This is a genomic window from Vibrio sp. 10N.286.49.C3, from assembly GCF_041469545.1.
GTDB lineage: Bacteria > Pseudomonadota > Gammaproteobacteria > Enterobacterales > Vibrionaceae > Vibrio > Vibrio tasmaniensis_A.
The window spans coordinates 18,527-76,197 of record NZ_JBFRKT010000009.1 but is presented as its reverse complement, the minus strand read 5'-3'; the positions used below and the strand labels follow the sequence as shown (position 1 = coordinate 76,197).

The window sequence follows — 57,671 nt, the reverse complement described above, 5'->3', positions numbered from 1 at the left end:
AATTCTACCCACTTTCAGTAAATACACTGTTAGGTGGCGCATTCGGTTGGTCGCTATTCTTAGCAGGCACTGCCGTTATTCTTTCTTTCTCTATTGGTTCAATCCTAGGTATTTTTGCAGCGTGGAAACGTGGCAGCAAATACGATGCTTTTGTTACTCCAGGGATGCTTATTCTACAAGCCGTTCCTCAAGTTGTTATTGCCATGATTGCGCTGTTTACCTTCGCAATCGGCTTGAAATGGTTCCCAACAGGTTACGCCTATACCGCAGGTACGATTCCAGATTGGACAAGCTGGGCATTCATTAAAGATGTCGCTTACCACGCCTTCTTACCTTTGCTATGTGCATCTATTGTTCAAATTGGTGGCTTCCTAGTAAACATGCGTAACAACATGATCAACCTGCTAGCTGAAGATTACATCACCATGGCGAAAGGCAAAGGCCTGAGCGAAAACCGAGTGGTATTCAATTACGCAGCTCGTAACGCGATGCTACCAAGTGTGACAGCACTTTCTATGTCGTTAGGTATGGCAATCGGTGGTCAGTTAATTATCGAAATCATCTTTAACTACCCAGGTCTTGGCAGCGTACTTTTCAACGCAATTAACGCTCGTGATTACCAAGTACTGCAAGGCCAACTGCTTATCATGACGCTATTCATGCTGTTCTTTAACCTAGTTGCAGACATGCTTTACGTTGTTCTTGACCCTCGTCTTCGTAAGGGTGGTAAATAATCATGAAAGATATTCTAAAACTCATTTGGCGTAACCCGATGGCCTTAACCGGCGTCATCATCCTAAGTATTTTTATTCTTGGTGCTATTGCGGCTCCATTGATCACAAAACATGTGCCAGACAAACGTACAGGTAATCCACACGAATACCCTGGCTTCGTGGTTAAGTCTGCACAAACTAACCCGGATGGCTGGGTTGCTCAAAACCTAGCAGACGATCGTCGTACGTTGATAATGTCTAAGAAGGCAGACCACGTACTGGGCACAACTCGTATGGGTCGTGACGTTTGGTCACAAGTGGTATACGGCGCACGCGTATCTCTTGCTGTAGGTTTTGGTGCGGGTCTTACCGTATGTTTACTAGCAACGGTTATCGGTGTTTCCGCTGGCTACTTTGGCGGCCGTGTCGATGATGTTCTGACAGCCGCAATGAACATCATGCTGGTTATTCCTCAATACCCATTACTGTTCGTAGTTGCAGCCTTTATCGGTGAGGCAGGGCCACTCACCATAACCTTGGTTATCGGCTTTATGTCCTGGGCTTGGGGCGCGCGTGTTGTTCGTTCCCAGACCTTAGCACTGCGTGAAAAAGAGTTTGTAAAAGCCGCTGAAGTTCTGGGTGAATCTTCATTCCGTATTATCTTCGTAGAGATTCTTCCAAACCTTATCTCTATCGTTGGCGCGAGCTTCATCGGTTCGGTGATGTACGCAATCATGATGGAAGCAACGATTTCGTTCCTAGGTCTTGGTGACCCGAACACAATCAGCTGGGGCATCATGCTTTACAACGTTCAAACCTCTTCATCAATGCTGATTGGCGCTTGGTGGGAACTGTTGGCTCCTTGTATCGCATTGACACTACTTGTAACTGGTCTTGCTCTACTTAACTTCGCTGTCGATGAAATTGCCAACCCGCAACTGCGTTCTCACAAAGGCATGAAGCGTTGGAAGAAATTAGCAGCACAAGACAAAGAAGAACGTGAACCTGAACTACCACCACAAAATGCACTTTGGAGCGGAGATAAATAATCATGTCTGAACCACTAATTTCTATCCGCAATTTATGCGTGGATTACATCACAGAGTCTGGCGATGTACGTGCGTGTAACAACGTAAGTTTCGACATTGCTCCAGGTGAAGTATTCGGCCTAGCTGGTGAATCTGGCTGTGGTAAATCAACTGTTGCTTTCTCTCTTATGCGTCTGCACAAGCCGCCCGCTTACATCAGTGGTGGTGAGGTTATCTTCAATGGTGAGAACATCCTTGAATACAGTGATGACCGTATGCAAGCGTTCCGTTGGAGCGAGATGTCGATGGTATTCCAGAGTGCGATGAACGCACTCAATCCCGTATTACCAATGGAAGAGCAGTTCTGTGACGTAATTATGCGTCACACCAACATGACTCGTGAGCAAGCTAAGCAACGCGCTGAAGGTCTACTTGAAATCGTAGATATTCACCCGAGCCGATTGAGTGACTACCCTCACCAATTCTCTGGCGGCATGCGTCAGCGCTTGGTTATTGCTATCGCTTTAGCATTGAATCCAAAGCTGATCATTATGGATGAGCCAACGACCGCACTTGATGTGGTTGTTCAACGCGAAATCCTACAAAAGATCTATGCACTAAAAGAAGAGTTTGGCTTCTCGATTCTGTTCATCACCCATGACTTGTCATTGATGGTCGAGTTCTCTGACCGTATCGGCATCATGTACTCAGGTGAGCTCATCGAGGTTGCCAATGCTCAAGATATTCTAGAAAACCCTTACCACCCTTATACCAAAGGGCTGGGAAGTTCTTTCCCTCCACTAACAGGGCCAAAGACAAAACTAGCAGGCATTCCGGGTAACCCTCTGAACCTGTTGGAGATCCCTGAAGGGTGTCGTTTCCAAGCTCGTTGTGATCGTGTACATGAAACGTGTACCAAGGTGCCAACCAAGCTGCGTTCTATCGACCCGGGACATTTGTCTAACTGCCACCTGTACGGTGACCCAATAGTACAAAGGAAGCTATAGCTTGCACGCTGATTCAGCGTGAATAACGAATAAGGCGGCTCGACCGCCGAAATGCAAGCAAAGCGAATAAGGATTCTGGAGACAATTATGAGCAAAGATTTCGGTCAATTATTGGTAGAAGGCAAGAATGTCGTAAAAGACTTCCCAATAAGCAGTACCACAATTCAAACCCCAATGATGCGTGCGATTAACGACGTATCATTCAAGATGTATAAAAGTCGCGGCCTAGCTGTGGTTGGTGAGTCAGGTTCAGGCAAATCAACAACAGCAAAAATGATCGCAAAAATGTACGCGCCTTCGGGCGGTACGATCGAATACAAAGGTCGTGATATCCAAGAGATCTCAAGCAGAAAAGATCTTATGCACTATCGTGAAGGTGTGCAGATGGTATGGCAAGACCCGTTTGGTTCCCTGAACCCAACACATAACATCTTTCACCACATAGCTCGACCATTGTTGATCCACAAAAAAGTATCTCCGGGCAACAAGAAAGAGTTACAGGAACGTGTGTACGATCTTCTAGAGCAAGTTGGCTTAGTGCCACCACAAGCAACGGCAGAGAAGTACCCTCATCAACTCTCTGGTGGTCAGCGTCAACGTGTCAACCTAGCCCGTAACATTGCAGTTGGTGCAGAAGTTGTATTAGCCGATGAACCAACATCGATGCTTGATGTATCGATTCGTGCTGGTGTTTTGAACCTGATGGAAGAAATGAAGTTTGAGAAACAAATGTCTCTACTTTACATCACCCACGATATCGCAACCGCTCGTTACATTGCTGAAGATCTTTCAGTGATGTACGTAGGACACATGGTGGAATGGGGCGATACCGATGATGTGATTGCTAACCCTCAGCATCCTTACACCCAACTGCTTGTTTCTGCGGTTCCAGATCCTAAAAAATCGATCCACGAACAACTCGCAGGCAACAAAGGTGAGATCCCTCTTTGGACACCAGTCTCTGCAGGTTGCCCATTTGCAGGCCGTTGCACTCATGCAATGGACAAGTGTAAAGAGCAGTTACCAGGGGTTACGCAGTTAGCTGATAACCACTTTGTGCGTTGTTACCTACACGAAAGCTAAGCAATAAAACCAAGTTAGGGTCTGCGGGCCCTAACTATTTATATCCAAAACATTCAAGTACCTAGCCAATAGAAACTAGGACTGTCGGAGAATATTGATGCTGTTATTGACCAACCATATTGGCTACGAATCCACGGCTCCAAAGCAGGCTATTCTGCAAACGAAGAAAGCTCGCTTATCAAGTACGACTGCACTTTTGGTGTGTGCCGACAACCATATCACTGTCGGAAGTTTTGATGTGGTTAAACAAGGCCGCGTAGCAAATTGGCATCAAGGGCAATTCTTCACTATCGATTTCAGTTCATTCACTGAATCAGGTCGCTACTACCTACGTTTTGACAACCTACGCTCTGAAGTATTTGAGATTGGTAGCAACCTATTAATGAACCACACGTTTTCTGATGTGCTTCATTACTTTAAGTCACAACGCTGTGGCGGTAGTTTCGACAAAAAAGATCGACAAGCACAAATTATGGGCACTGACAGATACGTCGATGTTCATGGCGGTTGGTACGACGCATCGGGTGATGTAAGTAAGTACTTTAGCCACCTATCTTATGGCAATTATCTCAACCCACAACAAATTCCGATGGTTGTTTGGAACATGCTCAAAAGCGTGCGCTTGACTAGCAATAACCCAGACTTTCCTAAATTCTCTATGACTCGTTTAGTGGAAGAAGCCCTATTCGGTGCCGATTTCTTAGTGCGTATGCAGGACGCTGACGGATACTTTTACATGACGGTATTCGACAAGTGGAGTAAAGACATCAATCAACGTGACATCTGCGCATACGCCACTCAAGAAGGTAACAAATCAACGGACTTGCAAGCGGGCTACCGACAAGGTGCGGGCGTTGCTATCGCCGCATTAGCTGCTGCATCTGAACTTGAAACCTCGGGCAGTTACTCGAGCCAAACTTATCTTGAAACTGCCGTTAGCGGTTATTGGCACCTAAAAGAACATAACCTGCAGTACCTAAACGATGGCGAAGAAAACATCATCGATGAATATTGTGCCCTACTCGCTGCCAATGAACTGTACCGAGTAACAGAGGACGAGCAATACCTATCAGAAGCAAGAACTTGGGCGAGCCGCTTGATCTCTCGTCAGCAATCCGATGATTCAGTTACGCACTTCTGGTCGGCAAACTCTGATGGCTCTCGCCCCTATTTCCATGCTGCTGAAGCTGGCCTTCCTGTAATTGCTCTGTGCGAGTACATCGATAATGAAACTGACACTGAGTTGCAAGAACAAGCACGTGTGGTTGTTGAGCAAGCTTGTCAGTTCGAAATCAACATTACCGACAAAGTCATCAACCCATTTGGCTACCCAAGACAATACGTTAAATCTGTCGATGGTGATAAACGTGATGCCTTCTTCGTCACTCAACAAAACGAAACTGGCTACTGGTGGCAAGGCGAAAACGCGCGTCTTGGCTCAATTGCGACCATGGCGTACTTAGTTCAACCACACATTCAAAATGCCGATCTTCAAAAGCGCTTAATCCAACTTTCACAAAACAGCCTTGATTGGATTTTAGGATTGAATCCTTACCACATGTGCATGCTTGATGGCCACGGTCATAACAACCCAGACTACCTACCACAGCTTGGTTTCTTCAATGCCAAGGGCGGGATCTGCAATGGCATAACGGCAGGGTTCGAAGACGAACAAGACATCGCATTCAACCCACCAGCACAGAAAGACGACATGCTTCAAAACTGGCGCTGGGGTGAACAATGGATCCCTCATGGGGCGTGGTATTTGCTAGCAACGGCTGCGCAATTCAACTTCCTAGCACAAAGTAAGGAGCAATAATCATGACGCTTTACTACGTAGGTATTGATGGTGGCGGCACATCTTGCCGTGCTCGAATTAGAGATGACCAAGGCAAACTCATTGGTGAAGCGAAAAGTGGAAGTGCCAACATCCTTTTGGGTGTCGATGTTGCAATGAGTTCAATTGTTGATGCGATTACTAAAGCCGCACAACAAGGGCAACTCAACTCTAACGATTTTTCTAATATGCATGTTGGTTTGGCGCTAGCTGGTGCTGAACAGAAGTCAGCATGGCTCGACTTCATGGCACAAGCACACCCTTTCGCAAGTATGACACTCAATACAGACGCCTATGGTGCATGTATTGGTGCACATAATGGCCAAGACGGCGCGATCATGATTGGTGGTACAGGTTCATGTGGTATCTACCTAAACAACGGCGAACAACACGTGGTTGGTGGTCGTGAATTTCCAATTTCTGACCAAGGCGGCGGCGCAGTGATGGGCCTTCGTTTAATTCAGCAAGTTCTACTCGCTGAAGATGGTATTCGTAACAAAACCCCACTGACTCAACATGTTATGAATCATTTCAATAATGATGTTGATGCGATCGTGGCATGGTCAAAAGGCGCGATTCCAAAAGATTACGGTCAATTCTCTCCCGTCATTTTTCAACTGGCAAATGAAGGCGATGAACTGGCTATAGAGATGCTTAAGCAGACTGCAGCCGATATCGAAATGTTTGTATTAGCGCTGCATCGAAAAGGCGCTGACAAGGTGTGCTTAATGGGAAGTATCGCTGAGCGTATTCTCAACTGGCTATCACCACCAGTACAACAATGGATCGTTAAACCTCAATTTGACGCTATCGAAGGCGCATTGATGTTTGCCGGCAAGTCACAACACAACTTGTATCAACAGGCTTAGCAGGGAAGTTATATGAATTATCGCATCGACTTAGCTGTTCTTTCTGAACAAAAAAATAACTGCCGATTTGGCCTTACGGTACATAATTTAAGTGACCTCGACGTAAAAGATTGGTCTCTGCATTTTGCATTTGACCGATTCATCCTTCCTGAGAGTCTATCGCAAGGTGAACTGACTCAAGTTGGAAGCTATTGCTCGTTCAAACCAAGTTCGCCCGTGTTAAAGGCCAATAACCATTACTACCTTGAATTCAGTATTCAAAGCGCCCCATTCCGCTTCTATTCTGATGGCCTTAATGATGCCTTTATCCAATCACATCATGATGGAGAAACATCGGTACTGCCTGTCGCGATATCACCCATAGTACTGGCTTCGCCGTACCGTGAACGTAATCAAATGCCTGAAGTTAACGCTGCTGAAATTGCATTGATTCCTCAACCAAATCAGATCGAACTCAAGCAAGGTAGCTTCGCGCTAAGCTGTGAATGCAAGGTTGAGGTTCAATCTCACCTTGCAGATAAAGCCGTCTCTTGGTTGCAGCAAGAGTTACTTTCTACCTTTGAAATATCTCTTTCGAATGAGCTTTCAACTGAACTTTCAAAAAACGAAAGCGGCGACATTCTATTTCGCAGCAATCCAACATTAGACGAAGCAGAATACAAACTCCGCATTACTGAACAACAAATAATTGTTGAATCAGGTAGCCAGTCTGGGTTTACACACGCCGTGGCAAGTCTGATTCAATTGGTTCAACAACTGGATGTCGAAAATTTTTCTATTCCATGCTGCAAAATCGCCGATCACCCTCGCTTTAAGTACCGAGGCATGATGTTGGATTGCGCGCGCCACTTCCATTCAGTAGAGCAAGTGAAGCGCTTAATCAATCAACTAGCGCACTACAAATTCAACGTTTTTCATTGGCACCTAACCGATGATGAAGGTTGGAGAATCGAGATCAAGAGCCTACCTCAGCTAACTGAAGTCGGCGCATGGCGCGGTCCTGATCATGCATTAGAACCGCAATACACCCACATTGCGGATAACTATGGCGGTTTCTACACGCAACAACAGGTTCGTGAAGTCATTGAATACGCAGAGCAGCGTAGCATCACGGTGATCCCAGAGATCGATATCCCGGGACACTGCCGCGCCGCAATAAAGTCACTGCCTGACATGCTAGTTGAGCAAGCAGACACCACACAATACAAGAGTATTCAGCACTACAACGACAACGTACTAAATCCAGGCTTGCCAGGTACTTATCAGTTCCTAGATGCCGTTATTGAAGAAGTTGCAGAGCTTTTCCCTAGCGAATTGATCCACATGGGCGCAGACGAAGTACCACCCGGTGTGTGGACCAACAGCCCTGCTGCTCAAGCTCTGATGAAAGAACATCAATATCAAGACAGCAAAGATTTACAAGGCCACCTATTCCGTTATGCCGAAAACAAACTCAAACAACTCGGTAAGCGCATGGTGGGCTGGGAAGAAGCACAGCACGGCGACAAGGTGAGCAAAGAGACCATCATCTATTCATGGCTCAGTGAAGAAGCTGCTATCAATTGCGCTCGCCAAGGCTTTGATGTGGTGCTGCAACCAGCACAGTTTACCTATCTCGACATGACCCAAGATTATGCACCGGAAGAACCGGGCGTAGATTGGGCTGCCGTTATCCCCTTAGAACAAGCTTATACCTACGAAGCCCTCGCTGAGATATCCGACACCGATCCAATTCGTAAGCGGATCCGCGGAATTCAGTGTGCTCTATGGTGTGAGATCGTTACCAATCAAAAGCGCATGGATTACATGGTATTTCCAAGAATTAGCGCTTTAGCTGAAGGATGTTGGACACATAAAAACAACCGAAACTGGCTAGATTACCTATCTCGCCTAAAGGGTCACCTGCCATTACTCGACAGACTCAATGTTGATTATCGCAACCCTTGGAAAGCTGAGTAAAACGAAGCCAAAGCACACTCAAGTCGAGTGCTTGCTTCCCTGATTAAGGTGCTCAGTCAGATTCGACTCAGCATCATTATTTAAAAATTAGCTGCATAGATGCAGTTTGTTAAAAAGGAAATGACAATGAAATACGGCTATTTCGATAACGATAATCGCGAATACGTCATCACTCGCCCTGATGTACCAGCACCTTGGACCAACTACCTAGGTACTGAAAAGTTTTGTACCGTGATTTCGCACAATGCTGGCGGCTACTCGTTCTACAATTCTCCGGAATACAACCGTGTTACTAAATTCCGTCCAAACGGCACCTTCGACCGTCCAGGACACTATGTTTACCTACGTGATGATGAGACGGGTGATTACTGGTCTATCTCTTGGCAACCAGTGGCAAAGAGCCTAGATGAAGCGAACTACGAAGTTCGTCACGGCCTGTCATACTCAAAGTTCAAATGTGAATACAGCGGTATTACAGCAACTAAAACGCTATTCGTTCCTAAAGGTGAAGATGCGGAAGTTTGGGACGTCGTGCTGAAGAACAACACTGACAAGCCAAGAACCATCAGCACTTTCTCATTTGTTGAGTTCTCGTTCAGCCACATCCAATCGGATAATCAGAACCATCAGATGTCTTTGTACTCTGCGGGGACGTCTTACCAAGAAGGTGTTCTTGAATACGACCTGTACTACAACACTAACGACTTTGAAGGTTTCTACTACCTAGCTTCAACTTTCTCACCAGACAGCTACGACGGCCAACGTGATAACTTCCTTGGCATGTACCGTGATGAAGCGAACCCAATTGCCGTTGAGAACGGTAAATGTTCTAACAGCGCTCAAACCTGTTACAACCACTGTGGTTCTCTGCACAAGCAATTTACTATTCAGCCGGGTGAAGAAGTTCGCTTTGCTTATGTACTCGGTATCGGTAAAGGAAACGGCGAGCGCCTACGTGAAAAGTACCAAGACACAGCCAACGTCGATGCCGCTTTCCAAGGTATCAAAGATCACTGGGACGAGCGTTGCAACAAATTCCAAGTTAAGTCTCCAAACGAAGGCTTAGACACAATGATCAACACATGGACGCTATACCAAGCGGAAACCTGTGTTGTTTGGTCTCGCTTTGCATCCTTCATTGAAGTGGGTGGTCGTACTGGCCTTGGTTACCGTGATACTGCGCAAGATGCGATTTCAGTACCTCATGCCAACCCACAAATGACTAAGAAACGTATTATCGACCTGCTTCGTGGCCAAGTGAAAGCCGGCTACGGTCTACACCTATTCGATCCAGACTGGTTCGCTCCAGAGAAAGCAGACGTTGAGCCATCGAAATCACCAACGGTTGTTCCAACGCCTTCAGATGACGATAAGATCCACGGCATTGAAGACACCTGTTCTGATGATCACTTATGGATCGTTCCGACCATCATCAAATATGTAATGGAAACAGGTGAACACGACTTCTTTGATGAAGTAATTCCATACGCAGACGGTGGCGAAGCGACCGTTTACGAACACATGAAAGCGGCACTGAACTTTTCTGCAGAATACGTGGGGCAAACAGGTATCTGTAAGGGCCTTCGTGCAGACTGGAATGACTGTTTGAACCTTGGTGGCGGTGAATCTTCAATGGTTTCATTCCTGCACTTCTGGGCTCTACAAGAATTCCTAGACCTAGCTAAGTTCCGCAATAACGATGCTGACGTTGCTAAATACACAGAAATGGCCGCGAACGTACGTGAAGCCTGTGAAACACACCTATGGGATGACGAAGGTGGCTGGTACATCCGTGGTCTAACAAAAAATGGCGACAAGATCGGTACCGCTCAACAAGCTGAAGGTCGTGTACACCTTGAGTCAAACACGCTAGCGGTTCTATCTGGCGCGGTTTCTCAAGAGCGTGGCGAGAAAGCGATGGACGCTGTTGATGAGAACCTATTCTCTGAATACGGCTTGCACCTAAATTCTCCTTCATTCGCAACACCAAACGATGATATCGGCTTTGTGACTCGCGTTTATCAAGGCGTAAAAGAGAATGGCGCAATCTTCTCTCACCCGAACCCATGGGCTTGGGTAGCAGAAGCGAAGCTAGGTCGTGGTGACCGTGCGATGAAATTCTACGACGCACTGAACCCGTACAACCAAAATGACATGATTGAAACACGCTACGCAGAACCATACTCGTACGTGCAGTTCATCATGGGTAAAGACCACCAAGACCACGGTCGTGCAAACCACCCTTGGTTAACAGGTACGTCGGGTTGGGCTTACTTTGCGGTAACCAACTTCATTCTTGGTGTTCGCACAGGCTTTGAAGGCTTAACGATTGATCCTTGTATCCCGACTGATTGGCCGGAATTCGAGGTTACTCGTCAATGGCGTGGCGCGACTTACAACATCACAGTGCAAAACCCGAATGCAGTAAGCAAAGGGGTTACCTCTATCACTATCAACGGTGAGTCAGTTGAAGGTGCAATCCCAGTACAAGCAGAAGGCAGCGTGAACGATGTTGTCGTTGTTCTAGGCTAGTCACTTAATTTAACGAACAGCTCTTGCCTCAAGTCTTTATCGACTTGAGGCAATGAGACTAAAAGGATTTTCTAATGATTAAATTTGGTACAGGTGGCTGGCGCGCTTTCATTGGTGAAGAATTCACCAGAGACAATGTTCGCCTTGTAGCGCAAGCGCTCGCTAACATCATTAATAATGAAGATGCAGCCAAGAATGGCTTCGTTATTGGCTATGACCGTCGCTTCCTTTCAGATAAAGCGGCATGCTGGTTTGCAGAAGTACTTGCGGCGAACAACATCAAAGTAAGCTTCATTGATAAGTTCGTTCCAACACCTATCGTGATGTTCCAAGCAAAAGAGATGGGATGTATTTACTCTGCGTGTATTACCGCTTCTCACAACCCAGCGGACTATAACGGCATAAAGATCTTCATTGAAGGTGGACGCGATGCTGACGAGATCATCACAGAGAAGATCGAACAGCAAATCGCAACACTGACCAACGAAGATGTTATACGAGTCGATTTCGAACAAGCGTTAAACGACAAAGAAATCGAGATCATCAACCCGATGAACGACTTTGTTGATTCAATCATCAACTTCATTGATATCGACTCGATAAAGAAAGCCAACCTGCGCGTACTGATTGACCCAATGTTTGGTGTTGCGAAAAATGCTCTGCAAACCGTACTGATCAACGGTCGCTGTGATGTCGACGTAATCAACGATGGTAAGAACCCAGATTTCGGCGGTCTTATGCCGTCCCCAAATGCAGCAACGCTATACCGCCTAAAACATTTAGTGGCAGCTGAAGGCTATGACATTGGTATTGGTACTGATGGCGATGCCGACCGTTTAGGCATCATTGATGAGAAAGGTCACTTTATTCATCCTAACGAAGTGCTACTCCTACTTTACTACTACTTACTGGAATACAAAGGCTGGAAGGGCTCTGTCGTTCGTAACATCGCCACCACGCATCTACTCGACAAAGTAGCGGCAGATCATGGTGAGAAGAGCTTTGAGGTTCCTGTAGGCTTTAAGCATATCAGCTCTCAAATGGAAGCAGATGATTCACTGATTGGTGGTGAAAGCTCGGGAGGTTTAACCATTCGAGGTCATATCAAAGGTAAGGATGGCGTATTTGCTTCAAGCTTACTGGTTGAGATGATCAGTGTAACAGGTAAAAAGTTATCTGAGTTACTTGATGAAATCTACTCTAAGTATGGCTATGCCTACACGGCAGAAGGAGATTGCCAGTTTAAGCCTTCAGAGAAAGAAGCGCTCTACACCAAGATTTACGTAGAGAAGCAACTGCCTGAATTTGAATACGAAATTGAAAAAGTTAGCTATGAAGATGGTGCCAAAGTGTACTTCAAGAATGGCGGGTGGGTCATTGCTCGCTTCTCCGGAACAGAGCCGTTACTGCGAATCTTCGCAGAAATGGAAGATAAAGACACTGCAGAACGTGTTCTTCAAAAAGTGAAAGACTTCCTCTCTCTATAGATTTATAGAGTGCAGCAGTTTTGAATGGGACTTAACAAACCACTGCCTTGTTAAAGCCTATAGGTGAAGAACTCTTGCCCAGTACTCTGTATCAAAGTGCTGGGCTTTTTTACGAATGCATTTTACTTTTCGGCAGAACGATACTTACTGCGTATCATTAAAACGCCAACACACCTTTGGTATCTACTTTGACGGTGACTGGCATACCAACACCTAGAGCCTCAGAAGACGTTGCTAACAGTTTCTGACCGTTAGCTTCAATCACATAGCGACAGTGGTCGCCCATAAATTGTTGTTCCAACACAGACAGGTTACTGTCGACATCATGACTCGCCACGATATGCTGTGGTCTTAGCAACAACGCACATTCCGCTCCCACTTCGATCTGAGTTTGTGCTTTCGCTTCTATCAGGCCCAAACTCGTTTCAAATTCATTATCTGAAATACGCTGTGCATTCAAGTAGCTACCACCACCTAAGAAATCAGCAACAAACTTACTCGATGGGTGGAAGTACAACTCAGATGCTGAACCATATTGCTCAATCACACCATGGTTCATTACCGCCATTTTATCTGAAAAAGCGAATGCTTCTTCACGGCTGTGCGTTACAAAAATAGCAGTAACACCCTGCTTTTTAAATATTTTACGAATCTGAGAGATCAACTCATGGCGAACTTGAGTATCAATATTTGAGAAGGGTTCATCCAATAACAATAAGTCTGGCTTGTACGCTAAAGAACGAGCAATCGCTACGCGCTGCTGTTGACCACCAGAAAGTTGATGTGGGTATCGGTCACCGAATTCATCTAAGTGAACTAGCTCCAACATCTCTTGAACTTTCTCTTTCTTTTTCTGCTCAGAGAGGCCTTTGAGGCCAAAGCAGATATTCTGGTTTACCGTCAAGTGCGGAAACAGGGCGTAATCTTGAAAGATCATTCCGATGTTTCTCTGCTCAGGTGGTAACCAGTTGTCTCCATCGTCGATGGTTTGACAGTTCAAGCTCATGACGCCACTACTCAATGGAAGCAAGCCGGCAATCGCTTTAAGCAGCGTAGTCTTACCACAACCACTGGCACCAAGCAGACAAACAATTTCACCATGCTCAACTTCTAAAGAAAGAGATTCCAAAATAGTTTGGGACTCGTACTTACAAGTCAGATCTTTAATTGATAATGCACAACTCATTAGTGTTTCTGCTCCAAGGAACGGTTTACGATAATCAGAGGAATTAAACCCACTAACACCAATAATACAGCAGGCATCGCCGCCAACTCTAGGTGCTCATCTGAGGCATAGTTATAAACATAAGTCGCCAATGTTTCGAAATTGAAAGGGCGTAGCAGTAATGCCGCATTTAACTCTTTCATTGATTCGATAAACACCAATAACCCGGCGATCAATGCGCCTCGTTTAATCAAAGGTAAATGAACACGACGTAACATCTGGTTGGTATTGCAGCCGATTGTTTTAGATGCCATATCCAATGAAGGAGAAACTTTACTCAAGCTACTTTCAATGCTGCCAATTGCAACCGCTGAAAAACGCACGACCATGGCAAAGATAAGTGCAAACATAGAACCAGAGAAGATCAAACCTGGTCCTGTCCATTCCATCACTTTTGCAATGTCGTTGACTAAGTGATCCATAAACAAAACTGGGACCATCACACCAATGGCTAACACGGTGCCTGGAACGGCATAGCCCATGGAAGCGATACGCATATAAGCCTGATTTTTCTTACTTGGGCTAACACGTTGATTGAAGTTCACAATCAAAGCAATAACGACACCAATAATTGCAGCAACTACCGAAACATAAAGGCTATTAACGGCATACTCTCTAAATTCCGGGGTCCAGCTTTGAGCAAAATATTTGTAGGCATAAATCATTAACTGGGCAAGAGGGAACAAGAATGCGACACACACCAATCCCCAGCACCAAAACAATGCTAACCACTTCTTCCAACCGGAAAGGTCGTAACGAAAATCTTCACGACTACTGAATTGATTCTGGAATAATTTCTGTTTGCGACGGCTGTATCGCTCTGAACTCAATAGTAGGATCACAATAACCAGCATGATCGCCGATATTTTCGCAGCAGCCGTTAAGCTTGAGTAACCTAACCAAGTATCGTAAACCGCAGTCGTTAAGGTATTGACTGCAAAGTAACTTACGGTACCAAAATCACCAATGGTTTCCATTGCAACCAGTGATAGACCGACCGCCATTGATGGACGAACAAGCGGCAAGGAAATACGACGAAAGCTTTCCCAAGGTGAACACTTTAACAACCGAGCGGATTGTAATAAGGAGACGTTTTGCTCCATAAAAGCCGCGCGGCATAGCAAATAAACATAGGGGTAGAGAACAAGTGACAGAACAATAATAGCTCCGAACAAGGTTCTAATGTCTGGGAACCAGTACTCTCCGGGCCCCCAGCCTGTTAAATCTCGTAGCAGAATTTGAACCGGACCAGCAAAGTCGAACCAATCGGTAAAGATATACCCGACAATATAGCCTGGCATTGCTAATGGCAGCACTAACGCCCACTGTAAAACGCGTTCTCCTGGAACACGGCACATTGCCATAATCCAAGCTGACGGAATACCAAAAGCCAAAGACAGGAATAAGGTTCCTATGACTAAAACCACCGTATTATAAGTATAGGTGGGCATTACTGTGGACATAAGATGAGAAAATAGCTCATCTGTTTCTCCAACAGCAGTCGTAAAAATCGCTAAAATCGGTAAAACCAGCAATACAGCAATGATGCAGCTACTGGTGTTCCATAAATAATTCTTTTCTTTCATCGCCTAACTACAACGAGGCTTAATGAAACACAAATGCATTTGCAAATACATCTCATATCCTTTTAATGGGGGGTTATTTATACCCATATACTGTAATGACTTCAAGGTGAGATGCTCATAACTCTGGGGATTAACGGGGAGCTTTGTATCAAAAAGTGATTTTCCAAAACAAAACAACCCCAAGTTACCGAAATGGCGACTTGAGGCTGTCATTTTACTAGGGCCGAAGCCTACAGTAAAAAATTATAGATCGAACTTAACTTCGTCTAGTAGCTTGATTGCAGCTGCGTGGTGGTCAGCAATCTGGTCTAGAGAAATTGTATCAGCTTTGAATTCACCCCAAGAAGCAACAAGCTCTGAAGGTTTAACATCAGCTTTAACTGGGTATTCGTAGTTCACTTCTGCGTACATGCCTTGCGCCACGTCACCAGATAGGAATTCCATCAGCTTAACTGCGTTCTCTTTATTTGGAGAGAATTTAGCCATTGCCATACCAGAGATATTTACGTGAGTACCTGTTGTCTCTTGGTTAGGGAAGTTAAGGTAAACAGCGTCAGCCCAAGCTTTTTGCTCTTTATCGTTAACCATCTTACCTAGGTAGTAGCTGTTACCAAGAGAAACGTCACATAGACCTTCTTTGATCGCTTTAACTTGTGCACGGTCATTACCTTGAGGCTTACGTGCTAGGTTTGCTTTTACGCCTTCTAGCCATTCTTTCGTTTCAGCTTCACCTTTGTGAGCAATCATCGAAGATACTAGAGAAACGTTGTATGGGTGCTTACCACTACGTGTACAGATTTTACCTTTGAATTCTGGCTTAGCTAGATCAGCGTAAGTGAAATCTTCACCTAGACGACCAACACGGTCACGAGAAGAGTAAACGCTACGTGTACGAGTTGTTAGAGCGAACCACTCGTTAGCTGTGTCTTGGTACTGAGCTGGGATATTCTTTTCTAGAACATCACTTTCTACAGCTTGAACTAAACCTTTTTCAGTTAGCTCAGATAGACGGCTGATATCAACAGTTAATACCACATCAGCTGGGCTGTATTCGCCCTCTTGAGCTAGCTTCTCTGCTAAACCTTTCTTAGCAAACTTAACATTCACCTCGATGCCTGTCTCTTTTGTGAACTCATCAAACATAGGTTCAACAAGGAAAGGTTGACGGTAAGAGTATACGTTTACTTCTTCAGCAGCGATTGCAGCCGTTGGTGCGATTGCGCTACATGCTAGAGCTGAAAGAGTTAGCAATTTTTTCATTGGTAAAGTCCTTTATATCGAAATGATAATCTATATCAGTTGCGTTATTATATTTATTAAAATATTAATTTCAATGATAGAGCACAAAAAAACCTGCTCATGAGAGCAGGTTTCAAGTGGGTAATATGTAAATATTTGTAAATTATGGATTAATACATAATGTTCTATTTTACAGACACAAACTCTGGATAGGCGCCGACACCACAATCGTGCATGTCCATACCTTCAAGTTCTTCATCTTCAGTTACTCGGATACCGATTGTTGCTTTAAGCACTGCCCATACCGCTAGGCTAGCACCGAATACCCATGCAAAGATTACTGCTGCACCCAATAGTTGAGCACCAAACGTTGCATCAGCATTGCTTAGTGGCACAGCCATTAGACCGAAGAAACCACACACACCGTGTACCGATATAGCACCTACTGGATCATCAATCTTAGCTTTGTCTAGAGCGATGATGCTGAATACAACCAATGCACCAGATACCGAACCAATCGCTACAGCAAATAGAGGTGATGGTGATAAAGGATCTGCAGTGATTGCTACTAGGCCAGCTAACGCGCCGTTAAGAATCATTGTTAGGTCAGCTTTACCCCAAGTCGTTTTACATACTAGTAGTGCTGCGATAGCACCTGCTGCTGCTGCTGCGTTGGTGTTAAGGAAGATTTGGCCAACCGCTGTCGCGTTCTCAAAGTCAGAAACCATAAGTTGAGAACCACCGTTGAAACCGAACCAACCAAACCAAAGGATAAATGTACCTAGCGTTGCCAGTGGCATGTTTGAACCAGGAATCGGGTAGATCTCACCGTTCTTACCATATTTACCTTTACGGGCCCCCAGTAGAAGCACACCCGCTAAGGCTGCTGAAGCACCAGCCATATGTACGATACCTGAACCAGCAAAGTCACTGAAACCGGCTTCTGATAGAAAACCACCGCCCCAAGTCCAGTAACCTTCCATTGGGTAGATGAATGCTGTTAGCACGACAGAGAAGATAAGGAATGACCAAAGTTTCATTCGCTCAGCAACCGCGCCAGATACCACAGACATTGCTGTTGCAACGAAAACGACTTGGAAGAAGAAGTCTGATTCTAATGAGTGGTCTGCACCTTCGCCTTGAGTACCAATCAGAGTACCAAATGACGGTAACCAGCCACCTTCGCCGTTATCGACATACATAATGTTGTAACCAACGACTAAGAAAGTCGTACAAGCAATCGCGTACAAACAAATGTTCTTAGTTAAAATTTCTGTGGTGTTCTTCGAACGAACTAGACCAGCTTCAAGCATTGCGAAGCCTGCAGCCATCCACATGACCAACGCACCTGAGATGAGGAAGAAAAAAGTGTCTAGTGCGTAACGTAGTTCCGTTACTGTTGTTGTAAGTTCCATATTAAAGTCTCCAGTCCTTGTAATTCTTTAAAGTGCTTCAGCATCCATTTCACCAGTACGAATTCGTACGGCTTGGCTTAGGTCATACACAAAAATTTTGCCATCGCCGATTTTTCCGGTGTGCGCCGCTTGGCTAATCGCTTCAACAACTCGGTCAACATTTTCAGCTTGGGTTGCAATCTCTAGCTTTACCTTGGGTAGGAAGTCCACCTGGTACTCTGCACCACGATACAATTCAGTGTGCCCCTTCTGACGACCAAAGCCTTTCACTTCAGAAACCGTCATACCTTCAATACCCACATCAGAGAGCGCTTCGCGTACATCGTCTAATTTGAATGGCTTTACAATGGCATTTATTAATTTCATATTCTTTCCTTAAATTCTTCACTTAATCCGTTAATACTCTTATTACAATCCAAGTAGCGTGCCAGAAATTTAACTTGTTGATTTTAAATAAAATAGAAACAATACCGTTTTAGAAACGAAAAAGGCCGCACCAATGTGGTGCGGCCTTTTCACTATCTTAATGCGTTGCACTGTCGTTGCTCTAGTTTTGGGCAACGAAACTTTCACGATGCAAAATCATTAGCAACTAGTAACCTAAAAAATCAATCCAACGTTCGATGAGCAACTCGAAATCGTCAATTCCACAGCTTGCTTCGCTTTCACAATTATAGAAATCGAACTCACTGCCCTCTTCCATCTCTTGTTCGTGCCCTAGCACATTTTCTTGAATCGTTACGTCGTCTTCGTTGATCGCTAGGCTGATCTCTTTGCCTAGTAGCGTCACTTCATTGCTCAGATCTTGTCGAGATTGCTCAATCAACGCCATCACATGATCCAGTTTCTGCTTATCTTTCCCGATCTCTTCTTGAAGCCAGCGGCCAACAATTTCATGACCCATGCTGCACTTTACATAGTACTCGCCCATTAAAGTGTTTCGTGTAAATTCAAATTCCATAAAGGCTCCGCGCACTAATGACAGATAGGGTAAAAAATGAGGCGAGAGTATATAGCGAAGTCTATTGGAGATCGAGCTTGATTCATTCAACATCAAACGAACTATTAGAACGCAGAAACAAAAACGCCTTCTCACAAAGAGAAGGCGTTGTATTAGCAGCGAGTATTTTACTGCAACGCAGTAAGCACTTTATCGCACTCCATTAACCGCTTATGCTGGCTCTTGGAAGATAACCGTGTCTGCTTTGTCCGTGTACTGACCCATTTTATGGAAATTCAGGTAACGGTATGTATCAGCAGCGGTTGCATTGATCTTCTCAGCGTACGCTAAGTACTCTTCTTTAGTTGGGATACGACCAAGAATCGCACCAACAGCAGAAAGTTCAGCAGAAGCTAGATAAACGTTCGCACCATTACCTAAACGGTTCGGGAAGTTACGAGTAGACGTAGACATAACCGTCGAAGCATCAGCAACACGAGCTTGGTTACCCATACATAATGAACAACCCGGAGTTTCAATACGAACCCCAGCACGACCGAAGATGCCGTAGTAGCCTTCTTCTGTCAGTTGGTCTTTATCCATCTTAGTTGGCGGAGCAACCCATAGGCGAGTATTTAAAGAGCCATTAAACTCTTCTAGCATCTTACCTGCAGCACGGAAGTGACCGATGTTGGTCATACAAGAACCGATGAACACTTCTTGAATCTCAGTGCCTTGAACGTCAGAAAGAAGACGAGCATCATCTGGATCGTTTGGCGCACATAGGATTGGTTGATCGATGTCAGCAAGATCAATCTCGATAACGTGCGCGTATTCCGCATCTGAATCAGCAGATAGCAACTCAGGGTTCGCTAACCACTCTTCCATTGCCGTGATACGACGCTCAATCGTACGAACATCACCGTAACCTTCAGCGATCATCCACTTAAGCATAACGATATTCGAGTTCAGGTACTCATCGATAGACTCTTGAGATAGCTTAACCGTACAACCTGCCGCAGAACGCTCTGCTGATGCATCTGAAAGTTCAAATGCTTGCTCAACAGATAGGTGCTCAACACCTTCGATTTCTAGTACACGACCAGAGAACTCATTGATCTTTCCTGCTTTCTCTACCGTTAGTAGACCTTGCTTGATACCGTAAAGCGGAATTGCATGTACTAAGTCACGTAGTGTGATACCCGGTTGCATTTCGCCTTTAAAGCGAACCAAGATAGATTCAGGCATATCAAGAGGCATAACGCCTGTTGCCGCAGCAAATGCTACCAAACCAGAACCAGCAGGGAATGAAATACCTAGAGGGAAACGAGTATGCGAGTCACCACCTGTACCTACAGTATCAGGAAGAAGCATACGGTTTAACCATGAGTGGATAACACCATCACCCGGACGAAGTGAAACACCTGCACGGTTCATGATGAAATCAGGCAGTGTATGGTGAGTGTTTACATCAACTGGTTTCGGGTATGCTGATGTGTGACAGAAAGACTGCATCACAAGATCCGCAGAGAAGCCAAGACAAGCCAGATCTTTCAGCTCATCACGCGTCATAGGACCCGTAGTATCTTGAGAACCCACTGTCGTCATTTTAGGTTCGCAGTACTGACCCGCACGCACACCTTCAACGCCACACGCTTTACCTACCATCTTCTGAGCTAATGTGTAGCCTTTATCAGAAGCAGAAGGATCGATTGGTTTAGCAAACAGATCGGTTTCAGCTAGGCCTAGAGCATCACGAGCACGACCCGTTAGGCCACGACCAATGATCAGTGGAATACGGCCACCAGCACGCACTTCATCAAGAAGTACTTTGCTTAGCTCAAAGTTTGAAATCACAGAACCGTTCTTGTGAACAACACCTTCGTACGGGTAGATATCAATGACATCGCCCATGTTCATGTCTTGTACGTTCAGTTCAATGGGTAGTGCGCCTGAATCTTCCATTGTGTTGTAGAAGATTGGTGCAATTTTACCACCCAGACAAACACCGCCAGTACGCTTGTTTGGTACGAATGGGATATCTTCACCCATAAACCAAAGTACTGAGTTTGTTGCCGATTTACGTGAAGAACCTGTACCAACAACATCACCAACGTAAGCCAGTGGAATGCCGTCTTTTTGCATTTCTTCAATTTGATTGATTGGACCAACGCTACCCTGTTCATCAGGAGTAATGCCATCACGTTCCATCTTCAGCATCGCTTTCGCGTGCACTGGGATATCAGGACGTGACCATGCATCAGGCGCTGGTGATAAGTCATCAGTGTTAGTTTCACCGGTAACTTTAAATACTTTAACGGTGATCTTTTCCGCTACTTTGTTTTTCGCTGTAAACCATTCAGCATCAGCCCAAGATTGAAGTACTTGTTGTGCTGAAGCATTACCTGCTTTCGCTTTATCTTCTACATCGTAAAACGCATCGAACATCAGTAGAGTATGAGACAGGGCTTTAACTGCGATTGGAGCAAGCTCAGCATCGTCTAACAGAGACACTAGAGACTCGATGTTGTAACCACCTTGCATAGTACCAAGCAGTTGTGCAGCTTTTGCTTTGCTTACTAGTGGAGAAGCTACTTCACCTTTAGTGATAGCCGTAAGGAAGCCAGCTTTTACGTAAGCAGCTTCATCTACACCCGGTGGAATGCGATTTTCTAGTAGGTCAAGAATGATTTCTTCTTCACCTTGAGGTGGATTCTTTAGAAGTTCAACTAGGCCAGCGACTTGCTCAGCATCTAGTGGTCTTGGGACAACTCCCTCGGCGGCACGTTCTTCGACGTGTTTACGGTAGGCTTCAAGCACGACTTTTTTCCTCTCATTGCGGTTCACTTCTTACCTTCATAATTATTAGTAAAATAAAGAAGCGAACATCCTTGGAAACTTGGCTCTCCATTGCCATTTTTGTCATTCAATTTGTATTGATGAGCGGCATCATAGAGGCCAAACTGTGGGCGGTAGAATAGCAAATTTAACGTTAAATTAAAATCTTATCATTTTGACCAACATAGCAAGTTAAGACGAAAGTCCCACTATTTTTGCCTATTTACGCAGTTAAACGGTGACTCTACGCATGATTATTTGTAGGAAGTACCGACAATCAGGTACACCGAATCAAAGTTATCTTCGGTTCGACCATAAGCTAATATGATCGGCCCGATGGGTGAGTCGACACCCGCAAAAACAGAGCCTGCAGTATACATTGGAGCTTCATCCAGTTTTAAGTCATTGTTCGACCAAACACCACCATGTTCAATAGAGGCACCCACGTAGAACGGTGATTCAAAGAGGCCGAAGTCATTTTCAAACCACTTATAACGGTAGATCAAACTGGTGTAAGCTAAGTTCTGACCGATCAAACTATTTCTTGGAATACCGGATAGATTAAGGAACCCTCCTAGCTCTTTCGGATCAATCGGAAAGACTGAGTTTTTACTTTCTACGATGCCGTAATCAACCTTTGCGACTAAAGTATGCTTTTCAATGCTTTGTGCTGCCATAAAATTGGCCGAAAGTTCAAAGACTGTATCACTCTCAGAAGAGAAATCTGAACCACCATTAGAGCTCTCATTCTCAAAATCGTCATGAGAGATAAGGTATTCTAAATCGACAAAATAACCTTCGGTAGGAAGACTGAAGTTATCCAAAGTATCCAATCTATAACTGGCAAAGGCACCAATACGTTTATAGCCACCACTTCCTAGTGAAGGTAATGATGCCACCTCAATACTGCCATCGGTATAACGTGCACCAAATTTCAGCTCTTGCCACAATGTCGGTTGATAGCCCAATGCAAATTCACTCAGATACTCTTGATAAGACATTGGTAAGTAGTCTTTGGTTGCATCCAGTGTAGGTTCTCCAATCTCGCCGATTCCTGCTGGCAGGTTTCGATTCTGGTTGCTGTAAGCAATAGACACAGATGTGAACAACTTTTGACTCGAAAAGAATGGTGAGAAGAGTTCCGCCTCAATGCGTTTGTCCGTTCCCATCTCGATATTAGTTCTTAGCTCTGCACCATGCTTATTAATATCGGTAAAGTTGGCAGAGACACCGAGCGAGTACTGGCTGGTTGTAGAGAAATCATCTTCAAGAAAGAATCGAAAATTGAGGTAGTTTGGACCCCAAGATTTTTCGTTCACATCGACCAGAAGTTGATCCTCACCATCAACATTTTCAAATTCATAAGTAACCAACTCGAACCGATCTAAGGCATAAAGATCTTTCACTTTAGATTCGATTTCACTGGTTTTAATAACCTGACCAGAATCGAGGTTTAAACGATTTTCGATTAACTTATCTGAATAGTGGGTGTTGTTGTTAATAATAACTCTACCAACGACAGTCTGGTCGCCATGTTTTAGCTGCTTTCGAGCTTGCTGTTTCTGATCAATATACTTTTGATAGTCTGCGTTAGAGAGCGCCAACTTAGAAAGCTGATCCGTATACTGCCTTGTTGCTTCGTATCCAGCATGATAAGCCGTCGGCATTTTATCGAACTCGGTGGTCTCCATTTGCCCAACATCAGGACGTAGGAAAAAATCATCGTCTGTTAACGTCGCGGCTTGCTCTTGAGTGCTGCGTTGAACAAGGTAATTAGAGAGTTGGTCTGCTGCGGCTAAAAAGTTAGTGAAGTCTTCTTTGCTTTTGTAGTTAGTACTGATATCAATCGCAATAACTATGTCAGCACCCATCGCTCTAGCAACATCAACAGGCATGTTATTGGTGACACCACCATCGACCAACATTCGCCCATCAACTTCATAAGGAGGAAGTGCTCCAGGTACTGACATACTCGCCATCATCGCATCAACAAGGTGACCATGATCGATCACGACTTCTTCAAGGTCGATAATATCGGTTGCGACAGAGCGATATGGAATAGCGAGGCTGTCGAAAGAATCGAGGGGAGATAAATTACCAGTGGTCTCGCGCAGAATACGCAACATATTCTGACCTTGAACCACACCTTTTCTGGCTTTGATTTCGCCCCAACCTAAACCGAGATCGGTATTCAGTTGATAACGGTCTTCATATTCTTTGTCTCGCACACGGCGATCACTACGGTTAACGCGATCGCGATAACCACGATTCCAATTAACCGTATAAATAAAGCTCTCGATCTCATCAGCGCTCATCCCTGTCGCATAAAGACCACCAACGTATGCGCCCATGCTGGTACCGGTAATGTAATCAACCGGAATTTGCATCTCTTCTAGGGCTTTAAGCACACCGATGTGAGCTGCACCTTTTGCCCCACCACCAGCAAGAACGACAGCAACGGTTGGCCTTTTATGAGCTTGTTTAAGTTCAACATGTTCTGATGAATCAACCTGTGCTGCAGTAGCGGCAAACAGTTGAAAACTGATCACAGTACCGACAATACCCAAGCTACTCACTAACCAACGAGAAATCATTATCTAAACTATCCTTGTCATTCTTTTCTGTTATGACTTTACCACTGAAAAAGCTTCTTTAGCCACTGTTTTGGTTGACTTTCACAGCCCTTTTTAATGCTGCCACTTTCATCCCAGACCGGCAATTTGACTGTACCACCACAGTCAAACTCTAACGCCCCTTCAGAAGTTCGAGTAAAGCTAGCGGTCGCAATTCCTGTTGGCCAAGGCAGTAATAGTTGTTCAGGGGTTCTTTGCTTCAGATAATCGGCATAGACACGCAACGCACCGCTAGAACCGGTTAGTTTAGTCGGTTTATTATCATCTCGGCCTAACCAAATCGTCGTGACTTCACGACCATCAACACCCACGAACCAACTGTCACGGCTGTCATTACTGGTACCCGTTTTACCGGCTAATCCCGCCCATGCAAACTGACCTTGTAAGAAACGACCTGTACCTTCTGATACACCACGCTTCATGGCATACGTTGTTAACCAAGCAGCTTGCTGGTCAACGCTTTGCGATACACGAGGGATAGACTGATACAGAACCTCACCATCATTATCAATAACCGAACGAAGCGCAGACAAAGGCGCAATGCGACCAGAGTTGGTAATGGTTTGGTACATCTGAGCGACTTGGAACGGAGTCAGTGAGAACGAACCCAAAAACATCGACGGTACTGGGCGAATTTCGTTTTTATCGACACCCAGCTTTCCAATGATATCTGAGACGCTATCAATGCCTAACTGCATCCCCAAGCGAACCGTTGGTACGTTGTAAGACTTAGAAAGCGCAACATACAAGGGTACATCGCCACGGAACTTACGATCGAAGTTTCTTGGACTCCATACGCTGCCCTTACTGCCTTTCAAGCTCAGTGGGGTGTCCTTCAATGTTGTCGCCAACGTATACTTCTGAGGTTGTTCCAATGCGGTTAAGTAGATTGCAGGTTTAACCAAAGAACCAATAGGGCGACTCGCGTTCAAAGCACGGTTAAAACCATCGTAACCGGTACGTTTACCGCCGACCATCGCTCGAATTTCACCAGTATTGCGATCCACGGCAATAGCTGCGGCTTCCAGTTTGTTACCTGCCGTTTTCGATAAATCAGGCACTTTACGAGCAATCGACTTTTCTAACTTGTCTTGGGAAACGGGATCCAGAGAGGTAAAGACTCGAATCCCTTTTTTCGCTTCAAATCGATCGCCTACATACTTCTTAAGCTCAATGTTTACTTGCTGGAAGTAAGCTGGCTGACGGCTAGCAATACGTGGGTTGTCTTGAATATCCAAATCACGACTCGCCGCCTCTTCGTATTGTCGCGGAGTTAATATGTCTTGTTGCATCAGCAAACGTAGAACCAAATCGCGTCGAGTCTTAGCACGCTCAGGGTAACGAACCGGATTGTAATACGACGGTCCTTTCACCATACCCACCAGCAGTGCCAACTGATCAATTCTTAACTCTTGAATAGGCTGGCCGAAATACAAACGAGATGCCAAGCCGAAACCATGAATCGCTTGCCCACCATTTTGTCCAAGGTAAACCTCGTTTAAGTAAGCCTCTAGAATACGGTCTTTGCTGTAACGATGGTCCAAGATAAGCGCAATGTAGGCTTCACGAACCTTACGCCACAATGTACGCTCACTGGACAGGAATAGGTTTTTTGCCAACTGTTGTGTCAGCGTGCTACCACCCTGTACCGTTCGCCCAGCTTTGACGTTAACGACCATTGCACGAGCGATTGCCAGTGGCGATACCCCATCGTGTTGATAGAAGCTTCGGTCTTCAGTTGCTAATAAGGCATCAACCATCACTTCTGGGAACTGATTACGTTTTAAGAACAGGCGTTGCTCATCGTTACTTTTTTCAAGCATACCCAGCATTTTCGGTTCAACACGTAGATAGCCCATGTCGCCTTTCTTCTCTAGCGACTGTATACGAGTTAACTCGTTACCGTTGAAATGTAGCATCACATGACGATCCGCTTCCGGCCCGTCGACAAACTCGAACGGACGACGAATCATTTCAATCTTGGTTGAAGAAGAAGAGTACTCACCTGGGTGACGAGGAGAATTCACTTTACGGTAATTAAGTACATCCAGTTCATTCTTAACCTGTACCAAACTCACCGCAGTCCCCGGAGACAGATCCAACACACGAGCATAAACAACGGTTGGCAGATCAAAAAGCTGACCTTCAAAACGCTGCTTAACCACTGAATCCAGATAAATACCGACGAACAACAGCAATGCGGCAAGTGCTAAGCCAGCTTTCCAAGAAATGCCCCACAGAATCTTCAACCAACCTCTCTTACCAGACGGCTTAGCCTTAGGTTTAGTCTTTTTCGCTGCTGCTCTTGGCTTTCTAGGCTTGCCTTTCGTCGCTGGTGACTTCTTTGCTGGCGCTTTTTTAGGTGGTGCCTTTTTTGGCGTTAACATTTTGGTCATCATCGGTTCAACTGTCGTTTAGTTTTAGTGGTTGCTACATGATTAGCAGGGTCATCCGGCCAAGGATGTTTTGGGTAACGGCCTTTCATCTCTTTTTGTACTTCTTTGTACGCGCCAGCCCAAAAGCCGGCTAAATCCTGAGTAATTTGCAGTGGTCGTTGCGCAGGAGAAAGCAACTCAAGCACCACCTTTTTACGCCCTTGGGCAATCAAGGGGGAATCTTGCTCACCAAAGACTTCCTGCATTCGAACAGAGATCATTGGCTCAGATTTATATTGATAACGAATCGACTTCTTACTGCCCGTTGGCATCAGGTAATTAGTCGGTAGCCATTGATCTATTTCTTGATTCAGAGGCCAGCCAAGATAAGCCGACAATGCTTGTTCAATCGATACATTCGACAGCCCTTTGGCTGACTTAATGCCATTCAGATAGGGTGATAGCCACTCATCAAGATGTTCAATCAAACTCGCATCATCCATCGCTGGCCAATCATGCTCTGGCATCCAAAGCTGTGCGCAGCGTACACGCTCAACGAGCTGTTTAGCTGAAGACGTCCAATGTAAGCACTCCAGTCCGCAGCGAGCGATATAATTGAGTAGCGCTTGGCTCGCCTGATTCGCATCGGGTTCTGGTAAAGCTTTGGTGCTGATAATCAACTTCCCCAAAGACACTCGCTGCTCTGCCACTAAGCGACCACGCTTCTCATCCCAATCGGCGTAATCGGAACACACAAACAGTTTTGGAAATTCAACTTCTAGCTGCGCAATATCAACCGCGGTAGCTAAGAAAACTTGACTGGCTCGCCCTGTGCTGCGCATCAAATCAATCACAACGATATAGTCATTATTCGCCAATGGATCATCATCACGAACTTCAGCACCGTGACCATTCGCCAGAAGAAAAGCACTGCTGCTCGCACTTCTCGCTTGTGCAATTCGGTCTGGGAATGCAAAACAAAGCACTAATGGTAGCAATGATTCGTCAACTTGTGACAAATCTAAGTGATGATTGAGTTTGCTGGCGAGACTTTTCGCTCGCTGCATCACAACACTGTTTTTCGAGTGCTTTCTTTGCTTAAGTCGATGTAGCGAGTGTTGAATATCCGTCACATTGCGTTCCGGATCTTCGAGTAAAGCGGCAGCGACAATCGCGACATTCAACAAGGCTGGACTGTTTTGCTGAGCTTTGATCAGCATACTAGCGATACGCGGCTCAATACCTAGGCGCTGGGCTTGCTTACCGATCGAAGTGAACTGCCCATTAGCGTCTAACAGTTCCAGATTTTGTAAGAGTTGCTTACCTTGTTCTGTTGAAGCTTTTGGTGGAACGTCTAACCATTGCAGTTCCTCAGCACTCGCAGCGCCCCATTGCGTCAATTCAGACACCAACGAAGACAAATCAGAATGAAGAATTTCAGGTTCTGGTACAGCAGGTTGCTGCATAAGCTGTGTTTCGCTGTACAAGCGAACACACAAGCCCTCTTCGATTCGCCCTGCTCGACCCGCTCTTTGCTCAGCAGAAGACTGCGAAATTTTCACTTGTTCAAGCTTGGTAATACCGGTTTTCAAATCAAACTTTGCAACTCGTTCTAACCCCGAATCAACCACTAAACGAATCCCCTCAATCGTCAAAGAGGTTTCCGCAATGTTAGTGGCCAATACCACTTTTCGACGACTTTTCACCGATGGCGCGATCGCTCTCTGCTGCTGTTCAAAACTCAATTGGCCATACAACGGACACACGTCAATATCACTGACAAGTTGCCCAAGTTGTGATTCCACTTGTTTTATCGCCGAGACACCCGGTAAGAAAGCCAAAAGTGAACCCGATTCTTTCTCCATCAGAGAACGAATCACGTTGGCCATCTTAGGTGCTAAATATTCATTCGAGCCTAATGGCTGATAGCGGAAGTCGACAGGGAAAGTTCGGCCTTGCGATTCAACATACTTGGCATCAGGTAACAAAGATTGCAGAGCGTGTTGATCTAAGGTTGCCGACATCACCACCACTTTTAGATCGTCACGCAGCGCATCTTGGATCTCCAAGCTAAACGCCAATGCAGTATCTGCGTGAATGCTGCGTTCATGAAATTCATCAAAGATCACCATATCAACCCCGGTCAATTCAGGGTCGGTTTGGATCATTCTCGTCATGATCCCTTCAGTCACGATTTCCAAGCGAGTCGCACTACTGATTTTAGATTCACCACGAACCCTAAAACCTATGCTCTCTCCCACTTTCTCTCCTAGTTGGCTCGCTAAGTAAGTAGCAATATTCCTTGCAGCCAAACGCCTTGGTTCAAGCATAATGATTTTGCCTTGAACGGCATTAGTCTTAACCAACTGTAAAGGGAAGAATGTTGACTTACCTGCACCGGGAGCGGCCTTTAGAATAAGTTGAGTGTGTGTTTGTACGCCAGCGAGCAGATCTGGCATCACAGCTTCTATGGGCAGTTGTGGCAATGGGTGAACCTTGTGGTGTAATGTTGGCAACATTGTACATAAAAACCTACCTCTCTAAATAAGTAATATGCACTTCAATCCTCCATTAGAGCCAGCGACTCTTATTAAACGCTATAAACGCTTTCTCACTGACATCCAACTTCCAGACGGCAGCGAGCGTACTATCCACTGCGCTAACACCGGAGCGATGACAGGATGTGCGACTCCTGGCAATACGGTGTGGTACTCAACGTCAGACAATGCAAAAAGAAAGTACCCAAACAGCTGGGAGATCTCAGAAACAGACAAAGGTCACCGTATTTGTGTAAATACTGCGCGGGCAAACCAGCTAGCGGTGGAAGCAATTGAAAATGGGACTATAGTTGAACTCTTAGGTTATAACGCGTTACGAACCGAAGTGAAATATGGCAGTGAGAATAGTCGCATTGATATTCTGCTTGAAGATAACGAAAAGCCGCCTTGCTATATCGAAGTAAAAAGCGTCACTTTGCTCGACGAACAAGTGTCAACTAAGCAACAAATATCAACTAAACAACAAGTGTCGACCGAAGGGCAAGGTTTTTTCCCTGATGCAGTGACAACTAGAGGCCAAAAACATCTGCGAGAACTCACAGAAATGGTCGAATCTGGAAGTAGAGCCGTACTTTTATTCACTGTTTTACATTCAGGCATTGAAAAAGTGTCTGCGGCACACCATATAGACGCCAAATATTCGTTATTACTAAAACAAGCACAAGACGCTGGAGTTGAAGTGCTTTGCTATAAAGCAGAGCTCAGCAGTACTCAAATACAACTAAAACAAGCCGTTGAATTTATCAATAGCTAAGCAAAAATGCTGAACTATTCACATTGATTGCAAGTTTTAACAAGAGTATTTGCCACCATTCGTTCTTTCTGCTATAGATACCCGCCTTAAAATTAGCTGCTTTGCAGTTGACTAGGTGTAAATAGGAGATGCTGTATGCCAGAATCTAAGAAAAAAGCGCTAGGCATCCTAGCCATCGCAGGTGTTGAACCGTACCAAGCAAAGACAGGTGAAGAGTACATGTCACCTGAGCAAACGGAACATTTTACAAAAATTTTATCAGCTTGGCGCAACCAGCTCAGGGAAGAAGTTGATCGTACTGTGCACCACATGCAGGACGAAGCAGCGAATTTTCCAGATCCTGTTGACCGAGCTTCTCAAGAAGAAGAATTCAGCCTAGAGTTACGTAACCGTGACCGTGAGCGCCGTCTTATCAAGAAAATTGAGAAGACACTAGATAAGATCGAAGAAGACGATTTCGGCTTCTGCGACTCTTGCGGTGTCGAGATTGGTATTCGTCGTCTTGAAGCTCGTCCAACTGCTGACCTTTGTATTGACTGTAAAACACTTGCAGAGATCAAAGAGAAACAGATGCAAGGTTAATTCTTGCGGATGTAAAGAAAGGGAGCTTTGGCTCCCTTTTTTGTTTGTTCTAAAAAGCGGTTTATATCGTTGTTGATAGCGATAAACTAATCGCCAAACGTCTTAAGAATCGGCTACTGCGGTACCATCAAGATTAGGTTTTCACTTATGAATTATATCGGACGCTTTGCACCATCACCGTCAGGTCCTCTTCATTTTGGCTCACTGGTTGCTGCTCTTGGTAGCTACTTTCAAGCGAAATCTAACCAAGGACAATGGTTAGTTCGTATGGAAGACCTCGATCCACCAAGAGAAATGGCTGGCGCTGCAGACCTCATTCTTAAGACGCTTGAGGCTTACCACCTGTATTGGGACGGTGAAGTCGTTTATCAAAGCCAGCGTCATGACCTATATCAAGCTCAAATTGATCAATGGGTCACTGACAATCAGGCCTACTACTGTCAATGTACCCGTAAGCAGATAAAGTCCTTGGGTGGGTTTTATAGTGGCCACTGCCGAGACAAAGGTTTGGTTGATTCAGGCGAACAGGCGGTGCGCTTGTGTATGGACTTTCCCATCGAGTCCTTTGATGATGTTCGTCACGGCACGATTCAAATTCCCAAAGCATTGGCTGAAGAAGATTTTATTATCAAACGCAGAGATGGGTTGTTTGCCTATAACTTGGCAGTTGTCCTTGATGACATCGAACAAGGGGTAACAGAAGTCGTTAGAGGTGCAGATCTGATAGAACCAACAGGTCGACAAATCAGTTTGTATAAGACGCTCAAGCAAAAAACCGTGAGCTACTTGCACTTACCATTGGCAACCGATGGCTTGGGGAATAAACTGTCAAAACAAAATCATGCCACCGCGATAGATCTCGACAACCCAAAACCGACGTTAATCAATGCGATGCGATTCTTAGGTTTTGATATCCCGAATGCTCTTTTCGAAGCGTCAATGGATGAAGTTTTATTGTGGGGCTGCCAGCAATGGGACGTCAATCAGTTACCTGATAGTTTACAAAAAGAGCACAGCAATGAGTTAGAAACTAACGGCAAATCGCAATAACGATACATAAAAATACCCTAACAAATACCTGTGACTAAGCAGACGATGTTCTCAAATGGCTCGCGCTAAGCTATTATTAGCCGCAATTAAACTCTGCACTACCACTTTGGACTAAGAGAAAAACAAAGCTGGCGATACCTACTTTGTTATAAACTAATGAATACAAACGACAATACCCCAAGCGAACAACGCGGATTCCACGAATTAGCTCTGAATATTTATACTCGTCAAGAGCACAATATTTCACGCAAGCAGATCAGCGACAATGCACTTAAAGTGTTATATCGCCTGAATGGTGCGGGTTTTGACGCATTTCTAGTCGGTGGTGGTGTACGCGACATCTTATTAGGCTCTCAGCCAAAAGATTTTGATATCGCGACCAACGCAACGCCAGAGCAAATCAAGCACCTATTCAGAAACTGTCGCCTTATCGGTCGACGTTTTCGCTTGGCACATATCATGTTTGGTCGTGACATCATTGAAGTAGCAACTTTCCGTGGTCACCACCAAGAGCCATCGAAAAACGTTTCTGCGCAATCTGAAGAAGGTATGTTGCTACGCGATAACGTGTACGGCAATGTTGATGAAGATGCAGAACGTCGTGACTTCACAATCAATGCGATGTACTACAACATTGCAGACTATAGCATCCACGATTACGCGGGTGGGGTAGAAGATTTAGAAGATAAGCTGATCCGCCTGATTGGCGATCCAGAAACGCGTTACCGCGAAGACCCAGTACGCATGCTACGTGCAATGCGCTTCGCCGCTAAACTGGATTTTGATATTGAGGAAGATACAGCCGACCCAATTGAAGAGTTAGCACACCTTCTAAAAGATATTCCAGCAGCGCGCCTTTACGAAGAGTCTCTAAAATTACTGCAATCAGGTCACGGTTTAGAAACCTACCACTTGATGCGTGAGTACAACCTGTTCCAGCAGATGTTCCCTTCCGTAGCGGAGCACTTCACAGAAGGCTACGACTCACATACCGAGCAAATGCTTGATTTGGTACTCGACTCGACTGACCTTCGCATCGAAGATGGCAAGCGAGTAAACCCCGCGTTTATGTTTGCTGCAATGCTTTGGTACCCAATGAACAAGTTGGCAGACAAGCTTGTCGCTGAACAGGGTATGGCGCACTACGATGCGATCATGGAAGCAAGTAACATCATTCTTGATCGACAAGTAAAATCAATTGCGATTCCTCGTCGCCATACCGCAACCATTCGCGAAGTTTGGCAACTGCAACTACGACTGCCTCGCCGCAACGGTAAACGTGCCGTTCGCCTGATGGAACTCAATAAGTTCCGTGCTGGCTACGATTTCCTAGAAATGCGTGGCGAAATTGAAGGTGGCGAAACCAAAGAACTAGCAAAATGGTGGGAGCGTTATCAGACAGCAGGACGCAATATGCGTCAAGCGATGGCTAATGACGTAGCAGCACCATCAAAGTCGGGTCATCGCCGCCGTAAGACTTACAGGAACAAAAAGAGTAAGCAATCAGAATGATAACGGCTTACATTGCGGTCGGCAGTAATCTTGCCGACCCTGTTAGCCAAGCAAACTTGGCTATCGAAACGCTAAAGAATCTTCCGCGAACAACGTTTGTTGCGACCTCACAGCTATATAGTAGCACTCCAATGGGGCCGCAAAACCAACCCGACTACATCAACGCGGTAGTAGCAATTAAAACCGAATTAACGCCAATTGAACTGCTTGATTGCACTCAAAAGATCGAGCAAGAGCAAGGGCGCGTCCGTAAAGACGAGCGTTGGGGTCCAAGAACCTTGGATCTCGATATCGTGTTATACGGCAATGAGGTGATCGATTCAGAGCGCTTAACCGTTCCTCATTACGGAATGAAAGAAAGAGAGTTTGTGCTCTACCCGCTTGCTGAAATCGCACCAAGTTTACAACTCCCTGATGGGACTGAGCTGACAGAACTACTAAAAAAAGTAGATAAGAACGGGCTCAATGTTTGGCAGCAATAGCCAAGCGCATTAAGGAAAATCAATGAAAAAAGTAACCATTAACGACCTAATCAAGTGCAAACAAGAAGGCCGTAAATTCGCGACGTCGACAGCTTATGATGCGAGTTTTGCTCAATTATTCGAAAGCCAAGATATGCCAGTTCTACTTGTCGGTGACTCACTTGGCATGGTTCTACAAGGTCGTAACGATACATTACCAGTAACCGTTGAAGATATTGCTTACCATACTCGCTCAGTGCGTGCCGGTAGCCCAAACTGTCTTCTTATGGCTGACATGCCATTCATGAGTTACGCCACACCAGAGCAAGCCTGTGAGAACGCAGCAACCTTAATGCGCGCTGGTGCGAATATGGTGAAAATCGAAGGCGGAAGCTGGTTGATTGAAACTGTGAAGATGCTAACAGAACGTGCTGTACCAGTATGTGCACACTTAGGCTTAACGCCTCAATCGGTAAACATTTTTGGTGGTTACAAAGTTCAAGGTCGTGACAACGAGCAAGCCGATAAAATGGTTGCTGATGCGCTAGCACTACAAAATGCAGGTGCTCAAATCGTTCTTCTTGAATGTGTACCAGCTTCATTAGCAAAAAGAATTACAGAAGCTTGTGACGTACCGGTTATTGGCATCGGCGCAGGTAATGTTACCGATGGTCAGATCTTGGTTATGCATGACATGTTCGGTATTTCTGCGAACTACATGCCGAAATTCTCTAAGAATTTCCTAGCTGAAACAGGTGATATGCGTAAAGCCGTCGCTCTATACAAAGAAGAAGTAGAGAGCGCACGTTTCCCTGATGATGCTCATACAATCGCTTAGGAGTAACTATGCAAACTTTTGCTGAAATAGCGGCTCTTCGTGAGCAGATTAAACAGTTTAAGCGTGATGGACGTACGGTTGCTTTTGTCCCAACAATGGGAAACCTACATGAAGGTCACCTAACTCTGGTCAAGAAAGCTCGTGAACTGGCTGACATTGTTGTTGTAAGCATTTTTGTTAACCCAATGCAGTTTGATCGCGCCGACGACCTAAATAACTACCCTCGTACGTTAGAAGCCGATTTAAACAAACTAACAGGAGAAGGTGTTGAGTTAGTCTTTACGCCAACACCAGAGGTTATGTACCCAGATGGATTGGACAAACAGACGTTTGTTGAAGTCCCTGGTATATCTCATATGCTTGAAGGTGCCTCTCGCCCAGGTCATTTCCGCGGTGTATCAACAATTGTCACGAAACTGTTTAATATCGTTCAGCCAGACTTTGCATGCTTCGGTGAGAAAGATTTCCAACAACTTGCTGTGATTCGCCAGATGACAACTGACTTAGCGCTAGACATTGAAGTTGTGGGCGTAGCGACTGTTCGTGAAATGGATGGTTTAGCCATGAGCTCTCGCAATAGCAACCTAACGATTGACGAACGTCAGCGAGCTCCAGTTCTAGCGCGCACTATGCGTTGGATCAGCAGTGCTATTCGTGGTGGTCGTGATGATTACGCGTCTGTCATTGAAGATGCAACAGACCAACTGCGCGCAGCAGACCTACAACCGGATGAAATATTCATTTGTGATGTGAAAACGTTACAAGCAATCACTTCAGAATCGACTCAAGCAGTGATTCTAATGTCGGCTTTCCTAGGTAAGACTCGTCTTATCGACAACCAAGTTTTAGATTTGGTCTCGGAAACGAAAGAAGAAGTGAAAGAAGAAACTGCTGAGTAATCGCTTTCTTCTCTTTACGTAAACCAGGTTCTACCGCAAAGCACAAATGAAAAACATAAAAAAGGTCGATGTAATATCGACCTTTTTCTTTGCCTGCGATTCAGGATAATTAATAGTTCCTGGATAACTAATAGCTCTTGGATAACCAAAAGTTAGCTACGTAAGCCGATCCCCTTTGTAACTAAGTAATGTGCAATGCCATACAGCACGACAATAAACACACCTAGTACGCCAAACGACGTCACAATACCCACATCAGACACACCCAAAAAGCCATATCTGAACGCGTTTACCATATACACGATAGGGTTCAACTTCGATACACCTTGCCAGAATTCAGGCAATAGACTGATCGAGTAGAAAACACCACCGAGATACGTCAGCGGCGTTAAAATGAAGGTTGGGATAATAGAAATATCATCAAACGTACGTGCGAATACCGCGTTGATCAAACCACCCAGAGCAAACACAACCGACGTGAGAAATACCGTCGCAATGATCACGCCCCAGTGGTCGACTTGAAGGTCAACAAAGAACAGCGATACAAAGGTGACGATAGTGCCCACTAACAAGCCACGCACCACGCCGCCCATTACGAAGCCGGCGATAATCACGTAGTTAGGAACAGGCGCTACAAGCAGCTCTTCAATGTTCTTCTGGAATTTGGCACTAAAGAACGATGAAGCAACGTTGGAATATGAGTTGGTGATCACCGACATCATGATCAGACCGGGCACAATGTATTCCATGTAGCTAAAGCCGTTCATTTCACCAATACGCGCACCAATCAGGTTACCGAAGATGATGAAGTAAAGCGTCATGGTAATCGCTGGCGGTACCAGAGTTTGCACCCAGATACGCGTGAAGCGATTGATCTCTTTGGTCAACAAGCTGCAGAAAGCGGTCCAATATAGGCTGTACATATTATTTATTCCCCTCACGGACGATACTCACAAATAGCTCTTCTAGGCGGTTTGCTTTGTTACGCATAGAGAGAACTTTTACCTGCTGCTCACTCAATTGATCAAAGATGGTATTCAAACCTCGATTCTTGTCGATTTCGATTTCTAGCGAGCCATTAACCATCACTTGGCTATTCACACCTTCAAGTTTAGGTTCAGTCGCACCCTCTTCAAGATCAAGAATAAAGGTCTCGGCACTCAACTTACCCAACAGCGACTTCATTGTGGTGTTCTCAATCAACTCACCACGATTGATGATACCAATGTTACGACACAGCATTTCCGCTTCTTCTAGATAGTGCGTAGTCAAAATAATGGTGATGCCCTGCTTCTCGTTGATCTCCTTGAGGAATTCCCACATTGAACGACGCAATTCAATATCAACACCCGCCGTTGGTTCATCAAGAATCAACAAATGAGGCTCATGCATCAGTGCACGCGCGATCATCAAACGACGCTTCATACCACCAGATAAGTTACGCGCACGTTCGCCACGCTTTTCCCACAAATCGAGCTGAGATAAGTACTTTTTAGCGCGTTCTTTAGCAAGAGCTTTCGGTACACCGTAGTAACCGGCTTGTTGTAGCACGATCTGCTCAACCGTTTCGAACGGGTTAAAGTTAAACTCTTGCGGGACTAAACCTAAGTTCAACTTCGCTAGCTCCAGATCGGTATCAATGTCGTAGCCAAACACTTTAACCTTGCCTGACGTTTTATTAACCAGTGAAGAGATAACACCAATGGTGGTGGATTTACCCGCACCATTTGGGCCAAGTAGTGCGTAAAAGTCGCCTTTTTCTACTTGTAAACTCACGCCCTTAAGAGCCTCAAAGCCCCCTGCATAAGTTTTTCTTAGTTGCTCAATTTCTAATGCATACATAGAGATAGACTGCCATTTGCTATAGATAAGATGTTGATGACCGAGCTTGAGGAAGAGAGTAATGCTTAAAACGAGCTAGCAGAAAACTAACTCAAACTTGTTTACTCGGCCATTTTGCAAACAAGTTTATCGTTGATTAACGATTAATACAAATACCGAGTGAGGCTTTCTTTCGAAAGCGAACAAGAATATTAAGTACGTAAAGAGCAATTCAGTGTTCAGTAAACATAAAAATGCCGTTAAGTTATTAACTTAACGGCATTAATCACCAATACTATATTTGGCGTCTATAACTGACTCATGTGAAATTATTGCTGAAGATTAAACCGAGTCAAATTGATGTTCATCTCTATCAACATAGCTTGTTGCAGCTGTCAGGGCTTCATATCTGAATCGATAAGTATTGGATTCCGGTACAAGGTCAATCACATGGAATTTTTCTAATTGCTGACGAGTATTCTCATTAGGACACAATAAGTACACCTCACACTGCGCATCTAGGGCATCTTTAATCGCATTTTCTAGCGCTAAACCAACGGTAACATCAATCATAGGCACATCAGTTAGATCTAAGATCATCGCTTCATAATCAGAAATACTCGAGTGTTGACGTGAAATCGCTTTTGAAACACTAAATATCATCGGCCCAGAAAGGTAGAAGAACAGCACTTTACCATTGGCACTATCCAGTAACTGACGTTCACTGTCAGTTAATGGGATATCGTCTTCATCATCGCCATCACTGATCGCCTTAACTTGTCTAGCTTGCTCTCGACTCAGCCTTTCAATGATCAGAATGTTTGAGATAAAAACGCCCAGCCCGACCGCAATAATTAAATCAACGAACACGGTTAATAACATCACACCGTACATGACACCCATGCCGGCATAACTCACCTTGTGTGCGCGCTGAATAAAACTCCAATCAAGGATGTTGAAACCGACATACATCGCGATACCAGCCAACACCGCCATAGGGATCGGTTCTGTTAAGCCTCCCGCAACCAATACCACTAGCGCAAGCACCAAAGCACGAATAACACCAGAAAGCGGAGAACGAGCCCCTACCTGAATGTTGGTCACTGTGCCCATGGTTGCGCCCGCACCGGGTAGCGCACCAAACAGACCAGAAATCATATTCGCAATGCCTTGGCCACGAAGTTCTTTGTCTGAATCATGCTCTTTACGAGTCAATGAATCTCCGATAACCGCAGTCAAAAGCGTATCAATACAACCAAGAGTACCTAGCACCAAAGCATCGATAACCATTGTGGTGAATTGCTCAGAGCTGATAGTCGGAATAACAAGAGAAGGTAAGCCTGCGGGAATTTCACCAATACGGCGAATAGAATCGGTATCAAAGATAATAACGGATAAGAGCGTTACAGCCACTAAAGCGACCAATTGAGCGGGCACATACTTACGATATTTAGCAGGAAAACCGAAAAGGATACCAAGCGTTAACACCCCCAAAAACAGCTCACTGACTTTCAGATTTGCTAGCGTATCAGGAAGTGCCGAAAGTGTGCCCATCACTCCGCCAGAAGGGGCTGCGTGCCCTAGCAAAGGAGAAAGTTGCAGAATGACAAGAATCACGCCGATACCGGACATAAAGCCAGATATCACGCTATATGGCATCAAAGTGACGTACTTTCCTAGCTTTAATGTACCGAGTAATATCTGAAAAGCACCCGCCATCATTACCACGGTAAAGGTCATTGCCATCCCGGTTTCAGGGTACTTGGCCACCATGCTGGTCATTACTGCCGTCATGATCACTGTCATCGGCCCGGTAGGTTCTGATATCAAGCTGCTTGAGCCACCAAACAATGCCGCAAATAGGCCCACCATGATGGCGCCCCAAAGGCCAGCTTCCGCGCCCGCACCAGAAGCGACACCAAATGCCAACGCTAAAGGCAATGAGATGATGGCTGTAGTTACACCGCCAAACATATCTCCTTTGAGATTGATATCCGTAAAACGACTTCCAAACAAAACACACCTTCCTGATGATGAAATGACAAACCTTATCACTTTAACAAATGTATCAACGGTTCAGAAAGTGTTAATTTAATCACACTATTCGTCTCTTATATCCGGATTATGCCTTTTACGCTAAGTTAATGATTTTAACGACTAGTACACGTCAGATGAGTACTATTTGACACAGTTTTTACAAGATTGAATTTGTAACATTGTGTATAGTTAGAGTTCTTAATTAAGGGATGTAAGACGCAAAATGCCAGAGATTAAACAGCTTTTTGAAAACAACTCTAAATGGTCAGAAGAAATTCGCTCTCAACGACCAGAGTATTTTACAACGCTTGAAGAGGGTCAAAGCCCTGGTTTTCTATGGATAGGCTGCTCAGATAGCCGCGTTCCAGCCGAGCGTCTCACTGGTTTGTATTCTGGCGAACTGTTTGTTCACCGAAATGTCGCTAATCAAGTAGTTCATACCGACCTAAACTGCTTATCAGTAGTGCAATACGCTGTCGATGTACTCAAAGTGAAACACGTTATTGTTTGTGGTCACTACGGCTGTGGCGGTGTTAACGCAGCGATAGATAACCCTAAACTGGGTCTTATCAACAACTGGCTACTCCACATACGCGATAACTATCTTAAGTACCGTAAGCAAATTGAATCTCTGCCTCGTGAACAATGGGGTGACAAGTTATGCGAAATTAACGTTGCAGAACAAGTCTACAATCTTGGTAACTCGACCATCATGCAAAGCGCATGGGAACGTGGACAAGATATTGAAATCCACGGTGTGGTTTATGGTATTGGTAATGGCAAGCTGCAAGATCTTGGTGTTCGTTGCTCAAGTAATGATACTTTAGAAAACAGCCATTTAGCGGCGCTTGATAAAATCCTATCGTCTCCAATCCTAGGTTAATTCTTAACGTCTAACCAATAGATATAAGAAAGAATAGATATAAAAAAGGCTCGCGTTTTGCGAGCCTTTTTTGTTTGTGTTCAACAGAGTCGTTATTACTCTTGAGGTACAACTTTACCGATGTACGGTAGGTGACGATATTTTTGTGCGTAGTCGATACCCACACCAACAACGAATTCATCTGGGATTTCAAAACCAATCCACTTTGTGTCTACAATGACTTCACGACGAGAAGGCTTGTCTAATAACGTACAAATTTCGATAGATTTAGGACCACGCAGGCTCAGAATTTCTTTTACTTTAGTCAGCGTGTTACCAGTATCGATAATGTCTTCTACAAGTAGAACATCTTTACCTTGAATGTCATCATCAAGGTCTTTCAAAATACGAACATCACGTGAGCTTTCCATGCCGTTGCCGTAGCTAGACGCAGTCATGAAATCCACTTGGTGAGTTAAATCGATAGCACGAGCAAGATCCGCCATAAAGACAAAAGATCCGCGCAATAAGCCAACTAAAACTAGATCTTCGCTACCTTGGTAGTGCTCCGTGATCTGCTTGCCTAGTTCGTTCACTCGATCCTGAACTTCTTGCTCAGAGATCATGACTTCAACTGTATGCTTCATACTGCTCTCATTTTATTTGGTGATTACGACGAATGTTGACACTTTCGTCAGTTGTGTCGCTCAATTTTGTGCGTAAGTCTAGCACTGCTCAAATACCCACACCACCTTATGGTTCGAATTTACTGTTAGATTCTCAATGAAATGTGCATTGGTGCGTTATCCAATACTCGCATCCTTTCACATCAACACTGATCACGCTTTATGTATCAAGTTTGATGTAACTGTCTATAAAACAAGCACAAGGGATTGACCATTCACATATGCACCATTACACTCATCTTGGCTTAAATAATAATAAAATCATTAATATAAAAATTCGTTGGCAAGGAAAAACAATATGGACTCAATAACGAAGAGACCTAGAACTAGGCTTTCACCCTTAAAAAGAAAACTTCAATTGATGGAAATCGCACTTGAAGTATTCTCTCGCCGTGGCATTGGCCGCGGTGGACACGCTGATATTGCCGACATCGCTCAGGTGTCAGTAGCAACAGTATTTAACTACTTCCCTACCCGTGAAGATCTGGTTGATGAAGTACTTAACCACGTTGTTCGTCAATTCTCGAACTTCCTTTCAGACAACATTGACCTAGATATTCACGCAAAAGAAAATCTACATAATATTGCGACTGAAATGGTGACGTTAGTGGCTCAAGATAGCAATTGGTTAAATGTATGGTTCGAATGGAGTGCATCAACTCGCGATGAAGTGTGGCCTCTGTTTGTAACCACTAACCGCACTAACCAGATGTTAGTACAAAACATGTTTAGCAAGGCGATTGAACGCGGCGAAGTCTGTGACGATCACGATCCTAAACATCTAGCAAATCTATTCCACGGCATTTGCTACTCGCTATTCATCCAAGCGAAACGTGTAGATACGCAAGAAGAACTTTCGACCTTGACGGATAGCTACTTGAACATGCTGTGCATTTATAAGTAGATTCGATCTTCGAACAAAACTAAAGGGTTGCCTTTTACGCTAACCCTTTTTTATTTCCTCTCACCTAATCAGATTCCCTATTCCTTCCTTCGTCACTCTAAAGAATGACGGATATAAAGAACCACTACGCTTAACTTCATCGTCACTATAAACGACAGACAAAAAAATTAATCAGACACTAAAGCCTGAGCTTCCCTATTCCTTCCTTCGTCACTCTAGAGAATGACGGATATAAAGAACCACTACGCTTCACTTCGTCATCCTCAAGAGCGAGGGAGGAGCGAGTTGGGGATCTCTTACAAGCATGACGACCATCTTTTCTTCAGACATAAAAAAACCGCTGACGAATCAGCGGCTTTTAAAAACATTAGCGAGTGGCTAAAGAAGAATTATTTCTTCTTTTTTACTGCTTTTTTGTTTGGAAGGTCAGTGATTGAACCTTCGAATACTTCCGCAGCTAGACCAACAGACTCGTGTAGAGTTGGGTGAGCGTGGATAGTCAGTGCGATATCTTCTGCATCACAACCCATTTCGATTGCTAGGCCGATTTCGCCAAGAAGTTCACCACCGTTAGTACCAACAACAGCACCACCGATTACGCGATGAGTATCTTTATCGAAGATCATCTTAGTCATACCGTCAGCACAGTCTGAAGCGATTGCACGACCAGAAGCAGCCCAAGGGAAAGTAGCAACTTCGTAGTTCAGGCCTTCCGCTTTCGCTTCTTTCTCAGTCTTACCTACCCAAGCAACTTCTGGCTCAGTGTACGCAATTGATGGAATTACTTTAGGATCGAAGTAGTGCTTCTTACCAGAGATAACTTCAGCAGCTACGTGACCTTCATGCACACCTTTGTGAGCAAGCATTGGTTGACCAACAACGTCACCGATCGCGTGGATGTGAGGAACGTTAGTACGCATTTGCTTATCAACATTGATGAAACCACGCTCATCAACTTCGATACCCGCTTTTTCAGCGTCGATAAGTGCACCGTTTGGAACACGACCGATAGCAACAAGAACAGCATCGTAGCGCTCAGCTTCAGCTGGTGCTTTTTTGCCTTCCATTGAAACGTAGATACCATCTTCTTTCGCTTCAACAGCAGTAACTTTAGTTTCAAGCATTAGCTTGAACTTGTTCTTGATGCGTTTAGTGAAGACTTTAACGATGTCTTTATCCGCAGCTGGGATAACTTGATCGAACATCTCAACAACTTCAACTTTAGAACCTAGAGAGTGGTAAACCGTACCCATCTCAAGACCGATGATACCGCCGCCCATGATAAGCAGTTTTTCTGGTACTTCGTTTAGTTCTAGTGCATCCGTAGAATCCCAAATGCGTGGGTCTTCATGTGGGATGAACGGAAGTTTGATTGGGCGAGAACCCGCTGCAATGATTGCATTATCAAAGTTAATTGTTGTCGTTTCTTCGCCAACAACTTCGATGCTGTTAGGACCAGTAAACTTACCGAAACCGTTAACAACAGTAACATTACGCATCTTAGCCATACCGCCAAGACCGCCAGTCAGTTGATCAACTACTTTGTCTTTCCAGATACGAACTTTGTTGATGTCCGTTTGTGGCTCGCCGAATACAACGCCGTGCTCTGCCATCGCTTTTGCTTCTTCAATTACTTTAGATACGTGAAGAAGTGCTTTTGATGGAATACAACCAACGTTTAGACATACACCACCAAGAGTGCTGTAACGTTCAACTAGTACTGTTTCTAGACCTAAATCCGCACAACGGAATGCCGCTGAGTAGCCAGCAGGACCTGAACCAAGTACAACAACTTGGGCTTTAATTTCTTTGCTCATTGTGACCTCTTGTAGTCATTATCCCTAACAGGCTGAGTAGATGTTCTTAAAATTATTGGGCTTTCAAACAGGAAACATTTTACAGAGATGTTAACAGTGTGAAAGTAGCTTTAAGTTAGCCTGTGAGCTAGACAACAATTCCCCCGCAGTTTATGAGAAATGCCGGAAACTGTTCTCTAAAAATAGTCTTTATATAAAGAATTAAGGTGACCCGAAAGTCACCTTAATAATTACTTTCTCAATTACAGTACTAGACGACGAATGTCAGATAGTGCGCTGTTTAGGAAAGTAATGAAGCGTGCACCTTCAGCACCATCGATCACACGGTGATCGTATGATAGAGACAGTGGAAGCTGTAGACGTGGTTGGAACTCTTTGCCATTCCAAACTGGCTTAATTTCAGACTTAGATACACCTAGGATACCTACTTCTGGAGCATTTACGATTGGAGTAAATGCAGTACCGCCAATACCACCAAGGCTAGAGATTGTGAAACAACCGCCTTGCATGTCTGCCGCTGTTAGCTTACCAGAACGTGCTTTCTTAGAAACAGCCATTAGCTCTTCAGATAGCTCGTAAATGCCTTTCTTGTTCACGTCTTTGAAGACAGGAACAACTAGGCCGTTTGGTGTATCAACAGCGATACCCACGTTTACGTACTTCTTAAGAATGATGCTTTCGCCATCTTCAGAAAGAGAAGAGTTAAACGCTGGGAATGCTTCTAGCGCTTTAGCAACAGCTTTCATGATGAACACAAGTGGAGTGATCTTCATGCCAGTGTCTTTCTTCGCTTCGATTGCGTTCTGTTCTTTACGGAATGCTTCTAGCTCAGTGATGTCTGCGTTGTCCCACTGTGTAACGTGAGGGATCATTACCCAGTTACGGTGCAGGTTAGCGCCAGAGATCTTCTTAATCTTAGAAAGCTTCTGAACTTCAGTTTCGCCGAACTTGCTGAAGTCAACTTTTGGCCAAGGTAGTAGACCAAGAGCAGAACCATCGCCGCCTTTGCCAGATGCTGCTGCACCAGACTCAAGACGCTTAAGTGCATCTTTAACGTAAGACTGAACGTCTTCTTTAAGTACGCGACTCTTACGACCAGTACCTTTAACTTTCGCTAGGTTTACACCGAATTCACGAGCTAGACGACGAACAACTGGAGATGCGTGAGCGTACTCGCCGTTCTCTTGGAAGTCGCCAGCTACTGGAGCTACTGCTTCTGCTTTAGGTGCAGGTGCTGCTGCCGGAGCTGCTGCTTGTGCTGGAGCCGCTACTGCTACTGGAGCTGCGCCTTCAACAACAAAAGTCATGATTGAAGAGCCTGTTGACACTTTGTCACCAGCTGCAATCTTGATTTCTTTTACTGTACCAGCGAATGGTGCAGGCACTTCCATTGAAGCTTTGTCGCCTTCAACAGTAATTAGAGATTGCTCTTCTTCTACTGTATCGCCAACCGCTACCATGATTTCAGTAACTTCTACTTCGTCGCCACCGATATCAGGAACGTTCACTTCTTTCTCAGCAGATGCTGCTGGAGCCGCTGCAACTGGTGCCGCCGCTGGAGCAGGAGCTGCTGCAACTGGAGCGCCAGAGCCTGCCACTTCAAATACCATCACTAGAGAACCAGTAGATACTGAATCACCAGAAGCGATCTTGATTTCTTTAACGATACCAGCGAATGGTGCAGGAACTTCCATTGAAGCCTTGTCACCTTCAACAGTAAGAAGAGATTGCTCTTCTTCTACTGCGTCGCCGATAGCTACCATGATTTCAGTTACTTCAACTTCATCACCGCCGATATCAGGAACGTGAACTTCTTTAAGCTCAGCCGCCGCTGCTGGAGCAGCTGCAACAGGTGCCGCCGCTTCAACTGCTGGCGCAGCCGGTGCTGCTGCAGCACCTTCCGCTTCGAAGATCATGATAAGAGAACCAGTAGAAACAGAATCACCTTCTGAAATCTTGATTTCTTTAACGATACCCGCTTGAGACGCAGGAACTTCCATTGAAGCTTTGTCGCCTTCAACAGTGATCAGTGACTGTTCTTCTTCAACCTTGTCGCCAACGTTTACAAGAATCTCAGTTACTTCAACCTCGTCAGCACCGATGTCTGGTACATTAATTTCGATTGTCATTGTATTTACCTACCTTAATGCCAGTCTTATGCGTATTGCGGGTTAATTTTGTCTGCGTCGATGCCGAATTTAGCAATTGCTTCAGCAACTACTGATTTCTCAACATCACCACGTTTAGCCAGTTCAGTAAGTGCTGCAACAACAACGTAGCCTGCATTTACTTCGAAGTGACGACGTAGGTTTTCACGGCTGTCTGAGCGACCGAAACCGTCAGTACCAAGTACTTTGTAAGACTCAGAAGGCATGAATGCACGTACTTGCTCAGCGTAGTTCTTCATGTAATCCGTAACTGCGATTGCAGGTTCGTTACCAAGAACAGTTGTGATGTAAGGTACTTTCTCTTCAGCTTCTGGGTGAAGCATGTTGTCACGCTCTACCGCTTGGCCGTCACGAGTCAATTCGTTGAACGACGTTACAGAGAATACATCAGATGCTACGCCGTACTCTTCGCTCAGGATCTTAGCGGCTTTACGCGCTTCGTTCATGATAGTACCAGAGCTCATTAATTGAACCTTAGACTTAGAACCAGCGTAAGACTCAAGCTTGTAGATACCTTTACGGATGCCTTCTTCAGCGCCTTCTGGCATTGCTGGCATTGCGTAGTTCTCGTTCATTACTGTTAGGTAGTAGTAAACATTCTCTTGGTTCTCACCGTACATGCGACGGATACCGTCTTGCATGATTACCGCTAGCTCGTAAGCAAACGTTGGGTCGTAAGAGATACAGTTAGGTACTGTGTTCGCCATGATGTGCGAGTGGCCATCTTCGTGCTGTAGACCTTCGCCGTTTAGCGTTGTACGGCCTGCAGTTGCACCAAGTAGGAAACCACGAGCTTGTTGGTCACCTGCTAACCAAGCCATGTCACCAATACGTTGGAAACCGAACATTGAGTAGTAGATGTAAAACGGAATCATCGGTAGATCGTTTGTGCTGTATGAAGTTGCAGCTGCAACCCATGAAGCCATAGAACCTAGTTCGTTGATACCTTCTTGAAGAACTTGACCAGAAGTCGCTTCTTTGTAGTAAGAAACGATGCCTTTATCTTCAGGCGTGTAGTCTTGACCGTGTGGGTTGTAAATACCAACCTGACGGAATAAACCTTCCATACCGAATGTACGAGCTTCATCACAGATGATAGGAACAATGTTCTTACCAATGTTCTTATCTTTAAGAAGGATGTTAAGCGTACGTACATAAGCCATCGTTGTAGAGATATCACGCTTCTGTTCACCCAGTAGAGGTGCGAATGCGTCTAGCTCAGGAACTTTGAACTCTTGCGTGAATTTTGGCAAACGCTGAGGAGTGTAACCTTGTAGTGCTTTACGACGAGCATGTAGGTATTCGTACTCAGCAGAACCTTCTTCCAGTGTTAGGTAAGGAAGCTCAGATACTTTCTCATCAGAAAGGATGTCTTGTAGGCCTAGACGGTCACGTAGGTATTGTACGTGAGTCATGTCCATCTTCTTAACACCGTGAGCGATGTTCTTACCTTCTGCAGCTTCACCCATACCGTAACCTTTAACTGTCTTAGCTAGGATTACTGTTGGTTTGCCACCTGTCTCTTTTGCATTGTTGAATGCAGCGAACAGTTTAGAAGAGTCGTGACCACCACGTTTCAGTTCGAAGATTTGGTCGTCAGTCATGTCTGCAACTAGTGCAGCTGTTTCTGGGTACTTACCAAAGAAGTGCTCACGTACGTATGCGCCATCTTTAGATTTGAATGTTTGGTAGTCACCATCGATAGTTTCATTCATTAGCTGAAGAAGCTTACCAGTCGTGTCTTTAGCTAGTAGAGAATCCCAGTTGCTACCCCAGATAACTTTAACAACGTTCCAACCTGCGCCTTTAAATAGGCCTTCAAGTTCTTGGATGATGCTACCGTTACCCATTACAGGGCCGTCTAGACGCTGTAGGTTACAGTTGATTAGGAAACATAGGTTGTCTAGCTTCTCACGCGCAGCGAAAGAGATAGCACCACGTGATTCTGGCTCATCCATCTCACCGTCACCTAGGAACGCGTATACACGCTGACCTGAAGTATCTTTCATGCCACGACCTTCAAGGTACTTAAGGAAGCGCGCTTGGTAGATAGCAGAGATAGGGCCTAGACCCATAGATACTGTAGGGAACTGCCAGAACTCAGGCATCAGTTTAGGGTGCGGGTAAGAAGGGATACCTTTACCATCAACTTCTTGACGGAAGTTATCTAGCTGCTCTTCAGTTAGACGACCTTCAACGAATGCACGAGAGTAGATACCTGGAGAGATGTGACCTTGGTAGTAAACTAGATCGCCACCGTCAGTCTCGTTTGGAGCACGGAAGAAGTGGTTGAAACATACTTCGTAGAACGCTGCTGCTGACTGGTAAGAAGCCATGTGACCACCAAGGTCTAGGTCTTTCTTAGAAGCACGCAATACAATCATGATTGCGTTCCAGCGAATAATCGAACGAATACGACGCTCAAGAGTTACGTCACCAGGGTAAGCTGGCTCTTGTGCTGCTGGAATTGTGTTGATGTAGTTCGTGTTGATGCCTGTAGCCATATCAACACCATCTAAACGCGCTTTATCTAGAACTTGTTCTAGTAAAAACTGTGCACGTTCTACACCTTCTTCACGTACTACTGACTCAAGAGCTTCTAACCAATCTTGAGTTTCCAGAGCATCAACGTCATGCTTCATGTCAGACATGGCGATCTATCCTTTTTGTTAGTTGGATTCTACTAAACACGTAAAAAGCCGAAGTATTACGACTATTTACCCTGTTGGATTCGACGTAAAGAACGTTCGCGGCGCGATTCTTCTTTGGTCAAATCCATCAATGTTTCTTCGATGTAAGCTAAATGAGAGTGTGACATTTCACGCGCCTGTTCTGGCTGTCCTGAAACGATCGCATCTACAATGTTAGCTCGATGTATACTCACTTTCTCCACAACGTCTTTACGACGATGCAACAGTTTTAAATTTTCTAAGACGTTTTGTTCGAGTAACGGAGCCAAGCTACGAACAATGTGCAATAACACCACATTGTGCGCTGCCTCTGTTAAAGCAATAAGAAAAGCCATCACAGCTGCAGACTCGGCTTCAATATCACCCTTATCTTGCGCACCGCGAATTTTTTCTTGGCATGCTTGAATTCGAGCAAAGTCTTCATCAGTACCACGTAATGCCGCGAAGTAAGCCGAAATCCCTTCCATCGCATGACGCGATTCCAACAAGTCTAGTTGGGTTTCAGAATGGGAGGACAACAAATTAAGCAAAGGATCTGAAAAGCTTTTCCAGATATTTTCGCTAACAAACGTACCTCCACCTTGACGGCGAGTAAGCAAGCGTTTTGCTTCTAAACGTTGTATCGCTTCTCGGATTGAAGGACGAGACACATCGAACTGTTTCGCCAGTTCACGCTCAGGCGGCAGCTGCTGCCCTGGAGCCAGTGTTCCTTCCACTATCAACCTTTCTAACTCTTGTTCGATAACGTCCGAGAGTTTTGGCTGACGAATCCTTTGATAAGCCATAGTTTGTTGTTCTTCTTTTTCTTCGCTGACAATTGGTATTACCAATTTTAAGTTGGGCAGAAATTAACATAATTAAAACGCCACTGTCCAGACTAAAATTGACCTGAATCATAGAACACAGCACGAATTAACCGTGATTTAACAAATGAAATTTAAAACAGCAACCAATTTGGTCTTACCATTTACAGGGGTAATACTTTTGGGGAGTATCCGTGCTAGAAAGTTTCAGGATAAAAATGGATTGTTTCAGAAAGATGAGTGCCACTTGATTAAAAATCAAACCAAGCGCACATTAGAGGTAGAAATCCTGTTCATAATTTTTAATATTAGATCGTTTGATAAGCTCGTCACACTCTCGATTTATTGACGCCCTCCCCCTAACCACTTTATTTACATCGCAACAACAAAAATTCACAAGTGATTATGCCTGGCGTTGACTATTCAACCACCAGCAACAATAAAAGCATCTTCAATAATGAGGCTTAAACCTTGAGCTCGCCTTTAAACTTCTGCCAGTCGAAAACCAAACCAGGGTCAGTTTTTCGTAGCGGGGCTATATATTGATGACCAGTGATACGTTCGGTGGTTATTTGAGGGAAAGTCGATACGATCGTTTCTGTTAATCGAGTAAGCGCTTGGTACTGCAGCTCTGTATAAGCGATAAAGTCGCTTCCTTCTAGTTCAATACCAATCGAATAGTCATTACACCTTTCACGGCCGGCAAAGCTGGACTGGCCAGCGTGCCAAGCTCTATCAAGGAACGAAACAAACTGCACAACCTCACCATCACGACGAATCAAGCAGTGTGCAGACACACCCATTTGGTGAATCACCTGAAAAAATGGATGCTCTTCTGGGTCAAGTTTGCCCGTAAAAAACTGTTCGATGTAAGGCCCACCAAATTGCCCCGGAGGTAAACTAATGTTGTGAACCACCAGCAGAGAGATATCGCAGACACTAGGTCTAACATCAAAATACGGGGAAGGAACATGCCGAGCGTTGTCATACCATCCGTTGGAGCTGATCGTCATCTTGGTCTCACTTTCTTTTCTGCTAGCACAATAAGATGTGACCTTACCCATAGAGCAGTCACGCTAGCCTCTTTAATTTGAAGTTAAGCAAGAGTATCATTCCATTCCCACTCCCTTTCAAGATTAGATTTGCGATGAAAAACACACATAACAGCCACCAACGCCTTGATTACTTAAAAGAGCAACTGCCGCTAGAGATCACTCGCGCAGTCGCTGAGACCATCAAAGAAGATCTAGGTGGAACGTTAGATCCAGCGGCTGATATTACGGCAAGTCTAATCCCTGCAGACGCAATCAACAGCGCAACCATCATTACCCGTGAGCACGGTGTGTTCTGTGGTAAAGCTTGGGCTGATGAAGTGTTTAAGCAATTGGGCGGTGAAGTCACTATCGAGTGGAACGTAGAAGACGGTGACAAGGTTGAACCAAACCAAACACTTTGCACGCTAGCAGGCCCTGCTCGCGCACTTTTAACCGGTGAGCGTAACGCAATGAACTTCATTCAAACACTATCGGGTTGTGCGACGGCGACAGCAATCTACGCTGACAAAATCAAACACACAGAATGCCGCCTATTAGACACGCGTAAAACAATTCCAGGCCTTCGCAGCGCACTAAAATACGCTGTGGCTTGTGGTGGTGGCTTCAACCACCGTATTGGTGTTTTCGATGCCTACCTAATCAAAGAAAACCATATCATCGCATGTGGTGGCATTGAGAAAGCGATCTCGACAGCAAAAGAGCTTAACCCGGGTAAGCCAGTGGAAGTGGAAACAGAAAGCCTAGCAGAGCTAGAGCAAGCGATCAGCGCCGGTGCAGACATCATCATGCTAGACAACTTCACCACTGACATGATGCGTGAAGCCGTTAAAATTAACGCAGGTCGTGCAGCACTAGAAAACTCAGGTAACGTGACTTTAGATACGATTGCAGAGTTCGCTGAAACGGGTGTCGATTACATCTCAGTGGGTGCACTGACTAAGCATCTAAAAGCAATGGACCTTTCAATGCGATTCAAAGCTTAATCTCATAGTTCTATCAATCACTTAACTTCTAGGCATGGCAATCAGCCATGCCTTTTTATTGCTTTTATTATCAGTATATCAATCAGTTAACTAAGCTGATCGCATAATTTTGCGCTCCATATGAAACAACACACCAATAAATACAAAACCACTCGCGCCTGCATCTGAACACCATTCCACTTCTAAATCTCAACTTCTATTCTTTCCATCAACCGGTGCTTGCACTGAAACAAACTAAACGAATGGAATAGAACAATGAAAAACAAAAGAAAAAACCAGAAAGGCTTTACGCTGATTGAATTGATGATTGTGGTGGCGATTATTGGGATTTTAGCTGCGTTTGCTGTGCCTGCTTATCAAAATTATACAAACCGAGCACATGCTAGTGAAATGTTAAGTGCTTCTTCAGCATTCAAGACAGCAACCAGTATATGCTTACTTGATGGACAAGCCGACTGTTCATCTGGAACTGGTGGTGTTCCTGGAAATCAACAATTTCAAAAAAATGCTACTGATGATTTCACTGTATCTTCCACTATTGCTCAAGCTGCATTAGGAACAGCGACAGGAAATATAACAGCAACAGTTGCAGCAAAAGGGGCATTAGCTGCTAATTCTACAGTTGTTTTAACTCCATCAATATCAGCCTCAGGTGTTACATGGGCAGTAACTTGTACCGGTGCTGGCAATGCAGACTGGTGTCCAGAAAGGTAATGTATACTAATCTTTGCACCGTTCTCCGTCAGGCTAACTTACTTAGCCTGACTCAAGAACAAGCCGTTGCGGAACATGTACAAGCTTCAGGTATTTCTACACCTGAAGCTTTGCTCACTCTGGGCTTATTCACCGGCGAGAGCCTCGCTAATAACATCAAAACCATTTTCGGTTTGCCGTTAGTGCAACTGGCCAATACTGACTATGAAATCTTGTGTGACCAATTGGGACTTCGAGAATTGATCACTAAGTATCGTGCTATCCCAGTTGTCCTCACTAACTCTACTCTCACGCTCGCCTCTGCCGATCCAACCGACTTGCAAGCTGAAGACGATTTTAGATTCGCGACTGGATTGCAGATAGAACTCGTTGTCGCTAACTATTCAGAATTAGAAGGCGCCATACGAAAGCTGTATGGTCGCTCTATTTCCGGGCAAGACTCTAAGCGCAAAGAGATCACCCAAGATGAGCTCGCCAATCTTGTTGAAGTCTCTGACGATGAAATGAGTTCAATTGAAGATCTCAGTCAAGACGATTCCCCTGTCAGTCGATTTATCAATCAGATACTGGTTGATGCGGTGCGTAAAGGCGCATCAGACATCCACTTCGAACCTTATGAAGAAAACTACCGAGTGCGTCTGCGTTGCGATGGCATTCTTGTTGAGGTCCAACAGCCCGCGTCTCATTTAAGCCGTCGGTTATCCGCTCGTTTAAAGATTCTCGCCAAACTTGATATCGCTGAACGTCGCTTACCTCAAGACGGCCGTATTAAGCTGCGTTTGAACGACGAGCTGGCGATCGATATGCGTGTGTCGACTCTACCGACATTGTGGGGAGAAAAGATCGTACTGCGTCTTCTAGACAGCAGCGCAGCCAATTTAGATATCGATAAATTAGGTTACAGCGAGGATCAAAAAGCGCTCTATCTCAATGCCCTAAAACGCCCGCAAGGGATGATCTTAATGACTGGGCCCACAGGCAGTGGCAAAACGGTCTCTCTTTACACAGGGCTTCGCATGCTTAACACCTCTGAGCGTAATATCTCAACAGCTGAAGATCCGGTGGAGATCAACCTGTGTGGTATCAATCAGGTACAGGTGACGCCAAAGATCGGTTTTGGGTTTGCCGAAGCACTACGATCGTTCTTGCGACAAGATCCTGATGTAGTGATGGTCGGTGAGATCCGTGATTTAGAAACCGCAGAGATCGCGATCAAAGCGTCGCAAACGGGTCACTTAGTCCTCTCGACACTCCATACTAACTCAGCTTCGGAAACCGTGACTCGGCTCGCCCATATGGGGATAGAACCATTTAACCTCGCTTCGTCATTGAGCCTGATTATCGCGCAGCGACTGGCAAGGCGGCTGTGTAACCACTGTAAAGCAGCTGACAACTCGCCGGACATATTTCTACGTCACTCTATTCCTAACAATCAAACACTCTACAAAGCCACCCCACAAGGGTGCAATGAGTGTAATCAGGGCTATTCCGGTCGAGTGGGTATCTACGAAGTGATGCCGTTTACCGACAAACTAAAAAATAGTCTGATCAATAAACCTAACGCGTTAGAGATTGAAGATCTCGCGCGTAGAGAAGGAATGAGAACACTGCAAGAATCCGGTATCGATAAGTTGCTTGAAGGCACGACCAGCTATCAAGAACTGCAACGTGTTCTGTATCTATAATCCATCGGAGCACTCATGAGCACTAAACTGCAGTCACAATTAAAAAACTACCACTGGAAAGGCATAAACAGCTCAGGCAAAAAGGTGTCAGGGCAAACCTTGGCACTCGCTGAATTAGAAGTACGAGAAAAGCTCAAAGATCAGCATATTCAGATTAAGAAAATCAAAAAGAAAAGCATCTCAGCAGTCACTCGTTTAACACACCGAGTCAAAGCCAAAGACATCACCATTTTGACTCGACAACTTGCGACCATGCTTGCCACTGGCGTGCCTATCGTTCAGGCCATTAAGCTAGTGTCAGACAATCACCGTAAAGCTGAAATGAAATCAATTCTATTGCACATCTGTCGAGGTGTCGAAGCGGGAACCCCTATATCAAAAGCGATGCGGACGGCAAGCTCTCACTTTGACGACCTGTACACCGACTTAGTCGCTACTGGCGAGCTTTCCGGAAACCTAGCGCAAGTCTTTGAGCGCTTAGCAACCTATAGAGAAAAGAGTGAGCAGCTAAAGTCTAAGGTCATAAAAGCACTGATTTATCCCACAATGGTGGTCGCTGTCGCTTTTACTGTCTCTTACTTAATGCTCACCATGGTAATTCCCGAATTTGAATCGATGTTTTCAAGCTTCGGGGCAGACCTCCCTTGGTTTACTCAACAAGTACTCTCCCTTTCGCATTGGGTACAGGCTTACAGTCTTTATGCTGCCGTTGGCATAGGGTTAGTCACATTATTTACCTACCAACTGCGTCAACGGTCTTATTCCATTCGTTTATCATTCAGCCGTCTAGGTTTGCGATTCCCTATTCTTGGCGGAGTATTGGCCAAAGCCTCAATCGCCAAATTCAGCCGAACCTTATCAACCAGTTTTAGTTCAGGGATTCCTATTTTAACCAGCCTGAAGACCACAGCCAAAACCGCAGGTAACCTGCATTATGAATCGGCCATCATCGAGGTTCACCGTGAAACTGCCGCTGGCATGCCGATGTATATCGCGATGCGCAATACCGATGCTTTTCCTGAGATGGTTTTACAGATGGTCATGATAGGAGAAGAGTCCGGTAACCTTGATGACATGCTCAATAAAATCGCATCTATTTATGAATTTGAAATCGACAACACCGTCGATAATTTAGGTAAGATTCTAGAGCCACTGATCATCGTATTTTTAGGCACCGCTATTGGTGGGCTTGTTGTCGCGATGTACTTACCGATCTTTAATCTTATGAGTGTGTTAGGATAGCTCAAAGCAACCAAACACCCTTCAAGCAGAGAACCACTGCTTGTATTGATTAAGTGGTAAAGGACACTATGGAAGTATTTCACTACTATCCTTGGCTATTCCCCGTATTAGCTTTCATTTTTAGCCTTCTTATTGGCAGTTTCCTCAACGTAGTCATACACCGTTTACCGATTATGATGGAACGAGAGTGGCAACAAGAGTGCTCGGAGTATTTCTCTCAATATAAAATTCCTGCGCCAGAGGGGAAGTTCAATCTCAGTATCCCTCGTTCGGCTTGCCCGAAATGTAAAACCCAATTAAGAATCGCCGACAATGTTCCAATATTGAGCTGGTTGTTCTTGAAAGGTAAGTGTCATAGCTGTGCTAACCCAATCAGTGCTCGCTATCCATTGGTCGAACTGCTGACTGCAATACTATGCACCGTAGTGGCTAGCCACTTTGGTTTCAGTTACTACGCCATTGCTTTGATTTTTTTCACCTTTGCATTGATTGCCGCAACCTTTATCGACCTAGATACCATGCTGTTACCTGATCAAATCACCTTACCTTTGGTTTGGTCTGGTATCGCGTTAGCACTGTTTAACATCAGCCCAGTATCGCTTCAAGATTCCGTAGTTGGCGCAATGGCCGGCTACCTAGCTTTGTGGTCTGTTTATTGGTTGTTCAAGCTACTAACAGGCAAAGAAGGCATGGGATATGGAGACTTCAAACTCCTAGCCGCATTAGGTGCATGGCTGGGTTGGCAACATCTGCCGATGATCATTCTTTTATCTTCGCTTGTCGGCCTAATATTTGGTTTGATTCAACTTCGCTTGAAACAGCAAGGCATAGATAAAGCGTTCCCATTTGGACCTTACCTAGCGATTGCGGGTTGGGTAAGTTTAATGTGGGGTAACGACATCATGGGTTGGTATTTAACTTCTGTATTAGGAATTTAACCATGGCAATCATTATCGGATTAAGCGGTGGGATCGCCAGTGGTAAAACGACGGTAGCTAATCTCTTCAGCGAACATTTTCACATTGATATTGTCGATGCTGATATCGTGGCACGTGAAGTGGTGGCGTTGGGCAGTGAAGGTCTAAAACAGATTGCGACTCATTTTGGTGAAGAGGTATTGCTCGAAGATGGGGCGCTAAACCGAGCTAAACTGCGCGAAGTGATCTTTTCTGATCCCACAGAGAAACAATGGCTCAATGAACTGCTTCACCCTATGATCCGCGACAAAATTGACAGTGACCTGTCTAAAATCACATCCCCATATGGTTTATTAGTCGCACCGCTATTGGTTGAAAACCAAATGCAAGGCATGACCGATCGCGTATTAATCGTTGATGTGCCGGTAGAAGTGCAAATAGAACGTACGATGAGTCGCGATAATGTTTCTAGGGAACAAGTTGAATCAATATTAAAATCACAGGTATCAAGAGAACAGCGCTTAGCAGTTGCAGATGACGTGATTAAAAACCATACTAAAAACCAAGAACTTTTGCCTCAAATCACAGATTTACATCAAAAGTATCTGGCAATCAGTGCAGTAGATGGGTCAGAATAGAACAATGTTGAATGAAGGTTTGCTCGATGATCACCCACAAATTTGAACATCCTCTAAATGAGAAAACACGCATCTACTTAAGAGTTGAATCACTCTTGAGGCAGTTACACCTGTCTTCTGCATTTTCCGATGCTCAACAGTATCAACTCTTTTTCCGTTCTATCTTTGATCTGATTGAAATATTCGAACAGATACAACTTAAGAGCGAACTCGCAAAAGATATTGAAAAACAGCGTGTAACCTATAAAAGTTGGTTAGATGTTGAAGGTGTCGACCAAGAGATGCTGACATCATTGCTCAATGATATTAGTCATATCTATCGTGAACTGATGCAGGCGGAACGTTTTGGGCAATCATTAAAAGAGGACCGCTTCCTTAGCGCTATTCGTCAACGCTTTAACTTGCCAGGTGGCTCATGTTGCTTTGATTTACCGGCTCTACATTATTGGCTTCATCTTCCTCTTGATAAAAGAATTAGAGATGCTAAGACATGGATGGATAGCTTACAGCCTCTGTATGAAGCGCTAACACTATGGTTGAAGCTCACCAGAGAGACTGGTCACTTTAAGGATCAGATCGCTCGTACAGGTTTCTTCCAAAGCGATGCTGATGAAGCGAATATCCTTCGCCTTTCAATTCCAATGCAGTACGGTGCCTACCCGATGATCTCGGGACATAAAAACCGTTTCGCTATTAAATTTATGAGCTTTGAAACTGGGCAAGCCTGTACTCAAGATATTGAATTTGAGTTGGCTATCTGCAGCTAATTCATTACCTTTATTGTTTGGCTTGAGTTGTCACTTGAGCCTAAACTATTTCTTATGCCAACCACAGTAAGTAAGTGTTCATAAATAGCGTAGGAAAAAGGCTTGAGAACAAGACAGAAATTTTCGATAAGTAGTTATTCTACAATCAAAATTTCTAACGAAGTTATCGAGCGTTTTAACAAGCTAGGATGACCAGTTATTTGCTACGATTGGTATTACTACCCCCTCTAATTAAGAATCACTATGTCGAACAAAATCACCATCGTTAAATGCCCTCAATGTAACACTGACGTTGAATGGGGTGAACAAAGCCCACATCGCCCGTTTTGCAGCAAGCAATGTCAGATGATTGATTTCGGTGAATGGGCAGACGAAGAGAACAGTATCGCTGGCGCACCTGACATGTCGGATAGCGATGGTTGGTCGGAAGACCCACACTAAGCGAGTAGCGAGTAGCGAGTA

45 protein-coding genes (1 of these 45 cut by a window edge) are annotated in these 57,671 nt (G+C 44.8%); 26 read left to right on the top strand and 19 right to left on the bottom strand.

Annotated features, from left to right (window positions below; genetic code table 11):
- The 9 genes from AB4180_RS04890 to AB4180_RS04850 all read left to right on the top strand — a co-directional run.
- Positions 1 to 734, top strand: the 3' portion of a protein-coding gene (locus AB4180_RS04890; protein ID WP_009847562.1) for an ABC transporter permease. It extends 253 nt beyond the left edge of the window; 734 of the gene's 987 nt are visible here — the last part of the coding sequence; its start codon lies beyond the left edge, outside the window; its stop codon occupies positions 732 to 734.
- 2 nt (positions 735 to 736) lie between these two features.
- Entirely contained in the window at positions 737 to 1,762 is a 1,026-nt protein-coding gene (locus tag AB4180_RS04885; protein WP_009847563.1) for an ABC transporter permease, read from the top strand.
- 2 nt (positions 1,763 to 1,764) lie between these two features.
- A complete protein-coding gene (locus tag AB4180_RS04880; protein ID WP_009847564.1) occupies positions 1,765 to 2,748 on the top strand; it encodes an ABC transporter ATP-binding protein in 984 nt (327 codons plus the stop codon).
- Positions 2,749 to 2,835: 87 nt separating this feature from the next.
- On the top strand, positions 2,836 to 3,831 hold the full coding sequence (locus AB4180_RS04875) for an ABC transporter ATP-binding protein (protein ID WP_009847565.1): 996 nt from the start codon (positions 2,836 to 2,838) through the stop codon (positions 3,829 to 3,831).
- Positions 3,832 to 3,928: 97 nt separating this feature from the next.
- A complete protein-coding gene (locus AB4180_RS04870; protein ID WP_102249143.1) occupies positions 3,929 to 5,650 on the top strand; it encodes a glycoside hydrolase family 9 protein in 1,722 nt (573 codons plus the stop codon).
- Between the two features lie 2 nt (positions 5,651 to 5,652).
- A complete protein-coding gene (locus tag AB4180_RS04865; RefSeq protein ID WP_017103857.1) occupies positions 5,653 to 6,537 on the top strand; it encodes an N-acetylglucosamine kinase in 885 nt (294 codons plus the stop codon).
- A gap of 12 nt (positions 6,538 to 6,549) precedes the next feature.
- Positions 6,550 to 8,496, top strand: a complete 1,947-nt coding sequence (locus tag AB4180_RS04860) for a beta-N-acetylhexosaminidase (RefSeq protein ID WP_102249144.1) — start codon at positions 6,550 to 6,552, stop codon at positions 8,494 to 8,496.
- Between the two features lie 126 nt (positions 8,497 to 8,622).
- On the top strand, positions 8,623 to 11,028 hold the full coding sequence (locus AB4180_RS04855) for a GH36-type glycosyl hydrolase domain-containing protein (RefSeq protein WP_102249145.1): 2,406 nt from the start codon (positions 8,623 to 8,625) through the stop codon (positions 11,026 to 11,028).
- Positions 11,029 to 11,102: 74 nt separating this feature from the next.
- Positions 11,103 to 12,515: a phosphoglucomutase/phosphomannomutase family protein gene (locus tag AB4180_RS04850; protein ID WP_009847570.1), complete on the top strand. Its 1,413-nt coding sequence runs from the start codon at positions 11,103 to 11,105 to the stop codon at positions 12,513 to 12,515.
- A gap of 157 nt (positions 12,516 to 12,672) precedes the next feature.
- On the opposite strand, the gene AB4180_RS04845 is transcribed toward AB4180_RS04850, so the two are convergent.
- From AB4180_RS04845 to hrpB, 10 genes are all read right to left on the bottom strand, one after another.
- Positions 12,673 to 13,701, bottom strand: a complete 1,029-nt coding sequence (locus AB4180_RS04845) for an ABC transporter ATP-binding protein (RefSeq protein ID WP_102249146.1) — start codon at positions 13,699 to 13,701, stop codon at positions 12,673 to 12,675.
- Entirely contained in the window at positions 13,701 to 15,326 is a 1,626-nt protein-coding gene (locus tag AB4180_RS04840) for an iron ABC transporter permease (protein ID WP_102249147.1), read from the bottom strand. Before AB4180_RS04840 ends, AB4180_RS04845 begins: the two co-directional genes overlap by 1 nt.
- A 243-nt stretch (positions 15,327 to 15,569) precedes the next feature.
- Positions 15,570 to 16,586 (bottom strand): Fe(3+) ABC transporter substrate-binding protein, encoded by a 1,017-nt coding sequence (locus tag AB4180_RS04835; RefSeq protein ID WP_012604721.1) that lies wholly within the window; start codon positions 16,584 to 16,586, stop codon positions 15,570 to 15,572.
- Between the two features lie 164 nt (positions 16,587 to 16,750).
- Positions 16,751 to 17,980, bottom strand: coding sequence for an ammonium transporter (locus AB4180_RS04830; protein ID WP_017097325.1), 1,230 nt, complete (start codon positions 17,978 to 17,980; stop codon positions 16,751 to 16,753).
- 27 nt (positions 17,981 to 18,007) lie between these two features.
- Positions 18,008 to 18,346, bottom strand: a complete 339-nt coding sequence (glnK, locus tag AB4180_RS04825) for a P-II family nitrogen regulator (protein WP_004738200.1) — start codon at positions 18,344 to 18,346, stop codon at positions 18,008 to 18,010.
- A 226-nt stretch (positions 18,347 to 18,572) separates the two neighbouring features.
- Complete coding sequence (locus AB4180_RS04820) at positions 18,573 to 18,941, bottom strand: YacL family protein (protein WP_029223087.1); 369 nt, start codon at positions 18,939 to 18,941, stop codon at positions 18,573 to 18,575.
- Between the two features lie 210 nt (positions 18,942 to 19,151).
- Complete coding sequence (gene acnB, locus AB4180_RS04815; RefSeq protein WP_029223086.1) at positions 19,152 to 21,740, bottom strand: bifunctional aconitate hydratase 2/2-methylisocitrate dehydratase; 2,589 nt, start codon at positions 21,738 to 21,740, stop codon at positions 19,152 to 19,154.
- Positions 21,741 to 22,012: 272 nt separating this feature from the next.
- Positions 22,013 to 24,352, bottom strand: a complete 2,340-nt coding sequence (locus AB4180_RS04810; RefSeq protein ID WP_102249148.1) for a patatin-like phospholipase family protein — start codon at positions 24,350 to 24,352, stop codon at positions 22,013 to 22,015.
- A 38-nt stretch (positions 24,353 to 24,390) separates the two neighbouring features.
- Positions 24,391 to 26,790, bottom strand: coding sequence for a penicillin-binding protein 1B (gene mrcB, locus AB4180_RS04805; protein WP_102249149.1), 2,400 nt, complete (start codon positions 26,788 to 26,790; stop codon positions 24,391 to 24,393).
- Positions 26,787 to 29,225, bottom strand: a complete 2,439-nt coding sequence (gene hrpB / locus AB4180_RS04800) for an ATP-dependent helicase HrpB (protein WP_241909247.1) — start codon at positions 29,223 to 29,225, stop codon at positions 26,787 to 26,789. Before hrpB ends, mrcB begins: the two co-directional genes overlap by 4 nt.
- A 94-nt stretch (positions 29,226 to 29,319) precedes the next feature.
- On the opposite strand from hrpB, the gene sfsA reads away from it, so the two are divergent.
- The 7 genes from sfsA (at position 29,320) to panC (ending at position 35,420) form a co-directional block, all read left to right on the top strand.
- A complete protein-coding gene (gene sfsA / locus AB4180_RS04795) occupies positions 29,320 to 30,078 on the top strand; it encodes a DNA/RNA nuclease SfsA (protein WP_102249151.1) in 759 nt (252 codons plus the stop codon).
- Positions 30,079 to 30,213: 135 nt separating this feature from the next.
- Positions 30,214 to 30,660 carry an RNA polymerase-binding protein DksA gene (gene dksA, locus AB4180_RS04790; RefSeq protein ID WP_009847581.1) on the top strand — a complete coding sequence of 149 codons (447 nt, stop codon included), beginning with the start codon at positions 30,214 to 30,216 and terminating at the stop codon, positions 30,658 to 30,660.
- A gap of 147 nt (positions 30,661 to 30,807) precedes the next feature.
- Complete coding sequence (gene gluQRS, locus AB4180_RS04785) at positions 30,808 to 31,710, top strand: tRNA glutamyl-Q(34) synthetase GluQRS (RefSeq protein WP_102249152.1); 903 nt, start codon at positions 30,808 to 30,810, stop codon at positions 31,708 to 31,710.
- Positions 31,711 to 31,866: 156 nt separating this feature from the next.
- On the top strand, positions 31,867 to 33,222 hold the full coding sequence (pcnB, locus tag AB4180_RS04780; RefSeq protein ID WP_009847583.1) for a polynucleotide adenylyltransferase PcnB: 1,356 nt from the start codon (positions 31,867 to 31,869) through the stop codon (positions 33,220 to 33,222).
- Complete coding sequence (folK, locus tag AB4180_RS04775) at positions 33,219 to 33,704, top strand: 2-amino-4-hydroxy-6-hydroxymethyldihydropteridine diphosphokinase (protein ID WP_102249153.1); 486 nt, start codon at positions 33,219 to 33,221, stop codon at positions 33,702 to 33,704. Before pcnB ends, folK begins: the two co-directional genes overlap by 4 nt.
- 22 nt (positions 33,705 to 33,726) lie before the next feature.
- Positions 33,727 to 34,521, top strand: coding sequence for a 3-methyl-2-oxobutanoate hydroxymethyltransferase (gene panB, locus AB4180_RS04770; RefSeq protein WP_009847585.1), 795 nt, complete (start codon positions 33,727 to 33,729; stop codon positions 34,519 to 34,521).
- An 8-nt stretch (positions 34,522 to 34,529) separates the two neighbouring features.
- Entirely contained in the window at positions 34,530 to 35,420 is an 891-nt protein-coding gene (gene panC / locus AB4180_RS04765; protein WP_012604734.1) for a pantoate--beta-alanine ligase, read from the top strand.
- A gap of 152 nt (positions 35,421 to 35,572) precedes the next feature.
- On the opposite strand, the gene AB4180_RS04760 is transcribed toward panC, so the two are convergent.
- The 3 genes from AB4180_RS04760 to AB4180_RS04750 all read right to left on the bottom strand — a co-directional run bounded on the left by AB4180_RS04760 (position 35,573) and on the right by AB4180_RS04750 (position 39,215).
- On the bottom strand, positions 35,573 to 36,343 hold the full coding sequence (locus AB4180_RS04760) for an ABC transporter permease (RefSeq protein WP_009847587.1): 771 nt from the start codon (positions 36,341 to 36,343) through the stop codon (positions 35,573 to 35,575).
- A 1-nt stretch (position 36,344) separates the two neighbouring features.
- Positions 36,345 to 37,262, bottom strand: a complete 918-nt coding sequence (locus tag AB4180_RS04755) for an ABC transporter ATP-binding protein (protein ID WP_009847588.1) — start codon at positions 37,260 to 37,262, stop codon at positions 36,345 to 36,347.
- Between the two features lie 321 nt (positions 37,263 to 37,583).
- Positions 37,584 to 39,215 (bottom strand): SulP family inorganic anion transporter, encoded by a 1,632-nt coding sequence (locus tag AB4180_RS04750; protein ID WP_029223085.1) that lies wholly within the window; start codon positions 39,213 to 39,215, stop codon positions 37,584 to 37,586.
- Between the two features lie 286 nt (positions 39,216 to 39,501).
- Between AB4180_RS04750 and can the strand changes: the two genes are divergently transcribed.
- Positions 39,502 to 40,161 carry a carbonate dehydratase gene (gene can, locus AB4180_RS04745; RefSeq protein ID WP_009847590.1) on the top strand — a complete coding sequence of 220 codons (660 nt, stop codon included), beginning with the start codon at positions 39,502 to 39,504 and terminating at the stop codon, positions 40,159 to 40,161.
- A gap of 95 nt (positions 40,162 to 40,256) precedes the next feature.
- On the opposite strand, the gene hpt is transcribed toward can, so the two are convergent.
- On the bottom strand, positions 40,257 to 40,787 hold the full coding sequence (gene hpt / locus AB4180_RS04740; RefSeq protein WP_009847591.1) for a hypoxanthine phosphoribosyltransferase: 531 nt from the start codon (positions 40,785 to 40,787) through the stop codon (positions 40,257 to 40,259).
- 337 nt (positions 40,788 to 41,124) lie between these two features.
- Here hpt and AB4180_RS04735 point away from each other — a divergent pair, with 337 nt between their 5' ends.
- Positions 41,125 to 41,730, top strand: a complete 606-nt coding sequence (locus tag AB4180_RS04735; RefSeq protein WP_012604737.1) for a LuxR/HapR/OpaR family quorum-sensing transcriptional regulator — start codon at positions 41,125 to 41,127, stop codon at positions 41,728 to 41,730.
- Positions 41,731 to 42,119: 389 nt separating this feature from the next.
- Here AB4180_RS04735 and lpdA read toward each other — a convergent pair whose 3' ends face one another.
- From lpdA to ampD, 5 genes are all read right to left on the bottom strand, one after another.
- Positions 42,120 to 43,547, bottom strand: coding sequence for a dihydrolipoyl dehydrogenase (gene lpdA / locus AB4180_RS04730; RefSeq protein ID WP_004735450.1), 1,428 nt, complete (start codon positions 43,545 to 43,547; stop codon positions 42,120 to 42,122).
- Positions 43,548 to 43,789: 242 nt separating this feature from the next.
- Positions 43,790 to 45,676 (bottom strand): pyruvate dehydrogenase complex dihydrolipoyllysine-residue acetyltransferase, encoded by a 1,887-nt coding sequence (aceF, locus tag AB4180_RS04725; protein WP_102249154.1) that lies wholly within the window; start codon positions 45,674 to 45,676, stop codon positions 43,790 to 43,792.
- Positions 45,677 to 45,702: 26 nt separating this feature from the next.
- A complete protein-coding gene (gene aceE / locus AB4180_RS04720) occupies positions 45,703 to 48,366 on the bottom strand; it encodes a pyruvate dehydrogenase (acetyl-transferring), homodimeric type (RefSeq protein WP_009847595.1) in 2,664 nt (887 codons plus the stop codon).
- A 62-nt stretch (positions 48,367 to 48,428) separates the two neighbouring features.
- On the bottom strand, positions 48,429 to 49,190 hold the full coding sequence (pdhR, locus tag AB4180_RS04715; RefSeq protein WP_009847596.1) for a pyruvate dehydrogenase complex transcriptional repressor PdhR: 762 nt from the start codon (positions 49,188 to 49,190) through the stop codon (positions 48,429 to 48,431).
- Between the two features lie 482 nt (positions 49,191 to 49,672).
- Positions 49,673 to 50,272: a 1,6-anhydro-N-acetylmuramyl-L-alanine amidase AmpD gene (gene ampD / locus AB4180_RS04710; protein ID WP_102249156.1), complete on the bottom strand. Its 600-nt coding sequence runs from the start codon at positions 50,270 to 50,272 to the stop codon at positions 49,673 to 49,675.
- A gap of 83 nt (positions 50,273 to 50,355) precedes the next feature.
- Between ampD and nadC the strand changes: the two genes are divergently transcribed.
- The 8 genes from nadC to yacG all read left to right on the top strand — a co-directional run bounded on the left by nadC (position 50,356) and on the right by yacG (position 57,650).
- Entirely contained in the window at positions 50,356 to 51,246 is an 891-nt protein-coding gene (nadC, locus tag AB4180_RS04705) for a carboxylating nicotinate-nucleotide diphosphorylase (RefSeq protein ID WP_102249157.1), read from the top strand.
- A 255-nt stretch (positions 51,247 to 51,501) separates the two neighbouring features.
- On the top strand, positions 51,502 to 51,960 hold the full coding sequence (locus tag AB4180_RS04700; RefSeq protein ID WP_017103842.1) for a prepilin-type N-terminal cleavage/methylation domain-containing protein: 459 nt from the start codon (positions 51,502 to 51,504) through the stop codon (positions 51,958 to 51,960).
- Positions 51,960 to 53,645 carry a type IV-A pilus assembly ATPase PilB gene (gene pilB, locus AB4180_RS04695; RefSeq protein ID WP_102249158.1) on the top strand — a complete coding sequence of 562 codons (1,686 nt, stop codon included), beginning with the start codon at positions 51,960 to 51,962 and terminating at the stop codon, positions 53,643 to 53,645. Before AB4180_RS04700 ends, pilB begins: the two co-directional genes overlap by 1 nt.
- Before the next feature lie 15 nt (positions 53,646 to 53,660).
- The gene (locus tag AB4180_RS04690; RefSeq protein WP_102249159.1) at positions 53,661 to 54,887 is read left to right on the top strand and encodes a type II secretion system F family protein; all 1,227 of its coding nucleotides are present in this window, start codon (positions 53,661 to 53,663) and stop codon (positions 54,885 to 54,887) included.
- Between the two features lie 68 nt (positions 54,888 to 54,955).
- Positions 54,956 to 55,825: an A24 family peptidase gene (locus AB4180_RS04685; RefSeq protein ID WP_102249160.1), complete on the top strand. Its 870-nt coding sequence runs from the start codon at positions 54,956 to 54,958 to the stop codon at positions 55,823 to 55,825.
- Between the two features lie 2 nt (positions 55,826 to 55,827).
- Positions 55,828 to 56,442: a dephospho-CoA kinase gene (coaE, locus tag AB4180_RS04680; RefSeq protein WP_009847605.1), complete on the top strand. Its 615-nt coding sequence runs from the start codon at positions 55,828 to 55,830 to the stop codon at positions 56,440 to 56,442.
- Between the two features lie 26 nt (positions 56,443 to 56,468).
- Positions 56,469 to 57,209 (top strand): cell division protein ZapD, encoded by a 741-nt coding sequence (gene zapD / locus AB4180_RS04675; RefSeq protein WP_102249161.1) that lies wholly within the window; start codon positions 56,469 to 56,471, stop codon positions 57,207 to 57,209.
- Between the two features lie 243 nt (positions 57,210 to 57,452).
- The gene (gene yacG / locus AB4180_RS04670; protein ID WP_102249162.1) at positions 57,453 to 57,650 is read left to right on the top strand and encodes a DNA gyrase inhibitor YacG; all 198 of its coding nucleotides are present in this window, start codon (positions 57,453 to 57,455) and stop codon (positions 57,648 to 57,650) included.
- Positions 57,651 to 57,671: the final 21 nt, after the last annotated feature.

What these genes read in the sequence shown, in the direction of transcription:
- AB4180_RS04885 (WP_009847563.1), top strand. Translation starts at nt 737, where the DNA reads ATGAAAGATATTCTAAAACTCATTTGGCGTAACCCGATGGCCTTAACC.
- AB4180_RS04880 (WP_009847564.1), top strand. Translation starts at nt 1,765, where the DNA reads ATGTCTGAACCACTAATTTCTATCCGCAATTTATGCGTGGATTACATC.
- AB4180_RS04875 (WP_009847565.1), top strand. Translation starts at nt 2,836, where the DNA reads ATGAGCAAAGATTTCGGTCAATTATTGGTAGAAGGCAAGAATGTCGTA.
- AB4180_RS04870 (WP_102249143.1), top strand. Translation starts at nt 3,929, where the DNA reads ATGCTGTTATTGACCAACCATATTGGCTACGAATCCACGGCTCCAAAG.
- AB4180_RS04865 (WP_017103857.1), top strand. Translation starts at nt 5,653, where the DNA reads ATGACGCTTTACTACGTAGGTATTGATGGTGGCGGCACATCTTGCCGT.
- AB4180_RS04860 (WP_102249144.1), top strand. Translation starts at nt 6,550, where the DNA reads ATGAATTATCGCATCGACTTAGCTGTTCTTTCTGAACAAAAAAATAAC.
- AB4180_RS04855 (WP_102249145.1), top strand. Translation starts at nt 8,623, where the DNA reads ATGAAATACGGCTATTTCGATAACGATAATCGCGAATACGTCATCACT.
- AB4180_RS04850 (WP_009847570.1), top strand. Translation starts at nt 11,103, where the DNA reads ATGATTAAATTTGGTACAGGTGGCTGGCGCGCTTTCATTGGTGAAGAA.
- AB4180_RS04845 (WP_102249146.1), bottom strand. Translation starts at nt 13,701, where the DNA reads ATGAGTTGTGCATTATCAATTAAAGATCTGACTTGTAAGTACGAGTCC.
- AB4180_RS04840 (WP_102249147.1), bottom strand. Translation starts at nt 15,326, where the DNA reads ATGAAAGAAAAGAATTATTTATGGAACACCAGTAGCTGCATCATTGCT.
- AB4180_RS04835 (WP_012604721.1), bottom strand. Translation starts at nt 16,586, where the DNA reads ATGAAAAAATTGCTAACTCTTTCAGCTCTAGCATGTAGCGCAATCGCA.
- AB4180_RS04830 (WP_017097325.1), bottom strand. Translation starts at nt 17,980, where the DNA reads ATGGAACTTACAACAACAGTAACGGAACTACGTTACGCACTAGACACT.
- glnK (WP_004738200.1), bottom strand. Translation starts at nt 18,346, where the DNA reads ATGAAATTAATAAATGCCATTGTAAAGCCATTCAAATTAGACGATGTA.
- AB4180_RS04820 (WP_029223087.1), bottom strand. Translation starts at nt 18,941, where the DNA reads ATGGAATTTGAATTTACACGAAACACTTTAATGGGCGAGTACTATGTA.
- AB4180_RS04810 (WP_102249148.1), bottom strand. Translation starts at nt 24,352, where the DNA reads ATGATTTCTCGTTGGTTAGTGAGTAGCTTGGGTATTGTCGGTACTGTG.
- mrcB (WP_102249149.1), bottom strand. Translation starts at nt 26,790, where the DNA reads ATGATGACCAAAATGTTAACGCCAAAAAAGGCACCACCTAAAAAAGCG.
- hrpB (WP_241909247.1), bottom strand. Translation starts at nt 29,225, where the DNA reads ATGCCAGATCTGCTCGCTGGCGTACAAACACACACTCAACTTATTCTA.
- sfsA (WP_102249151.1), top strand. Translation starts at nt 29,320, where the DNA reads ATGCACTTCAATCCTCCATTAGAGCCAGCGACTCTTATTAAACGCTAT.
- dksA (WP_009847581.1), top strand. Translation starts at nt 30,214, where the DNA reads ATGCCAGAATCTAAGAAAAAAGCGCTAGGCATCCTAGCCATCGCAGGT.
- gluQRS (WP_102249152.1), top strand. Translation starts at nt 30,808, where the DNA reads ATGAATTATATCGGACGCTTTGCACCATCACCGTCAGGTCCTCTTCAT.
- pcnB (WP_009847583.1), top strand. Translation starts at nt 31,867, where the DNA reads ATGAATACAAACGACAATACCCCAAGCGAACAACGCGGATTCCACGAA.
- folK (WP_102249153.1), top strand. Translation starts at nt 33,219, where the DNA reads ATGATAACGGCTTACATTGCGGTCGGCAGTAATCTTGCCGACCCTGTT.
- panB (WP_009847585.1), top strand. Translation starts at nt 33,727, where the DNA reads ATGAAAAAAGTAACCATTAACGACCTAATCAAGTGCAAACAAGAAGGC.
- panC (WP_012604734.1), top strand. Translation starts at nt 34,530, where the DNA reads ATGCAAACTTTTGCTGAAATAGCGGCTCTTCGTGAGCAGATTAAACAG.
- AB4180_RS04760 (WP_009847587.1), bottom strand. Translation starts at nt 36,343, where the DNA reads ATGTACAGCCTATATTGGACCGCTTTCTGCAGCTTGTTGACCAAAGAG.
- AB4180_RS04755 (WP_009847588.1), bottom strand. Translation starts at nt 37,262, where the DNA reads ATGTATGCATTAGAAATTGAGCAACTAAGAAAAACTTATGCAGGGGGC.
- AB4180_RS04750 (WP_029223085.1), bottom strand. Translation starts at nt 39,215, where the DNA reads ATGTTTGGCGGTGTAACTACAGCCATCATCTCATTGCCTTTAGCGTTG.
- can (WP_009847590.1), top strand. Translation starts at nt 39,502, where the DNA reads ATGCCAGAGATTAAACAGCTTTTTGAAAACAACTCTAAATGGTCAGAA.
- hpt (WP_009847591.1), bottom strand. Translation starts at nt 40,787, where the DNA reads ATGAAGCATACAGTTGAAGTCATGATCTCTGAGCAAGAAGTTCAGGAT.
- AB4180_RS04735 (WP_012604737.1), top strand. Translation starts at nt 41,125, where the DNA reads ATGGACTCAATAACGAAGAGACCTAGAACTAGGCTTTCACCCTTAAAA.
- lpdA (WP_004735450.1), bottom strand. Translation starts at nt 43,547, where the DNA reads ATGAGCAAAGAAATTAAAGCCCAAGTTGTTGTACTTGGTTCAGGTCCT.
- aceF (WP_102249154.1), bottom strand. Translation starts at nt 45,676, where the DNA reads ATGACAATCGAAATTAATGTACCAGACATCGGTGCTGACGAGGTTGAA.
- aceE (WP_009847595.1), bottom strand. Translation starts at nt 48,366, where the DNA reads ATGTCTGACATGAAGCATGACGTTGATGCTCTGGAAACTCAAGATTGG.
- pdhR (WP_009847596.1), bottom strand. Translation starts at nt 49,190, where the DNA reads ATGGCTTATCAAAGGATTCGTCAGCCAAAACTCTCGGACGTTATCGAA.
- ampD (WP_102249156.1), bottom strand. Translation starts at nt 50,272, where the DNA reads ATGGGTAAGGTCACATCTTATTGTGCTAGCAGAAAAGAAAGTGAGACC.
- nadC (WP_102249157.1), top strand. Translation starts at nt 50,356, where the DNA reads ATGAAAAACACACATAACAGCCACCAACGCCTTGATTACTTAAAAGAG.
- AB4180_RS04700 (WP_017103842.1), top strand. Translation starts at nt 51,502, where the DNA reads ATGAAAAACAAAAGAAAAAACCAGAAAGGCTTTACGCTGATTGAATTG.
- pilB (WP_102249158.1), top strand. Translation starts at nt 51,960, where the DNA reads ATGTATACTAATCTTTGCACCGTTCTCCGTCAGGCTAACTTACTTAGC.
- AB4180_RS04690 (WP_102249159.1), top strand. Translation starts at nt 53,661, where the DNA reads ATGAGCACTAAACTGCAGTCACAATTAAAAAACTACCACTGGAAAGGC.
- AB4180_RS04685 (WP_102249160.1), top strand. Translation starts at nt 54,956, where the DNA reads ATGGAAGTATTTCACTACTATCCTTGGCTATTCCCCGTATTAGCTTTC.
- coaE (WP_009847605.1), top strand. Translation starts at nt 55,828, where the DNA reads ATGGCAATCATTATCGGATTAAGCGGTGGGATCGCCAGTGGTAAAACG.
- zapD (WP_102249161.1), top strand. Translation starts at nt 56,469, where the DNA reads ATGATCACCCACAAATTTGAACATCCTCTAAATGAGAAAACACGCATC.
- yacG (WP_102249162.1), top strand. Translation starts at nt 57,453, where the DNA reads ATGTCGAACAAAATCACCATCGTTAAATGCCCTCAATGTAACACTGAC.